The sequence below is a fragment of the Pseudomonas sp. 2835 genome (assembly GCF_050435905.1).
GTDB lineage: Bacteria > Pseudomonadota > Gammaproteobacteria > Pseudomonadales > Pseudomonadaceae > Aquipseudomonas.
Map to the genome: position 1 here is coordinate 1 of NZ_JBNDLE010000008.1, position 56,414 is coordinate 56,414.

Below are 56,414 nucleotides of genomic sequence, written 5' to 3' on the forward strand. Positions count from 1 at the left end.
GCGCCCGAAGCGCGCGGCAACACGCGGACCAACTTCGCGGCCCATGCGGGTGCTGCCGGTGGCGCTGACCAGCGGCACGCGCGGGTCGTCGACCAAGGCTTCACCGGCCTCGCGATCACCGATGATCAACTGGCTCAGGCCTTCTGGGGCTTCACCAAAGGCATTCAAGGCTTTTTCGAACAGCGCCTGGCAGGCCAGCGCGGTCAGCGGGGTTTTCTCCGACGGCTTCCACACCACGGCGTTACCGCAGACCAGCGCCAGGGTGGTGTTCCAGGCCCAGACCGCCACCGGGAAGTTGAAGGCGCTGATGACACCGACCACGCCCAGCGGGTGCCAGGTTTCACGCATGTGGTGGCCCGGGCGCTCGGAGGCGATGGTCAGGCCGTACAACTGACGCGACAGGCCGACGGCGAAATCGCAGATGTCGATCATTTCCTGCACTTCGCCCAGGCCTTCCTGGGTGATCTTGCCGGCTTCGATCGACACCAGCTCGCCGAGCTCGGCCTTGTATTTACGCAGCACTTCGCCGAACAGGCGGATCAACTCACCGCGGCGCGGGGCCGGGACGTTACGCCAGGCCTGGAAGGCTTTTTCGGCCTGATCGATCTTGGCGGTCACCTGGGCTTTGCTTTCCAGGTGCACCGCGGCAATCGCGCTGCCATCGATAGGGGTGTGAACGGGATGGTTGCCGTGGGTGTAGGCAGTGGCCGGGACACCAAGGCGGTCAAGCAGTCCATCAACCATTTTCTTCTCCTGCATGCGATGAGTGGTTGAAATAGTGATAGGGATCAGTATTAATCCGATCACTCTGGCGCAACAAACGACCTTTATTCTGCATATCATTCCGCCAGGTAATGATCTACTGGCTTAGAGACCGCTATGTCCAAACGTCTGGTGCCATCGATGGCCGCCCTGCAGTGTTTCGAAGCTGCCGCCCGGCACTTGAGCTTCACCCGCGCCGCCGAGGAGCTGCACCTGACCCAGAGCGCCGTCAGCAAGCAGGTGGCCCAGCTTGAAGAGATGCTCCGCCATCACTTGTTCCTGCGCATCCGTCGGCGCCTGCAGCTGACACCAGCAGGCGCGCTGTACCTGGCTGAGGTCAACAAGATTCTCACTCAGGTCGATATGTCCAGCCGTTACATCATGTCCTACGGCGAACAGACCGAAGTCCTGAAGGTAGCCACTCAACCGAGCTTTGGCGTGCGCTGGCTGATTCCGCACCTCAAGGGCTTCGGCAAGCAGCACCCGAACATCCACCTCGACATCCGCAACGAAATGGAGCCCTTCGCCCTGTTACAGGCGACCGCCGACGTGGTGTTCTTCTTTGGCCAGGGCACCTGGCCAGGTGCAACCTGCATCGAGCTGTTCGGTGAGGAAGTGCTGCCGGTGTGCGCGCCAGAGCTGTTGCAAGGGCGTACCCTCAAGGACGCCAGCGAACTGGCCGAATTGGTGCTGCTGCAAAGTACCTCGCGTCCGGAGGCCTGGCACGAGTGGTTCCTGGAGCAAGGCCTGCATTCGGCCCACAGCTATCACGGGCCGCGCTTCGACACCTTCTATATGAGCCTGAGCGCTGCACAGTCGGGCTGCGGCGTGGCCCTGGTGCCGCGTTACCTGGTGGCTCAGGAGTTGGCCGAAGGCAAACTGGTTGTGCCCTGGCAGCACAGCATGCGCAGTAACGGCGCGCATTTCCTGGCGTTTTCCGAGCATGCTGCGGAAGTGCCGAAGGTGCGCGCTCTGGTCGACTGGATTCGCGCCGAGCTGGCTGGGCAAGATTGATAATTTTTGGAATGACGCATCGACTTTTTTTCGCTTGTGCAGGCACTGCATTCCTCGCTTTCATGTAAGGGTGCCCACTTACCAGGAAGCTTTCGATGCCCGCTCAAGATTTCGTCAGCCCGGACAGCATTCGCGCGCAGTTCTCGGCCGCCATGTCGCTCATGTACAAACAAGAGGTGCCGCTTTACGGCACGCTGCTGTCGCTGGTGAGCGAAATCAATCAGCAGGTAATGGCTGAGCAACCTGAGGTTGCCCAGGCCTTGCGCTGGACCGGCGAAATCGAGCGCCTCGACCAGGAGCGCCACGGCGCCATTCGTGTCGGCACTGCCGAAGAGCTGGCAACCATCGGCCGCCTGTTCGCGGTGATGGGCATGCAGCCGGTGGGTTATTACGACTTGAGCTCAGCCGGCGTGCCAGTGCATTCCACCGCTTTTCGCGCCGTGCACGAGCAATCGCTGCACATCAGCCCGTTCCGGGTCTTCACTTCACTGCTGCGCCTGGAACTGATCGACAACCCGGCGCTGCGTGAACTGTCGCGCGAAATTCTTGCCCGGCGGCAGATCTTCACTCCGCGCGCGCTGCAACTGATCGAACAGTTCGAGCGTGATGGCGGCCTGAATATCGACGATGCTCAAGCCTTTGTCGATGAAGCCCTGCATACCTTCCGCTGGCACCGGGCCGCTACGGTGACCGCCGAACAGTACCAGCAACTGCACGACCAGCACCGCCTGATTGCCGATGTGGTGGCCTTCAAGGGCCCGCACATCAACCACCTGACCCCACGCACCCTGGACATCGATGCCATTCAGCTGGGGATGCCGGCCAAGGGCATTCCGCCCAAAGCCGTGATCGAAGGGCCGCCACCGCGTCGCCATCCGATACTGCTGCGTCAGACCAGTTTCAAGGCACTGCAGGAAAAGGTCGCGTTCACCGATCAACACGGTGAACGCAGTGGCAGCCATACCGCACGCTTTGGCGAGATCGAGCAACGGGGTGCGGCGCTGACGCCGAAGGGGCGCCAGCTGTATGACCAACTGCTCGATAGCGCCCGCGCAGCCTTGGGTGGGGTGCCGGCCGAGGCCAATGCCGAGCGCTACATGAGTCTGCTCAGCGACAGCTTCAAGGCCTTCCCGGATGACCTGGCGCAGATGCGGGAGCAGGCGCTGGCGTACTTCCGTTACTTCGCCACCGAGCGTGGCATGGCGGCGCGCGGCGATGCTCAGCGGCCGACTTCATTGCAGGGGTTGATCGACGCCGGGCATATCCACTTTGAGGCCCTGGTGTACGAGGACTTCCTGCCGGTCAGTGCGGCGGGGATTTTCCAGTCGAACCTGGGCGATGATGCGCAGAACGAGTACGGCAGCAATGCCAACCGCGATGCCTTCGAACAGGCGCTGGGCACACCGGTGCTGGATGAGCTGGCGTTGTATGCCGAGAGTGAGCGGCGGTCGTTGATGGCCTGTGCGCAGGCGCTGGGCCTGTCGCAGCTGTAGGAACCCGGGGCTGCTGCGCAGCCCATCGCTGGCAAGGCCAGCTCCCACCATTCAGTGTTTACAGCACCATTGTGGGAGCCGGCCTTGCCGGCGATGCGCCGCAAAGCGCCCCCGATTCAGAACCTAACGCCCAACCCTAAACCTACCCACTTCCTGCCGCAGCTGCCCCGCCAACCCCTCAAGCTCACGCGCGGTAGCCGCCAGGTTAGTCGCCACCTCACGCTGCTCGCTGTTGGCCAGGGCAATGCTCTGCAGGTTGCGGCTGAGCACGTTCGCCGTGCTGCTCTGTTCCTGGGTGGCGGTGGTAATGGCGGCAAATTGCTCCCCCGCCGAGCGGCTGCGCTCATCGATCTGCGCCAGCGCCGCAGCAACCTTGGCATTGCGCTCCAGACCTTCCTGCATCAGGCGGTTGCCCTGCTCCATGGTGCTGATGGCGTTGCCGGTTTCCTGCTGGATGCTGCCGATCATCGCCGAGATTTCATCGGTAGCCTGGCGGGTACGCGAGGCCAGGTTGCGCACCTCGTCGGCAACCACGGCAAAGCCCCGGCCCTGCTCACCGGCCCGCGCCGCTTCGATGGCAGCGTTCAGGGCCAGCAGGTTGGTCTGCTCGGCAATCGAAGTGATCACGCCGACGATGCCGCCAATTTCCTCGGAGCGCAGGCCCAGGGTGTCGATCACGGTGGCAGTGCCGGCCAGGGCGCTGGCGATCTGCTCCAGAGACGCCGACGCCTGGTCCATCGAAGCGCGGCCAATGCGGGTTTGCTGGACGTTGTCCTGAGCCATGCGTTCGGTGCTGCCCATGTTCTTGGCGATGTTCATCGAGGTGGCGCTGAACTGCTCGACGGCACCGGCCATGCTGGTGATTTCGCCGGACTGTTGTTCCATGCCCTCACAGGCCCCGGAGGACATCGCCGACAACGCCTGGGCACGACTGCTGACTTGCTCCGCTGCTGCACGAATGTGCTCAACCATGCTCGCCAGCGCTTCGCCCATCTGGTTGAAGCTGTGTGCCAGCTGGCCGATTTCGTCATCGCGCGATACCCGCAAGCGCGCCTGCAGGTCACCGGCGCCAAGAGCCTGCGCTTGCTGCAAGAGGTCACCCAAGGGGCGCAAACGGCGGCGCAGTAGCCACAGGGTGGCGGCGACCGCCAGCAACATCGCCAGCAAACTGCCGATGGCCAGGCGGGTACCGACGCTCCAGGTCACCGCGCGGATTTCCGCCTTCGGCATGCTGGCCACCACCGTCCACGGCCCGCCGGCAAACGGCACGGTCACGCTGAACAGTTCTTCAACGCCGTCATGCCAGAAACGCCCCTCGCCCGCGGTAAACCCGGCAAGCGCCTGTGCCGCCTGACTGTCCGCACGCACACCTGCTGGCGGCACCAACCAGTGCTGCTTGTCGTCGAGCAAGGCCAGTGAACCGGTCTGGCCGATACGAAAACGTCCGAGGTTGGCGAACTGGGCCTTCTGCGCGTCGGTGTAGTCGAAGCCGACAAACAGCACCGCGATCACCCGCCCACTGCCGTCACGCACCGGGGTGTACTGGGTCATGTAGTCGCGTTCGAACAGGTTGGCCCGGCCAACATAGGCTTGACCGGCGAGCAAGCGCGCGTAAGCCGGGTGCTGGCGGTCGAGCAGCGTGCCAATGGCGCGGCTGCCGTCCTGCTTGGTCAGCGAGGTGCTGATACGAATGAAATCGTCGCCGCTGCGCACGAACAAGGTGGCAACGCCTGCGGTCATCTGGCGGAAATCATCCACCTGGCGAAAGTCGTTGTTGAGCAATTGCTCACCCAGGTACAGCGCGGGCGTGGCAACCCCGGCGACCGTCACCGACTCCCCGGGATGCAGCTGCAAACCGGCGGCAAAGCGCTTCTCGAACAGCCCGCTGAGGCGCTGGGTGCTTTCGCGCAGGGTGCTGTGAAAAGTGTCGAGCTGATCGGCGAGCAAGCGCGCTTCACTGGCCAGGTGTTCCTGGCGGGTGATCAGGTTGGCGTTGTCCAGCGAACGCAGGGCAAACAGGGTGCTACCGGTAATCACCACAGCCAGCACGATGGCAAGGGCGATACCGAGTTGCGAGGCAATCCGGGCACGGGGTTGAGACATGAAAGCTCCTGGCAAGAGGGGCCGGGATCGTCCTGATCACGCTGACCGTCCGCATCAATACGGGAATCGAACCATCTAGGCGTGGTTCTGATGCCTCTGCTTCGGCGGCGCGGAGCAATACTTGAGCATGCAACAGGGTTATCCTGCGCAAACGTTCAACCGGCTCCGATAGGCGCTGATAACCCCAGTATTTCTACCTTGGGCAGGTCCATGGAATCCGCTTCGCCTTGCAGAAAATCGCTCAGGCGCCGCAAGCGCTCACCACCGGGGCGGGTCCTGGGCCAGACCAGGTAGTAGTCCAGCCCACTGGCCACTGCCGTCGGCCACGGCAGGCTCAGGCGGCCCTGGGCGACGTCCTCGGCAACCATCAGCAAGTCGCCCATGGATACGCCATAACCGCGGGCCGCGGCGATCATGCCCAGCTCCAGGGTGTCGAACACCTGGCCGCCCTTGAGCGACACCTTGTCAGTGAGGTCCATGCGCGCCAGCCAACTGCGCCAGTCGCGCTTGTCGGGGGTCGGATGCAGCAGCTCGACAGCAGCCAGGCGCCGCTCGTCCCAGGATCCTTCCTTGAGCAGTTCCGGCGCGCCGACCGGGATCAACAGCTCGGAGAACAGCCGCTTGACCTCCCAATCCGGCGGAAAGTGACCATCGCTGAGCAACACCGCGCAGTCGAAAGGTTCATGGTTGAAATCGACATGATCGACATCCATCCAGGCGCTGGTCAGTTGCACCTCGTTGCCCGGCTGCAGGTGGCGAAAGCGACTGAGGCGCGCCAGCAGCCAGCGCATGGTCAGGGTCGAAGGGGCTTTCATGCGCAGGATGTCGTCTTCGCTGCGCAGGGTGTTGCAAGCCCGTTCCAGCGCGGCGAAGCCTTCGCGCACACCCGGCAAGAGCAAACGCGCCGCTTCGCTGAGTTGCAGGCTGCGGCCATTGCGCACGAACAAACGGCAGGCGAAGTGATCTTCAAGGGTGCGGATGTGCCGGCTGACCGCACTTTGGGTTATCGATAACTCATCTGCGGCGCGGGTGAACGAACTGTGTCGGGCAGCCGCTTCGAAGGCCCGCAGTGCGTACAGAGGCGGTAAACGGCGAGACATGGCGGCGGGCTCCGAGTTATCCACAAGCGATCGCCAGGATCATACTCCCATGAGTTTTAATCATGCCAACCATCGCTATTATCCTTTTGTGGATAACCGCACGAAGCCTCAGACTTTCACGCTTTGAATCTATCGCGTAAGAAAAGGACGACTCCATGCAGGCTGCGCCTACCCAAGAACTCAAGGCTTTGCTGCGCCTGGCCGGGCCGCTGATTGCCTCGCAGTTGGCGCACATGCTGATGGTGCTCACCGACACCCTGATGATGGCCCGCATCAGCCCGCAGGCCTTGGCCGGTGGCGGCCTGGGCGCGGCGAGTTATTCGTTCGTGTCGATTTTCTGCCTGGGCGTGATCGCTGCTGTCGGCACCCTGGTGGCAATTCGCAAGGGTGCTGGCGACATCGCCGGCGCCACCCGCCTGACCCAGGCCGGGTTGTGGCTGGCCTGGGTCATGGCTCTGGTGGCGGCTTTGGCGCTGTGGAACCTGGAGCCGGTACTGCTATTGCTCGGCCAGAGCCCGAACAACGTCGAGGCCGCCACACAGTTCCTGCTGTTGCTGCCCTTCGCCCTGCCCGGCTACCTGAGCTTCATGGCCCTGCGCGGCTTTACCAGCGCCATTGGCCGCTCGACGCCGGTGATGGTCATCAGCCTGATCGGTACGGTAGCCAATTTCCTGCTCAACTATGCGCTGATCGAAGGCATGTTCGGCCTGCCGAAGTTGGGCCTGGTGGGCATCGGCCTGGTGACCGCAATCGTTGCCAACTGCATGGCCGTGGCCATGGCGCTGTATATCCGCTGGCACCCGGCGTATGCGCCCTACCCGATTCGCCAGGGCCTGAGCCGCCCGTCGTGGCCGGCCCTGCGTGAGTTGTGGCGCCTGGGCCTGCCGATTGGCGGCACCTACACCGTGGAAGTCGGCCTGTTCGCCTTCGCCGCGCTGTGCATGGGCGTGCTCGGCAGCACCGAGCTTGCCGCGCACCAGATTGCCCTGCAGATCGTCTCTACCGCATTCATGATTCCGGCTGGCCTGTCGTACGCCGTGACCATGCGTGTCGGGCTCTATTACGGTGCCGACAACCTGTTGGGGGCCCGCCATGCCGGCCGCGTAGGTATCGGCTTCGGCGCGGCGATGATGCTGATGTTCGCCATGCTCTTCTGGCTGCTGCCAGACCCGCTGGTGGGGCTGTTCCTCGACCACGGGGACCCGGCCTTTGCCGACATCATCCAGCTGGCGGTAAGCCTGTTGATGGTCGCCGCCTGGTTCGAGCTGTTCGACGGCGTGCAAACCATCGCCATGGGCTCGATCCGAGGCCTCAAGGATGCCAAGACCACCTTCCTGGTCGGGCTGTTCTGTTACTGGGTTATCGGTGCGCCGGCGGCCTGGCTGCTGGCCTTCAACCTCGGCCTGGGCGCGGTAGGCGTGTGGTGGGGGCTGGCGCTGGGCCTGGCGTGTGCGGCGGTGAGCCTGACCCTGGCATTCGAATGGCGGATGAAGCGCTTGCTGGGCAGTGCCGCTGGGGTGAACAAGGTGACTGCTTCGGTGGTTTGAAGGGCCCTGTGGGAGCTGGACTTGCCAGCGATGGGCTGCAAAGCAGCCCCGGAATCTACAACGCCACCGCCTGCTGCGCCGGCCCGCGGAGCAAATACTCCATCAACTCATCAATCGGCAACGGCCGGCTGATCAGAAACCCCTGCACCTGATCGCAATCGAAACTGCGCAGCAGGTCCATTTGCTCCGGGGTTTCCACGCCCTCGGCCACCACCTCGAGGTTGAGGTTGTGCGCCAGGTTGATCATCGCGTGCACCAGCTTGCGGTTTTCTTCACGCTGCTCCATGCCGCCGACAAAGCTGCGATCGACCTTGAGCAAGGTGATCGGCAGGCTGTTGAGGTGCACGAACGACGAAAAGCCGGTGCCGAAATCGTCCAGCGAGAAGCGCACGCCCAGGCGCCCAAGGGCGTCCATGGTCTGTTTGACCAGGTCGTTGCGGCGCATCACGGCGGTTTCGGTCAGCTCGAATTCCAGCCAGCGGGCATCGACCCCGTGCTCGATGATCAGCCGGCTCAGGGTTGCCAACAACTGGCTATCCTGAAACTGGCGAAACGACAGGTTCACCGCCATGTGCAGCGGCGCCAGGCCCTGTTCGCGCAGCGCCTGCATGTCGCGCAGGGCCCGGGAGATGACCCAGTAGCCCAAAGGCACGATCAGCCCGCTCTGCTCGGCCAGCGGTACGAACTCGCTGGGCGGCAGCAGCCCGCGCTCGGCATGGCGCCAGCGCACCAGGGCTTCGAGGCCGACGATGCGCCCGTCGGCCAGGTTCAGTCGCGGCTGGTAGTGCAGTTCCAGCTCGTCACGACGCAGCGCCCGGCGCAGTTCGCTTTCCAGGTCGGCAAGGCTGCGGGCGTTGCGGTTGATGCGTTCGTTGAAGACGTGAAAGGTACAACCCTGAGTGCTCTTGGCCTGCTGCATGGCGATGTGCGCATGCCACATCAGCGGGTCCGCGCCCCCCTGGGCGCGAGCGTGGGCAACCCCCAGGCTGCAACCGAGCAACAGGCTTTCGCCGTCGATCCAGTAGGGTTCGGCCAGGGCTTCAGTGATGCGTTCGGCCATCCATTCGGCGCGTTGCGGCTCGCGACGGGTATCGATCAGCAGGGCAAACTCGTCGCTGCCCAGGCGCGCAACCTGGTCGCCGGCTTCAAGCTGGCTTTTCAGCCGCCCCACCACTTGCAGGATCAGCCGGTCGCCGGCCTGGTGGCCGAGGGCGTCGTTGGCATGGCGAAAGTTGTCGAGGTCCAGGTGCCCGAGGGCGACACCGCGCCCTTCGTTGTCGGCCAGGCGCGCGGCCAGCAGGGTCTGAAAGCCCTGGCGGTTGGCGATACCGGTCAGCGGGTCCTGTTCGGCCAGACGTTGCAGGGTCGCTTCGAGGACGCCACGCTCGCGGACATGGCGCAGGCTGCGGCGCAGGATATTGCTGGTCAGCTGGTCGCGGATCAACCAGTCGCTGACACCCGGTGGCGGCACCTGCGGTTCGTGCTCGAGCAGCAGCACCATCGGCAGTACGCATCGCCCGGGCGCCGGCTGCAGTGGCGGGGTCGCCAGCACCAGCGCATTGCGGTCATTGGCAAACAGGGTATCGACTGCCTCCCAGTTCGGAGCGGTCAGCAATACCGCCTGGCCCGCCATCGGCAGCAGACACTCGCGCAACACAGTGGCCCATTCCGGCTCATCGGCCAGCAGGAGCAAACGCAAGGGTTCGACGGGCGTAGACAAGCTGGCTCCTTAGGACGTAGGCGCAGTCAAATGACGATGGGCAGCGAGATTGCGTATCCTAAACCATTAATGAAAATGATTTTCACTTAAAGTCATGCCATTCCATTGCCGACATCCCGCAGGTTTCGCCACGCATCCTGCGGGAAAGTATCAAATGCGGCAAATTTAGATCGCGCGGTACGTCACACTGTCAGACGGTCGCGGCAGAAACTTTCTACCCCTGCTAAAATGCCCGGCTATTTTTCTAGCGTCCCCGGTTTTCGTCATGTCCCGACTCAACCCCCGGCAACAAGAAGCCGTGAATTACGTCGGCGGCCCTCTTTTGGTGCTCGCCGGTGCAGGCTCCGGCAAAACCAGCGTGATCACCCGCAAGATCGCGCACCTGATCCAGAACTGCGGCATACGTGCCCAGTACATCGTGGCCATGACCTTTACCAACAAGGCCGCGCGGGAGATGAAAGAGCGGGTCGGCACCCTGCTGCGCAAGGGCGAAGGCCGCGGCCTGACCGTGTCGACCTTCCACAACCTGGGCCTGAACATCATCCGCAAGGAGCATGAACGGCTAGGCTTCAAACCGGGCTTCTCGATTTTCGACGAGACCGACGTCAAAGCCCTGATGACCGACATCATGCAGAAGGAATATTCGGGCGACGACGGCGTCGACGAGATCAAGAACATGATCGGTGCCTGGAAGAACGACCTGATCCTGCCGCCCGAAGCCCTGGAAAACGCCCGCAACCCCAAGGAACAGACCGCCGCGGTGGTCTATGCGCACTACCAGCGCACCTTGCGGGCGTTCAACGCGGTGGACTTCGACGACCTGATCCTGCTGCCGGTCAAGCTGTTCCAGGACAACCCCGATGTCCTCGAGAAGTGGCAGAACAAGGTCCGTTACCTGCTGGTCGACGAATACCAGGACACCAACGCCAGCCAGTACCTGCTGGTGAAGATGCTGATCGGCACGCGCAACCAGTTCACCGTGGTTGGCGACGACGACCAGTCGATCTACGCCTGGCGCGGTGCGCGGCCCGAGAACCTGATGCTGCTCAAGGACGACTACCCGTCGCTGAAAGTGGTGATGCTCGAGCAGAACTACCGCTCCACCAGCCGCATTTTGCGCTGCGCCAACGTCCTCATCTCGAACAACCCGCATGCCTTCGAAAAGCAGCTGTGGAGCGAGATGGGCCATGGCGACGAGATCCGCGTGATCCGCTGCAAGAACGAGGAAGCCGAGGCTGAACGGGTGGCCATGGAAATTCTCAGCCTGCACCTGCGCACCGACCGGCCCTACAGCGACTTCGCCATTCTTTACCGGGGCAACTACCAGGCCAAGCTGATCGAGCTGAAGCTGCAACACCACCAGGTGCCGTATCGCCTGTCGGGCGGCAACAGCTTTTTCGGACGCCAGGAAGTCAAGGACCTGATGGCCTACTTCCGCCTGCTGGTAAACCCGGACGACGACAACGCCTACCTGCGGGTGATCAACGTACCGCGCCGGGAAATTGGCTCGACCACCCTGGAAAAGCTCGGCAACTACGCCACCGAGCGCAAGATTTCGATGTATGCCGCCAGCGAGGAGCTGGGCCTTGGCGAGCACCTGGACAGTCGCTACACCGATCGCCTGCAGCGCTTCAAGCGCTGGATGGACAAGGTCCGCGAGCAGGTCGCCCTGGAAGATCCGATCGCTGCCCTGCGCAGCATGATCATGGACATCGACTACGAAAACTGGATTCGCACCAACAGCTCCAGCGACAAGGCCGCGGATTTTCGCATGAGCAACGTCTGGTTCCTGATCGAGGCGTTGAAAAACACCCTCGAGAAAGACGAAGACGGCGGCATGACCATCGAAGAAGCCATCGGCAAGCTGGTGCTGCGCGACATGCTCGAGCGCCAGCAGGAAGAGGAAGACGGCGCCGAAGGCGTGCAGATGATGACCCTGCACGCCTCCAAGGGTCTGGAATTCCCCTACGTCTTCATCATGGGCATGGAAGAGGAAATCCTCCCGCACCGCTCCAGCATCGAAGCCGACACCATCGAGGAAGAACGGCGCCTGGCCTACGTAGGGATTACCCGCGCACGTCAGACCCTGGCCTTCACCTTTGCCGCCAAGCGCAAGCAGTACGGCGAGATCATCGATTGTTCGCCGAGCCGCTTCCTGGACGAGCTGCCCGACGACGACCTGGCCTGGGAGGGCCTTGACGACGCGCCGACCGAAGTGAAGGCCGCCCGTGGCAACAATGCACTGGCCGATATCCGTGCCATGCTCAAACGTTAGATAATCAACCTTTGCTGCGGCGTATTGCCGTGGCCACTCTTGCTACATCGAGGAAATACCACAGTGGAAGCACTGCACCAGAAGATTCGCGAAGAAGGCATCGTGCTTTCCGATCAGGTTCTCAAAGTCGATGCGTTTCTCAACCATCAGATCGACCCTGCGCTGATGCAACTGATTGGCGACGAGTTCGCCCGTCTGTTCGCCGATTCGGGCATCACCAAGATCGTCACCATTGAAGCCTCGGGCATTGCCCCGGCGGTGATGACCGGCCTGAAACTGGGCGTTCCGGTGATTTTCGCACGCAAGCACCAGTCGCTGACCCTGACCGAAAACCTGCTGGTGGCTTCGGTGTATTCCTTCACCAAGCAGACCGAAAATACCGTGGCGATCTCCCCGCGCCACCTCAACAGCAGCGACCGCGTGCTGGTGATCGACGATTTCCTGGCCAACGGCAAAGCCTCCCAGGCGCTGATTTCGATCATCAAGCAAGCCGGCGCCACTGTTGCCGGCCTGGGTATCGTCATCGAGAAATCGTTCCAGGGCGGCCGTGCCGAGCTGGACAGCCAGGGTTACCGCGTTGAATCGCTGGCCCGGGTGAAGTCGCTGAAAGATGGCGTGGTTACTTTCATCGAGTAACTCGCCTTGATCCTATCGCCGGCAAGGCCGGCTCCCACAGGGCACCAGGTTGACCCTGCCCCTTGTGGGAGCCGGCCTTGCCGGCGATAGGCCCTCAAGCGTCCGCTGTCGCCTGCAACCCCGCCAGCAACAGCCGCTGATACAGCTCCTCCTTCAGCCCCTGCGGCTGCGCCAGGTTCATCCGCGCCAACTGCGCCGGATACGCCTCAGGTGCCGGTGCATCCAGCGCCGCCTTGCCCAGCTCCAGCACCTCGCTCAACTTGAACTTGCTCTTGAGCCAGTTCAGCGCCCGCAACAAATCGCGCTCCTCAGCCGTGAAATCACTGCCCAGCGGATACTCGGGGAACAACCGTGCGTGCCGGTCGCGCAGCGCCTGCATACGCTGCGGGGTGTTGTCGGTGAAGCGTGAGGCCAGGCGGAAGTCCCTCGGTAGCTTGCCGGCCTTCTGCGCCCGCTCGATCAGTTCGGCCTGAAAGCGCGAGTCACTGATAGCCAGCAAGCGAGCAATCACCTCGGCATCGGTCTGCCCACGCAGGTCGGCAATACCGTATTCGGTGACGACGATATCGCGCAGGTGGCGGGGAATGGTGCAGTGGCCATATTCCCAGACCAGGTTGGAACTGACCTCGCCGCCCGCCTCGCGCCAGCTGCGCAGCAGCAGGATCGAACGCGCGCCTTCCAGGGCATGGCCCTGGGCAACGAAGTTGTACTGCCCGCCGACCCCGCTGAGCACCCGGCCGTCTTCCAGCTGGTCGGCGACCCCGGCGCCCATCAAGGTCATGGTGAACACCGTATTGATAAAGCGCGCATCCCGGCGCTGCAGGCGCTTGAGCGACTCCTGGCCATACAGCTCGTTGATGTAGCTGATGGCGCTCATGGCGAAGCGTTTACGCTGGCTTAGAGGCATTTCCCGCAGGCGCTGGTAAAACGCCTGAGGGCCAAGAAAGAAGCCGCCATGCACCAGCACACCCTGGTCATCCAGCTCGCCATTGTTGGCCGCCTGCTGACGCGCCTCGTCCGGGTACACCGGGCGGCGGATGATCCCGGCTTCGACCAGCGCCAGCAGGCCGTTGACGAACATTTCGCTGCAGCCATACAGGCCGTGGGCAAAGGGCTGAGTGCCGCCTTCGCGTTCGATCAGGGTCTGCCAGGGCGTCAGGTCGAGATCTGCCAGCAAAGCCTGGTACGCCTCGCTGTCAGCCTGTCGTGCCAGCAACCCGGCGGTCAACGCATCGCCCATGGCGCCAATGCCGATCTGCAGGGTGCCGCCATCGCGCACCAGGGTACTGGCATGCAGGCCGATAAAATGGTCCTGGGTGGTGACCGGCATGTTCGGCGTTGAGAACAGCCGGGTGCTTTCCGGGCGGTCGATCAGCAGGTCGAAGTCATCCCGGGGCAGCTCGGACGCGCCCGGCATGTACGGCAGTTCGGCATGCACCTGGCCGAGCATGAGGATGGTTTCACCGGCTGCCCGGCGGCGGGCAATCATCGGCAGCAGGTCGAGGGTGATGTCCGGGTTGCAGCTCAGGCTCAACTGGCCGGGATGTGCAGGATCTTCGGCTACCAACTGCGCCACCAGGTTCAAGCCCTTGGCGTTGATATCGCGGGCGGCGTGGCTGTAGTTACTGCTGACGTAGTCCTGCTGGGCCATGGCACTGTGCAGCAAGCTACCGGGCTGCATGAAGAATTGCTCGACACGGATGTTGGCCGGCAACTGATCGCGGCGCAGGTCGTGCAGGTAGTCCAGCTCAAGGTAGTCGGCGAACACCCGCTCAATGAAAGGCTCGAGAAAGCGCCGTTGCAAGCCATCGCCCAGGTCCGGGCGGCCCAGGCTCAAGGCGGTGTAAATCGTCAGCTGGCGCTCGGGCAACTGGCGAATCCGCGCGTACAGGGCGTTGACGAAGCGGTTGGGCTTGCCCAGCCCCAGCGGCAGGCCCATGTGGATATGCGCGGGCAGGCGCGCCAGCACCTGGTCTACGGCATCGTCGATCGAACAGCTGTACGCCATCTCGGCCTCCTGTGGCATTCCTTGAACAGGTTGGACCGAGCATGCCGCCAGATTGCTGCGCTGGCCAGCGCTAAAAAGCACAAAGCCCGCACGTGGCGGGCTTTGTTGGGCAAGCGCTGGGCTTACAGGCCGGACATCTTCTTGATGGCGCCCATCAGGTCGTCATCCGAGCAGTCGGCGCAGGTGCCTTTGGGCGGCATGGCGTTGATACCGGTAATGGCCTTGGCCAAGATGCCGTCCAGGCCACCCTGGTGGTCGGAGCGCTCTTTCCAGGCGGCGGTATCGCCGATTTTCGGCGCGCCGAGCAGGCCGCTGCCATGGCAAGCATTGCAGTGCTTGGCGATGATTTCATCCGGGGTCTTGGCACCGCCGCCAGCAGCAGAGGCTGCGACTTCCATTCCCTTGCATTCCTGCCCCTGTACACACACCTGGCCAACCGGATCCAGTCGCTTGGCGATGTCGTCGTTGGTCGCAGCTTGAGCGCTGACTGCCCAAAGGGCCAATACGGCAGCTGGTACGGCCAGCATTTTCTTGATTAGATTCACGCGTACACCCTCATGGTGGCTAGTCACGCCCGCGGCCACGGTTTCGCAGGCGGCGCAAGTATAACGGGAACCCTGGCTCACCGAAACAACCCTAGTGTCCAAAGGGTCTTAGCCGCGACAATCCGCCGCGCAATGCCTGCTAGAAGTTGGCCGGAGTCGCCGCGCTGATCAGCCGGGCCGGCTCATCGTAAGGATTGCGGAAACGGTGCGGCTTGGTACTTTCAAAATAGTAGCTGTCGCCCGCTTCGAGGATAAAAGTTTCCAGCCCCACCACCAGTTCAAGGCGGCCTTCAAGGAGGATGCCGGTTTCTTCGCCATCATGGGTGAGCATCTCTTCGCCAGTATCGGCACCCGGCGGGTAGACCTCGTTGAGGAAGGCAATGGCCCGGCTCGGGTGCGCCTTGCCGACCAGTTTCATGGTCACCGCGCCGTCCGAAATGTCGATCAGTTCGTGGGCCTTGTAAACGATCTGGGTGGGGTTTTCCGGTTGCAGCTCTTCGGAAAAGAACTCGACCATGGACATCGGGATACCGCTCAGCACCTTGCGCAGCGAGCTGATGGAAGGGCTGACGCTGTTCTTCTCGATCATCGAGATGGTGCTGTTGGTGACGCCCGCACGTTTGGCGAGTTCACGCTGTGACAGGCCCTTGAGCTTGCGTATGGCTTGCAGTCGTTCACCGACGTCCAAAGCTGGAGCCCTCCTAAACGAACGAGTGGGGTCGAAATTGAACGTTATCATCGCAACAGCGTTCAGTATTTACAACACTTCGACCCGCAGCCTGTCCGCTTTGGCGCCTTAATCGCCGCTGTAGTCCAGCGGTACGCGCTTGAGGTTGCAGAAAATCTGGTAAGGGATGTTGCCAGCATGCATGGCCACTTCGCTGGCCAGCACGTTTTTACCCCACAGTTCCACCGGGCTGCCGAGGCCCGCTTCCGGCACGTCAGTAAGGTCAATACAGAGCATGTCCATTGACACCCGGCCGATCAGCTGTGTGCGCTTGCCCGCTACCAATACCGGCGTGCCGTTGGGTGCCTGGCGTGGGTAGCCATCGGCGTAACCCATGGCCACCACACCAACCCGGGTCGGCCGCGGGCTGAGGAACTTGGCGCCATAACCGACTGGTTCGCCAGCCGGCAGCTCACGGACGCTGATCACCCGTGATTGCACGGTCATGACCGGCTGCAGCCGAGCAGCTTCGGCCTGCGGCACTTCGAACGGCGTGGCGCCGTACAGCATCAGGCCCGGGCGCACCCAGTCACTGGGCATGTTCGGCCAACCGAGCACGGCTGGCGAGTTGCGCAGGCTGACCTCGGCGCTCAGGCCCTGGCGCGCGACCTGGAATACCGCCAGTTGCTCGTTGCTGGCCTCGCTGTCGAGTTCGTCGGCACGGGCGAAGTGGCTCATCAGCACGATGCGCGCCACTTTGCCGCTGGCCAGCAGGCGCTGGTAGGCGGCCTGGTAGTCCTTGGCGTGCAGGCCGACCCGGTGCATGCCCGAGTCAAGCTTGAGCCAGACGGTGATCGGCTTGCTCAGGTGCGCTTGTTCGATCGCCTCCAGCTGCCACAGCGAATGCACCACGCACCACAGGTCATGCTGGGCGATCAGTTGCAGCTCGCTGGCTTCGAAAAAGCCTTCGAGCAACAGCACCGGCGGTTTGATCCCGGCCGCGCGCAGCTCCAGCGCCTCTTCGATGCAGGCCACGGCAAAACCATCGGCGTGCTGCTCCAGGGCCAGGGCGCAACGCACGGCACCGTGACCATAGGCATCGGCCTTGATCACGGCCAGGGCTTTGGCTCCGGTCAGTTCGCGGGCAAGTTGATAGTTGTGACGCAGGGCTTGAAGATCGATCAGGGCACGGGCAGGACGCATGACGGCAGCCTTCTGGGCAGTCTGGTTAGAAGTAAAAAGCCCGGTGCTCGCAGACTGCTGGTCGGCCGCCGGCGGCACCGGGTGAGGGATCGGGATTACGGCAGTGCGGCGACCACCGACAGCTCGACGAGGATCTCCGGTTCGCACAACTTGGCTTCAACGGTGGCACGGGCCGGGGCGACGCCTTTTGGCAGCCACTTGTCCCACACCGCGTTCATGCCCTGAAAGTGCGCGTCGATGTCCTTGAGGTAAATGGTCACCGAGAGCAGGCGGCTCTTGTCGGTGCCGGCCAGGTCCAGCAGGCGCTCAATGTTGGCCAGGGTCTCGCGGGTTTGCTGCTCGATCCCGGCGTTCATGTCGTCACCCACCTGGCCCGCGAGGTACACGGTGCCGTTGTGGGTAACGATCTGGCTCATGCGCTCATTGGTGAGCTGGTGCTGGACTGACATGCTTGGCAGGCTCCTGGTGTTTTCCGTAGCGAGAGATATCGAGGCCTTCGGCGCTGATTTGCGGCTTCTTGCGCGCAATCAGGTCGGCCAGCAGGCGACCGGAGCCGCAGGCCATGGTCCAGCCCAGAGTACCGTGACCGGTGTTGAGGAACAGGTTACGGAACGGGGTAGCACCAACGATCGGCGTACCGTCCGGGGTGGTCGGGCGCAGGCCGGTCCAGAAACTGGCCTGGCTCAGGTCGCCGCCACGAGGATAAAGGTCGTTGACGATCATCTCCAGGGTTTCGCGCCGGCGCGGATTCAGCGACAGGTCAAAACCGGCGATTTCAGCCATGCCGCCAACGCGGATACGGTTGTCGAAACGGGTGATCGCAACCTTGTAGGTTTCGTCGAGAATGGTCGAGGTCGGGGCCATGGCCGGGTCGGTGATCGGCACGGTCAGCGAGTAGCCTTTGAGCGGATAGACCGGAGCCTTGATGCCCAACGGCTTGAGCAGCTGCGGCGAGTAACTGCCCAGGGCCAGCACGTAACGGTCGGCGGTTTCCAGCTTGCCGTCGATCCATACGCCGTTGATGCGGTCACCGGCGTAGTCCAGGCGCTGAATGTCCTGGCCAAAGCGGAACTCGACACCGAGCTTGATCGCCATTTCCGCCAGGCGGGTGGTGAAAAGCTGGCAGTCGCCGGTCTGGTCGTTGGGCAGGCGCAGGGCACCGGCAAGGATATCGGTGACGTTGGCCAGGGCCGGCTCGACGCGGGCAATGCCTTCGCGGTCGAGAACTTCGTAAGGCACGCCGGACTGCTCGAGGACGGCGATGTCCTTGGCGGCGTTATCCAGTTGCGCCTGGGTGCGGAACAGCTGGGTAGTACCCAGGGTGCGGCCTTCGTAGGCAATGCCGGTTTCAGCGCGCAGTTCGTCGAGGCAGTCACGGCTGTATTCGGACAGGCGCACCATGCGCTCTTTGTTCACCGCGTAACGGTTGGCGGTGCAGTTGCGCAGCATTTGCGCCATCCACAGGTACTGGTCAATGTCGGCGGTGGCCTTGATGGCCAGGGGCGCGTGGCGCTCCAGCAGCCACTTGATGGCCTTGAGCGGCACACCCGGGGCAGCCCAGGGCGAGGCGTAACCAGGCGAGACCTGGCCGGCGTTGGCAAAGCTGGTTTCCATGGCGACTGCCGGTTGGCGGTCGACCACGACGACTTCGAACCCTTGCCGTGCCAGATAGTAGGCACTGGCGGTTCCGATCACACCGCTACCAAGTACCAGAACTCGCATGTTTATTACCCTCGACGCAGCGTACCGCTGACATTTGTTGTTAATGGCGTAGATGCGCGCAGTATAGGAAGGTATGACCAGTGCTTTTCACTATATAAAAGCCTATATTTGGCGAGAATTCTCGGCAAGGTTGGCTTTTACGGAGGGGCATCCACTATGAGAACCCAGCACCAAAGCAAACGTGAACTGGACAAGATCGACCGCAATATCCTGCGCATCCTGCAGGCAGATGGACGCATTTCGTTTACTGAACTGGGCGAAAAGGTCGGCCTGTCGACCACCCCCTGCACCGAGCGGGTTCGGCGCCTGGAGCGCGAAGGGATCATCATGGGCTACAACGCCCGGCTCAACCCGCAGCATTTGAAGGGCAGCCTGCTGGTCTTCGTTGAGATCAGCCTTGACTACAAGTCGGGCGACACTTTCGAAGAGTTCCGACGTGCCGTACTGAAGTTGCCGCACGTGCTCGAGTGCCACCTGGTCTCGGGCGATTTCGATTACCTGGTCAAGGCACGGATTTCCGAGATGGCCTCATACCGCAAGCTGCTTGGCGACATCCTGCTCAAGCTGCCGCATGTGCGCGAGTCGAAGAGCTACATCGTCATGGAAGAGGTGAAGGAAAGCCTCAACCTGCCGATTCCGGACTGAGGCTCAAACCAGCACTTGGCGGGTGCTGGCGATGTACTGGTGGACCAGCTTCTCGGCCTGCGGATCGATCATCTCGGCCGGGGCGCGGCCATTGGGGCATGGCAGCTTCGGCGTGGTGCCGAACAAGCGGCAGATCAGCGGCCGCTCTTCGTATACGGTGCAGCCGTTGGGGCCCAGGTGCACGCAGTTGAGTTCTGCCAGCGCGGCTTCCTGCTCGGCGGCACTCTTGCGCGGCAGGCGGGCCATTTCTTCTGAGGACGTGGTTACCGGCCCGCAGCAGTCGTGACAGCCCGGCACGCATTCAAACGACGGGATCTGCTCGCGCAGGAAGCGGATCTTGTGGCTGTTACAACTCATGGCGGCCTGCGGCAAAGAAGTCTGGTGCTCTATTTTGCCCTACGGTTGCCCACCCCTGAAAGCGCAGCTTATCCTGCGTAAAATTTTCCAAACACTCAAAACCAGGACATCGCCATGAACGCCGGCGTTCAGCAGCCCGCCTCGCACACCGCTTCTTACTATGCTGCCAGCAGCGCCCCAAAAGCGGATTACCCACAGCTGCAGGGCGAACTGAGTTGCGACGTCTGCGTCGTGGGCGGTGGTTTTTCCGGGTTGAACACGGCGATCGAACTGGCCGAACGTGGCCTTAATGTGATCCTGCTCGAAGCCCGCAAGATCGGCTGGGGCGCCAGCGGGCGTAATGGCGGGCAGTTGATTCGCGGCGTCGGTCACGGCCTTGAGCAGTTCACCTCGATCCTCGGCTGTGACGGCGTGCGCGAGCTCAAGCTGATGGGCCTCGAAGCGGTGGACATCGTCCGTGAACGTATCGAACGGCACAGCATCGACTGCGACCTGACCTGGGGTTACTGCGACCTGGCCAACAAACCGCGTGACCTGCAAGGTTTCGCCGAAGATGCCGAAGAACTGCGCACCCTCGGCTATCGCCACGAGCTGCGCCTGGTGCCGCCGGAGCAGATGCACAGCGTGGTGGGCTCGGATCGCTACGTCGGCGGTTTGATCGACATGGGCTCCGGGCATTTGCACCCGCTAAACCTGGCCCTGGGCGAGGCGGTCGTTGCCAGCAAGCTGGGCGTGCGCCTGTTCGAGCAGTCTGCGGTGACGCGCATCGACTACGGTTCACAGGTTCGCGTGCATACCGCGCAAGGCTCGGTATTGGCCAGCACCCTGGTGCTCGGTTGCAACGCCTACTTGAACGACCTGAACCCCGAACTCGGTGGCAAGGTGCTGCCCGCCGGCAGCTACATCATTGCCACCGAGCCTCTGAGCGAAGCCCAGGCCAGCCAGTTGCTGCCGCAAAACATGGCCGTCTGCGACCAGCGCGTGGCGCTGGATTACTACCGCCTGTCAGCTGATCGCCGCTTGCTGTTCGGCGGTGCCTGCCATTACTCCGGGCGAGATCCGCAGGACATCGCCGTCTACATGCGGCCGAAAATGCTCAAGGTCTTCCCGCAGCTTTGCGAAGTGCGGATCGACTATCAATGGGGCGGGATGATCGGCATCGGTGCCAATCGTCTGCCACAGATCGGTCGCCTGCCCGACCAGCCCAATGTGTACTTCGCCCAGGCGTACTCCGGCCATGGCCTGAATGCCACGCACCTGGCCGGCAGGCTGCTCGGTGAAGCCATCAGCGGCCAGCACAGCGGGCGCTTCGACCTGTTCGCCCGAGTACCGCACATCACCTTCCCGGGCGGCAAGCACCTGCGCTCGCCGCTGCTGGCCCTGGGCATGCTCTGGCACAGGATGAAAGAGCTGGTCTAAGAGCGCCAAAACGGCTTAAGGCCTTCCTCGCGGGCCTGTGCAGGGGTCAGGCCGACGTCGCGCAGTTGCGCGGCATCCAGCGCCAGCAACGCCCTGCGGGTATTCCAGCGATGAACCATCAGGCCCCAGCGACTGAGACCGGTGGGCGCGCTGAACAGTTGGATACGCTGCTCGCGGCTCAGTTCTTCGGCATACAGTTTCAGGCGCACATCGCTCATACCGCTCATTGCTTGTTACCTCCAGGGTGTGTGAACCGTGGAGAAAGCATGCGCGCCTGGGCAAAACCATTACAGATCCAAAAAGCGGTTATTATTTCCATACAGAATTGGCAGATTTCCTACTGAATGCTGTATTTTTTCTTCATCTGTATTGGTCAGTTGCTGTAGCCGTTTTCCGGAGTATGCCATGACGCTGTACATCAACCTCGCCGAGCTGCTCGGCGCCCGCATCGAACAAGGTTTGTACCGCCCCGGCGATCGCTTGCCTTCGGTGCGCGCCCTGAGCATCGAGCATGGTGTCAGCCTTAGCACCGTGCAGCAGGCTTACCGCCTGCTGGAAGACAATGGCCTGGCCGCGCCCCGGCCCAAGTCCGGATACTTCGTGCCCAACAGTCGCAGCCTGCCTGCCCTTCCCGATGTCAGCCGCCCGGCCCAACGCCCGGTGGATATTTCCCAGTGGGAGCAGGTCATCGAGCTGATCCGCAGCGTACCGAGCAAGGATGTCGTACAGTTGGGCCGTGGCATGCCCGATATCGACAGCCCGACTCTCAAGCCGCTGTTGCGTAGCCTTGCCCAGCTTAGCCGGCGCCAGGACATGCCCGGCCTGTATTACGACACCATCTCCGGCACCCAGGCCCTGCGCGAGCAGATCGCCCGGCTGATGCTCGACTCCGGCTGTACCGTGAGCCCGGCGGACCTGGTGGTTACTACCGGTTGCCACGAAGCGCTGTCGAGCAGCATCCGTGCGGTGTGCCAGCCCGGCGATATCGTCGCAGTAGATTCTCCCAGCTTTCATGGCGCCATGCAGACCCTCAAGGGCCTGGGCATGAAAGCCCTGGAAATCCCTACCGACCCACTCACAGGGATCAGCCTCGAAGCCCTGGAACTGGCCCTGGAGCAGTGGCCGATCAAGCTCATCCAGATCACCCCGAATTGCAACAACCCCCTCGGCTACATCATGCCCGAGGCGCGCAAGAAGGCTTTGCTGACCCTCGCGCAACGCTTTGACGTGGCGATCCTCGAAGATGATGTGTACGGCGACCTTGCCTACACCTACCCCAGGCCGCGGACCATCAAGTCGTTCGACGAAGACGGCCGGGTGCTGTTGTGTAGTTCGTTCTCCAAGACCCTGGCGCCCGGCCTGCGCATTGGCTGGGTAGCCCCCGGCCGCTATCTGGAACGGGTGCTGCACATGAAGTACATCAGCACCGGTTGCACCGCCACCCAGCCGCAACTGGCCATCGCCGACTTCATCGAAGGCGGTCACTACCAACCGCACCTGCGGCGCATGCGCAGCCAGTACCAGCGCGGGCGCGACCAGATGAGCGATTGGGTCACCCGCTACTTTCCACCGGGCACCCGTGCCAGCCGGCCACAAGGCGGCTTCATGCTCTGGGTGGAGTTACCGGAAAGTTTCGACACACTGCGCCTGAACCGCGCTTTACTTAAGCAAGGGGTGCAAATCGCCGTCGGCAGCATTTTCTCGGCCTCAGGCAAATACCGTAACTGCCTGCGAATGAACTTTGCAGCACGCCCCAGCGCCGAAATCGAAGCGGCGGTGCGCAAGGTTGGCGAGACCGCCATTCGTCTACTGGCCCAGGAGCACATCGACGGGTAACTTTGCGCCGCCGCTTGCGGTCCATATTCATACGCCTCAGTTGTACAGGACGAATTTTGTTGAAAAGCCAGCGGGTGCTGCCACTACTGCTGTCGCTGTTGCTCGGCCTCGGTGGCTGTGCCAGCGTCAGCCAGCCACGGGAGGTCAGCCAGGCCCTGCCAGCCAGCGACTCGGCTTTCGGCCGTTCAGTGCAGCGCCAGGCCTCGGCCTACGACGGGCGCTCAGGGTTTCGCCTGTTGCCCAACAGCAATGAAGCCTTCCGTGCCCGCGCCGAGCTGATTCGCAACGCCCAGACGAGTATCGACCTGCAGTACTACATCGTCCACGATGGCCTCAGCACCCGTGCGCTGGTGCACGAACTGCTCCAGGCTGCCGACCGTGGCGTGCGCGTTCGCATCCTGCTCGACGACACCACCAGCGATGGCCTCGACGAACTGATCGGCACCCTGGCGGCGCACCCGAACATCCACATTCGCGTGTTCAACCCATTGCACCTCGGTCGCAGCACTGGCGTGACCCGGGCCATGGGCCGTCTGTTCAACTTGTCGTTGCAGCACCGGCGCATGCACAACAAGCTGTGGCTGGTGGACAACAGCATGGCCATCGTCGGTGGGCGCAACCTGGGCGATGAGTACTTTGATGCCGAACCCAACCTGAATTTCACTGACATCGACCTGCTCGGCGTCGGCCCGGTGGCCGAACAGTTGGGGCACAGTTTCGACCAGTACTGGAATAGCGCACTGAGCAAGCCGATTGGCGATTTTCTGTTCACCCAGCCCGATGCCAGCGACCTGCGCGATAGCCGCCAGCGCCTGGAGGCATCACTGGCCGAGGCGCGGATCAAGCGCAAGGCCCTGTATGACCGGCTGATGGCCTATCAGACCCGGCCACGCCTGGATGTCTGGCGCAACGAGCTGATCTGGGCCCATAACCAGGCGCTTTGGGACGCACCGAGCAAGGTCCTGGCCCGTGATGAACCTGACCCGCGGCTACTGATGACCCAACAGTTGGCGCCAGACCTGAACAACGTCCAGCACGAGCTGATCCTGATCTCGGCCTATTTCGTACCTCGCGAGTCCGGCCTGCTCTACCTGACCAGCCATGCCGACAAAGGCGTTTCGGTAAAGTTGCTGACCAACTCCCTGGAAGCCACCGATGTGCCCGCGGTGCATGGCGGTTACGCGCCCTATCGCAAGGCGCTGCTCGAGCATGGCGTGCATCTGTATGAACTGCGCCGTCAACCAGGCGACCCGAGTTCGAGCCGCAGCATCAATTTTCGCGGCAGCTCCGACTCCAGCCTGCACAGCAAGGCGATCGTCTTCGATCGCAAGAAGACCTTCATTGGCTCATTCAACTTCGACCCGCGCTCGGTGCTGTGGAACACCGAGGTCGGTGTGCTGGTCGACAGCCCGGAACTGGCCGAATACACCCGCGAGCTAGCCGCCCAGGGTATGGCCCCGGCGCTCAGCTACCAGCCGCAGCTGGTCGATGGCCAACTGGTCTGGGTGACCGAGGACAACCACCGCCTGCACACCCTGACCACCGAGCCCGGCGGTCTGTGGCGGCGCTTCAACGCCTGGATCAGCAAGGCTGTGGGCCTGGAGAAGATGCTCTAGACTGGCGCCGGCTCAAAGGCATTGGGCCGCCGCGCGAGCAGCACCAGGCCGAATGCCCCCACAGCCATGAACAGCGGCAGCGCATGCCCGCTGACCCATTGACTGCCCGCCCCTGCCGCCAGTGGCCCGATCAGGCAACCGATGCCCCATAGCTGCGCAACGTGAGCATTGGCGCGCACCAGTGCGTCGTCGCGGTAGCGCTCGCCAATCAGCACCAGCGACAAGGTGAACAGGCCGCCGGCACTGGCGCCAAACAACACCCACAACGGCCAGATCAGCGGCGTCTGCAGCAGCAGCGGGATTGCCAGGCTGGAAGCCAGCAGGGTCAAGGCACAACCACTGAACAACGTGCGCCGCGACATGCGGTCGGCCAGCGCGCCGATTGGCAACTGCAACAGCGCATCGCCCACCACTACGGTACTGACCATGAACAGGGCTATTTCAGTGGTGAAGCCCTGCTGCAAGCAGTAGACCGGCAACAAGGTCAGGATCATCGCCTCGAAGGCAGCGAACAGGGCAATGGCCCAGGCGATCACCGGCAAGCGCCGGCAGAAGCCGAACAGGTCGGCAAAGGTAACGCTGCAGGCTTCGGCACTCGGTGCACCGTCGCGACCAAGCAGCACCAGCGGCGCGGCAATCAGCAACCCGGCACCGATCCAGAAACCCAGGTCATCTTCCGAGCCCACCACGCCAAGCAACAGCGGCCCGGCCAACTGGCTCAGGGCATAACTGCTGCCATACAGTGCCACCAGACGGCCGCGCCACTGCTCGACCACCAGTTGGTTGATCCAGCTTTCGCCGAGGATGAAGACGATGGTCAGGATGATCCCGATCAGCAGGCGCAAGGCCAGCCACAACGGATAGCTGGGCAGCAGCGCCAGCAAGCCGATGGACAACGCCCCGGCCCACAGGCACAGGCGCATCAGCCCGGGTGTGCCGAAACGTGCCGCCAGACGGCTGGAAAGGCTGGCACCAACCAGCACGCCGATGGCCGGCATCGCCGCCATCACGCCAATAGCAAAGCTGCCGTAACCCCAGCTTTCCAGCCGCAGTGACACCAGCGGCATGCTGACGCCCAGAGCCAGACCGACGCTGAGCACGGCTGCCAGCACGGCAAAGTAGGTTCCCCAACGCATCGGCGTCTTTCTCCCGAAAAAAATCGCGGGGCAAGCCCGCTCCCACACTGTGGAAGATGGCTTGCCCCGCGACGGTCCGCCTGGATTTACAGCTTGATCCAGGTCGCCTTCAGCTCGGTGTACTTGTCCAGCGCGTGCAGCGACTTGTCACGGCCGTTACCCGACTGTTTGAAGCCACCGAACGGTGCGGTCATGTCGCCGCCATCGTATTGGTTGACCCACACGCTACCGGCACGCAGGGCCTTGGCGGTCAGGTGCGCCTTGGAGATGTCGGCGGTCCAGACACCGGCGGCCAGGCCGTACGGGGTGTCGTTGGCGATGTTGATCGCGTCGATGGTGGAGTCGAAGGTGATGACCGACAACACCGGGCCGAAGATCTCTTCCTGGGCGATCTTCATGGCGTTGGTCACGCCGTCGAAGATGGTCGGTTCGACGTAGGTGCCGCCGGTTTCTTCAAGAATGCGCTTACCACCTACCAGCAGCTTGGCGCCATCGCTGTGACCGGCGTCGATGTAGGACAGCACGGTGTTCATCTGCTGGGTATCGACCAGGGCACCGACGGTGGTGGCTGGGTCCAGCGGGTTGCCCGGCTTCCAGGCCTTGAGTGCTTCGAGCACCAGCGGCAGGAATTTGTCCTTGATCGAGCGTTCGACCAGCAGGCGCGAACCTGCGGTGCAGACTTCGCCCTGGTTGAAGGCGATGGCACTGGCGGCGGCTTCGGCGGCGGCATTGAGGTCCGGAGCGTCAGCGAAGACGATGTTCGGGCTCTTGCCGCCGGCTTCCAGCCAAACGCGCTTCATGTTCGACTCGCCTGCATAGATCATCAGTTGCTTGGCGATTTTGGTCGAGCCAGTGAACACCAGGGTATCGACGTCCATGTGCAGGGCCAGGGCCTTGCCGACAGTGTGGCCATAGCCTGGCAGCACGTTGAGCACACCCGCCGGGATACCTGCCTCGATCGCCAGTTGGGCGATACGGATGGCGGTCAGCGGCGATTTTTCCGAAGGCTTGAGCACCACCGAGTTACCAGTGGCCAGGGCCGGGCCGAGTTTCCAGCTAGCCATCAGCAGCGGGAAGTTCCACGGCACGATGGCGGCAACCACGCCTACTGGCTCGCGGGTCACCAGACCCAGCTGATCATGCGGGGTGGCGGCGACTTCGTCGTAGATCTTGTCAATCGCTTCACCATTCCAGCTCAGGGCCTGGGCGGCACCGGGCACGTCAATGTTCAGCGAGTCGCTGATCGGCTTGCCCATGTCCAGGGTTTCCAACAGGGCCAGCTCTTCGGCGTTCTGCTTGAGCAGGGCGGCGAAACGAATCATGGTGGCCTTGCGCTTGGCCGGGGCCAGGCGCGACCAGACGCCGGAGGCGAAGGTGGCGCGGGCGTTTTCCACGGCGCGGTTGGCATCAGCCTCGTCGCAGCTGGCGATCTGCGCCAGGAGGCGTCCGTCGACCGGGCTGAGGCACTCGAACGTGGCGCCGGAAACGGCAGCGGTGTATTCACCATTGATGAAAGCACGGCCTTCGATCTTCAGTTGCTGGGCACGCTGTTCCCAGTCCGCACGAGTCAGGGTGGTCATACGAAACTCCTCCTCTTGTTAAGGTGCAGTGCCGCGCGAGGGCTTGGGGGCACTGTCGAAAATTCTGGCTGGGCGACACAGGCGCACAGGCACCTGCCACCCTAAACCACCGGCACCCTAATTTTCAATATATTTGACATAATCACACCAAACACCTACTGATGTTCATTTTATTAAACAACAAAAAGGGGACCCGACCATGCGTATTGACCAGATCATCGACTTTGCCCAAGTACTGACCGAAGCTGAACGCTATCGTCCGGCCGCGGAAAAGATACTCAAGGGTGAACCTGATCAGGCCGTCTACAACCACTATGCCAGCCCTTGCGGACAATTCGCCGCCGGCGTCTGGGAAGGCGAAGTCGGTCAATGGACCGTCAATTACACCGAACACGAGTATTGCGAGATCGTTCAAGGCGTCTCGGTGCTTCGCGACGGGGACGGCGGGGCAAAAACCCTCCGCGCGGGCGACCGCTTCGTGATCCCGGCGGGCTTCAAGGGCACCTGGGAAGTGCTGGAGCCGTGCCGCAAGATCTATGTGATGTTCGAGCAGAAGTAAATAACTACCACTCGGGCCGGACCTGACCGACGGAGCATGGCGCTGCCCAACCGGGTATTTACTCAATGAAAGGAAGCAACGCCATGACCAACGAAGAAGTCCTGCACCACATCAATCACCTTGTCGGCACCCGCTATGTACCCAGTGCCAAGGCCTACATCAGCGAAATGACCGGCCGCGCTCGCGTGGTCGGTGCGGGTGAGTTCTCCACCCGTGAGTACGACCCGAGCCGTATCCAGGTGATTGCTAACGACGAAGGCATCATCCAGTCGTTTCATTTCAGCTAATTCCAAAGCGGCATAAAAAAAGGGCCCGTATCCTGAGATACGGGCCCTTTTTTCGTCAGCCGGATCAATTACTTGATCTTGGCTTCCTTGTAGATCACGTGCTTGCGAACAACCGGATCGAATTTTTTGATTTCGATTTTGTCCGGAGTGGTGCGCTTGTTCTTGTCGGTGGTGTAGAAGTGGCCGGTATTAGCGGTCGACACCAGACGGATCAATTCACGCATGATTCTCTCCCTTAGACCTTAGCGCCGTTACGGCGAATGTCGACCAGAACGGCATCAATGCCGCGCTTGTCGATGATGCGCATGCCTTTGGCAGATACGCGCAGACGCACGAAACGCTTCTCGGACTCGACCCAGAAGCGATGATGCTGCAGGTTCGGCAGGAAACGACGACGGGTTTTGTTGTTTGCGTGGGAAATGTTATTCCCGGTTACCGGACCCTTACCGGTAACTTGACAGACTCTCGACATGCCTCAGCCCTCTAAAACCACATGCCCAACCCGGCATGGGTTGGCCGCTTAATCTCTCAGTCTTTGGCGCCAGGCGCCGTGTTTCTTCAGGGTCTTATCGACTCGGTCAGCAGATGCGACAAGCCGAGCCCCTAGAAAAGAGCGCTGCTTTATACCAGAAAGACCAGAGCACAACAACAGAAGATGTGCTTTGACTTGCTGTTCGACACGCCGGAGCAGCATAACCACTGGCCCGGCCGGCTGTCGACCGCCCGTCGCCCAATCGGCAAAAAAGGATATGGTCATTTGTCTCACAGCACACTAGGGTAGGACTTTTCCAGACTGCACTGGCAGATGGGCCATCGATCAGCCAAGGAATCCCCATGCGCGCTGCCGTTCTACCCCTGTTTTTCGCCGCCTTGCTCGGCCCGGTTTTCGCCCAGGCGGCTGCGCTGAGCGTGTGTACCGAAGCCAGCCCCGAAGGCTTCGACGTGGTCCAGTACAACTCGCTGACCACCACCAATGCCTCGGCTGATGTGCTGATGAACCGCCTGGTCGAGTTCGACGCACGCCAGGGCCAGGTCGTGCCAAGCCTGGCCGAAAGCTGGACGGTATCGCCGGACGGCCTGATCTACGAGTTCAAGCTGCGCCCGGGGGTGAAATTCCATAGTACCGGCTACTTCAAGCCCGGCCGTACCCTGGACGCCGACGACGTACTGTTCAGCTTCCAGCGCATGCTCTACCCAGCCCACTCCTGGCACAAGATCGCCCAGAGCGGCTACCCGCACGCACAGTCGCTGCAGTTGCCAAGCCTGATCAAGCAGATCGAGGCGATAGACCCGCTGACCGTGCGCTTTACCCTTGACCACCCCGACGCCACCTTCCTGGCCACCCTGAGCATGGGCTTTGCCTCGATCTACTCCGCCGAATACGCCGACCAGCTGCTCAAGGCCGGCACCCCGGAGAAGCTCAACAGCCAGCCAATCGGCACCGGTCCGTTTGTGTTCAATCGTTTCCAGAAAGACGCGGTGATTCGCTACCGGGCCAACCCGGACTACTTTGCCGGCAAGCCGGGTGTCGACGCGCTGATCTTCGCCATCACCCCCGATGCCAACGTGCGCCTGCAAAAGCTCAAGCGCAACGAGTGCCAGATAGCCCTGTCGCCGAAACCGCTGGATATCGCCGCGGCTAGCGAGGACCCGACCCTCAAGGTGGAAAAGACCGAAGCCTTCATGACCGCTTTCGTCGCCATCAACAGCCAGCACGCACCGCTGGACAAGCCAGAAGTGCGCCAGGCCATCAACCTCGCCTTCGACAAGGTCAGCTACCTCAAGGCCGTATTCGAAGGCACTGCTGTCGCCGCCAATGGCCCGTTCCCGCCCAACACCTGGAGCTACGCCAAGGACCTGCCGGGCTATCCGGCCAACCTCGACAAGGCCCGGGCCCTGCTGGCCAAGGCCGGCCTCAAGGATGGCTTCAGCACCACCATCTGGACCCGCCCGCAAGGCAGCCTGCTCAACCCCAACCCCAGCCTTGGCGCGCAGTTGCTGCAGGCTGACCTGGGCAAGATCGGCATCAAGGCTGAAATCCGCGTGATCGAGTGGGGCGAGTTGATCCGCCGGGCCAAGGCCGGCGAGCACGACCTGCTGTTCATGGGATGGGCCGGTGATAACGGCGACCCCGACAACTTCCTCAGCCCGCAGTTTTCCTGCGCCGCGGTCAAGTCCGGAACAAACTTCGCCCGTTACTGCGATCAGCGCCTCGACCAGTTGATCAGCGCCGGCAAGACCACCAACGACCAGAGCGTGCGCAGCCGTCTGTACCAGCAGGCACAGACGCTGATCCAGCAGCAGGCCTTGTGGCTGCCTCTGGCCCACCCGACGGCCGCCGTGCTGGCGCGCAAGGATGTACAGGGTTATCAGGTCAGCCCGTTCGGCCGCCAGGACTTTGCCGGGGTCAGCACCTCGCGCTAAAGCCAGCCATGCTCGGCCATCGACAGCGGCTCACCGTCGCCGATGACAAAGTGGTCGAGCACGCGCACTTCGATCATGTCCAGCGCCTTGGTCAGGCGCCGGGTCAGCACCAGGTCGGCATCGCTGGGCTCGCTGACCCCTGAAGGGTGGTTATGGCAGAGGATCAACGCCGCGGCGTTATGGGCCAGGGCGCGCTTGATCACCTGCCGGGGATAGACGCTGGCGCTGTTGATCGAGCCCTGGAACAGCGCCTCGAAGGCCAGCACGCGGTGCTTGCTGTCGAGAAACAGGCAACCGAATACCTCATGAGGCTCGTGGCGTAGGCGCGCCTTGAGGTAGTCCTTGACCGCCTGCGGGCTCTGCAAGGCTGAATCACGCCGCAGTCGCTCAGCCAGGTGGCGCCGTGACATTTCCAGTACGGCCTGCAACTGAGCGAACTTTGCCGGCCCAAGCCCGAGTTCACCATTGAAGCTGCGGCTATCGGCCTCCAGCAGTCCGCGCAGGCTGCCGAAGCGCCCGAGCAAGTGTCTGGCCAGGTCAACCGCGCTACGCCCGCGTACGCCGGTGCGCAAAAAGATCGCCAGCAGCTCGGCATCCGACAGGCTGCCCGCCCCTGACTCCAGCAGTTTTTCCCGCGGCCGTTCCGCTGCGGGCCAATCCCTGATACTCATGACAATTCCCTCTGTCTTTCGGTTACTGCTCCCGGTTTCAGCCCTGTGCTACATTAGCCGCTCATTTTTACGCGACGAACCGGCCTGGGGAGGCGTCGTCGCCGCGTGTAATCACTGAGCAAAAGGCAAGCCTATGCAGCGGCTGTATCGGAAGCGCATCGTTCTCGGCGTCGGCGGCGGCATTGCCGCCTACAAGAGTGCCGAGCTGGTTCGCCGACTCCTGGAACACGGCGCCCAAGTGCGCGTCGTCATGACCCGTGGCGGGGCCGAATTCATCACCCCGCTAACCATGCAGGCCCTGTCCGGCCACCCGGTGCACATGGACCTATTGGACCCTGCTGCCGAAGCGGCGATGGGCCATATCGAACTGGCCAAGTGGGCCGACCTGGTGCTGATTGCCCCAGCCACCGCTGACCTGCTCGCACGCCTCGCCCAAGGTGTCGCCGACGATCTGCTGACCACCCTGGTGCTGGCCACCGACGCCACCGTGGCCGTGGCCCCGGCGATGAACCAGGCGATGTGGCGCGACCCGGCCACCCAGGCCAACCTGGAGCTGCTGCAAAGCCGTGATATCCAGGTGTTCGGCCCGGCCTCCGGCAGCCAGGCCTGTGGCGACGTGGGCCTTGGCCGCATGCTCGAAGCCACTGACCTTGCCTGGTGCGCCGCCGAGACTTTCAAGCGCGAGTCGCTGACCGGCAAACACGTGCTGATAACTGCCGGCCCGACCCAGGAAAACATCGACCCGGTGCGCTACATCACCAACCACAGCTCGGGGAAAATGGGCTTTGCCCTGGCTGAAGCGGCTGTGGAAGCTGGTGCCAAGGTGACCCTGGTCACCGGCCCGGTGAACCTGCCAACACCCGATCGCGTCACCCGCATCGACGTGGTCAGCGCCCGCGACATGCTCGCCGCCTGTGAAGCGGCCATACCCTGCGATGTATTCATCGCCTCGGCAGCAGTCGCAGACTACCGCCCAGAGGTGGTGGCCCCGCAAAAACTCAAGAAAGACCCTACGACAGGTGACGGCCTGCTGCTGCAGATGGTCCGCAACCCGGACATTCTCGCCAGCATTTCCACCCGTCCTGACCGCCCGTTCAGCGTCGGCTTTGCCGCCGAGACCGAACACTTGCTCGATTACGCCGCGCGCAAGCTCAAGGACAAGAACCTCGACCTGATTGTCGCCAACGATGTGGCCAACCCCAGCATCGGCTTCAACAGCGAGGAGAACGCCTGCAGCGTCATCGACCGTCAACTTCACGCAACAGTTTTCGCGCAGACCAGCAAGGGTAAGATCGCCCGCCAGCTGGTAGCCTTCATTGCCGAACGTCTTAACCAGGTTTAACTTCGCATGCACGCTCTACAAGCCAAGATTCTCGATCCACGCATCGGTAGCGAGTTCCCACTGCCGCAGTACGCCACCCTCGGTTCGGCCGGTCTCGACCTGCGCGCCATGCTCAAGCAAGACACCGTCCTCGAACCCGGCCAGACACTGCTGATTCCGACCGGCCTATCGGTGTACATCGGCGATCCAGGCCTGGCAGCACTGATCCTGCCGCGCTCAGGCCTTGGCCATAAACACGGCATCGTCCTCGGCAACCTGGTCGGCCTGATCGACTCCGACTACCAGGGCGAGCTGATGGTCTCCTGCTGGAACCGCGGCCAGACGCCATTCACCATCGCCATCGGCGAGCGCATCGCGCAGCTGGTGCTGGTACCCGTGGTACAGGCGCACTTCGATATCGTCGAAACCTTCGACGAAAGCCAGCGTGGCGCTGGCGGTTTCGGTCATTCCGGTAGCCATTGAGGCGATTCCAGCAGGTGCTGCCGGGGCTATTGATAGCCCTGGCTGGCCTGCTTGCGGGCGTACTACTGACTTGGTTTACCGCAGTGCTGCCTGGCCAGCGTGACCACCGTAACAACCTGGCTTACGCCCAGGCCGGTGCGTTCGTATCGCACCTGGACGCCTCGATCATTGGCGTCACCCGCGAGGTGGACGCCCTGATCAGAAGCCCGGTGGTACTGGCATTGGTACAGTCACCTGACCCACAAAAGCTGCTCAGCGCATTCGCCCACCTCGACGGCCTGGTGGCGGCACAGTTGCTCAAACCTGGACAGGCCGCCTCGAGCCCTCCCGTGAGCGAGCCCGTGCTCGACATGGTCAGGCGCGCCGAGCGCGGCGTTCCGCCTGCCCTTGAAGCCTATCCTGAAGCTGGACAGCAACGGGTTTACAGCGTCACCGCACTGCGTGAGTCCGCTGACGCCCCCGTACAAGCCATTCTGGTGCTCACATTCGCGCTCTCACGCTTCACTGACCCACTGCAGCGCGATACGGGTACGCTTGGTCAGATACGACTGACACAATTGGTTTTCAACGACCCACCCGTCGAACTTTTCAGCCACGGCCACAGCCAGGCGCCGGCATTGCACCAGCTGGGTACTGCCAACGCCACCTGGACCTTGGGGATTCAGCCCGGCCCCTTGACCGAGAACGCCTCGACATTCAGGCTCAACCCCTGGTTGCTGCTCGCCGCCTTTCTGGCGTTGACCGGCCTGGTCAGCGGCTTATGGTTAACCGCCAGACGGTCCAGGAATGGAGCGGCAAACAACAGCTGAATGCAGACAGAACAGACTGTATCCGCGAACTCTGTCGCGAAAATGCCGTCAAAGGCGGACATATTGACTCGCGCAGTGGCTGCCGCTGACGCTCTCAGCAACCCTTTCAGATTGGAGTTTCACAGGTGACCAGCATGGAACGAGTGACCCCGAACCTTCCCGCCAGCATCTTCCGCGCTTATGACATCCGCGGCGTGGTCGGTGACACCCTGACCGCCGAGACCGCCTATTGGATTGGTCGCGCCATCGGCGCTCAAACCCTGGCCCAGGGTGAACCGAACATCTCGGTGGGCCGTGACGGCCGCCTGTCCGGGCCGATGCTGGTCGAACAACTGATCAAGGGCCTGGTCGAAGCCGGCTGCAAGGTCAGTGATGTCGGCCTGGTACCAACCCCCGCCCTGTACTACGCCGCCAACGTGCTGGCCGGCAAGTCCGGGGTAATGCTCACTGGCAGCCACAACCCGCCGAACTACAACGGTTTCAAGATCGTCATCGCCGGCGACACCCTGGCCAACGAGCAGATCCAGGCACTGTTGATCCGCCTGCAGACCAACGACCTGAGCCGCGGCGAAGGCAGCGTCGAGAAAGTCGAAATCCTCGAGCGCTATTTCAAGCAGATCACCGGCGATATCAAGCTGGCGAAGAAGCTCAAGGTGGTGGTCGACTGCGGTAACGGCGCGGCGGGTGTCATTGCCCCGCAACTGATCGAGGCCCTGGGCTGCGAGATGATCCCGCTGTTCTGCGAGGTCGATGGCAACTTCCCCAACCACCACCCGGACCCGGGCAAGCCTGAGAACCTGGTCGACTTGATCGCCAAGGTCCAGGAAACCGGCGCCGACCTGGGCCTGGCCTTCGACGGCGATGGCGACCGCGTCGGCGTGGTCACCAACACCGGCAACATTGTTTACCCCGACCGCCTGCTGATGCTGTTCGCCCAGGACGTACTGGAGCGCAATCCGGGCGCCGAGATCATCTTCGACGTCAAATGCACCCGCCGCCTGACCCCGCTGATCGAGCAATACGGCGGCCGCGCGCTAATGTGGAAGACCGGTCACTCGTTGATCAAGAAGAAGATGAAGCAGACCGGCGCCCTGCTCGCCGGTGAAATGAGCGGCCATATTTTCATCAAGGAACGCTGGTATGGTTTTGACGACGGCATTTACAGTGCCGCACGCCTGCTGGAAATCCTCAGCAAGGCCAAAACCGATGCCGAACAGCTGTTCGCGGCGTTCCCGAACGATATTTCCACGCCGGAAATCAATATTGATGTGACCGACGAGGGTAAATTCAGCATCATTGATGCACTGCAACGCGACGCCGACTGGGGCAACGACGCCAGCCTGACCACCATCGATGGTGTGCGGGTGGACTACCCCCACGGCTGGGGCCTGGTTCGCGCCTCCAACACCACGCCGGTGCTGGTATTGCGCTTCGAGGCCGACAATGATGCCGAACTGCAGCGTATCAAAGAGGTATTCCGCGCCCAGTTGAAGCGCGCTGCCCCTGACCTGCAACCCGAGTTCTGACCGACTATCTGTTCCAATTGGAGCCCTGCATGACCCTCGATCGCGATGCCGCCACCCATGTCGCCCAGGTTTTGTCCGAAGCGCTGCCTTACATTCGCCGCTTTGTCGGCAAGACCCTGGTGATTAAATACGGCGGCAACGCGATGGAGAGCGAAGAGCTCAAAACCGGTTTTGCCCGCGACGTGGTGCTGATGAAAGCAGTCGGCATCAACCCGGTGGTGGTACACGGTGGTGGCCCGCAGATCGGTGACTTGCTCAAGCGCCTGTCGATCGAAAGCCACTTCATCGATGGCATGCGCGTTACCGACGCGCAAACCATGGACGTGGTGGAGATGGTCCTCGGCGGCCAGGTCAACAAGGACATCGTCAACCTGATCAACCGTCATGGCGGCAGCGCCATCGGCCTGACCGGCAAGGATGCCGAGCTGATTCGCGCGAAAAAGCTCACCGTCAGCCGCCAGACCCCAGAGATGACAACCCCGGAAATCATCGACATCGGTCACGTGGGCGAGGTGGTCGGGGTTAACACCGATCTGCTCAACATGCTGGTCAAAGGTGACTTCATCCCGGTGATTGCACCAATCGGCGTGGGCGCCAATGGCGAGTCGTACAACATCAACGCCGACCTGGTGGCAGGCAAGGTTGCCGAAGCGCTGAAGGCTGAAAAGCTGATGCTGCTGACCAACATCGCCGGCCTGATGGACAAGCAGGGCACCGTGCTCACCGGCCTGACCACCGAGCAGGTCAATGAGCTGATCGCCGACGGCACCATCTACGGCGGCATGCTGCCGAAGATCCGTTGCGCCCTGGAAGCAGTGCAAGGCGGGGTCAACAGCTCGCACATCATCGATGGCCGGGTACCGAACGCGGTGCTGCTGGAGATCTTCACCGACAGCGGCGTAGGCACCCTGATCACCAACCACAAGCCGCGCTAAGGCACAAAAAAGGCGACCCTCGGGTCGCCTTTTTATTTGCCTCAGATACCGTACTGGGCCCGGTAGGCCTCGACGGCCGGCAAGTGCTGCTTGAGCGCAGGATCGTCGGCGAGGAACTCCAGCACCTGGGTCAGCGAGACAATGCTCACCACCGGAATGCCGAAGTCGCGCTCCACTTCCTGGATCGCCGACAGCTCACCGTTGCCGCGTTCCTGGCGGTTCAGCGCGATCAGTACGCCAGCAGCCTTGGCTTGCTGGCCCTGGATGATCTGCATGACTTCGCGGATGGCGGTGCCGGCAGTGATCACGTCGTCGATGATCAGTACGTCGCCGGTCAGCGGTGCGCCGACCAGGCTGCCGCCTTCACCGTGAGCCTTGGCCTCTTTGCGATTGAAGCACCATGGCAGGTCCAGGTCATGGTGCTCGGCCAGGGCCACGGCAGTGGCTGCCGCCAAGGGGATACCCTTGTAGGCCGGGCCGAACAGCACGTCGAACGGGATCTTGCTGTCGACGATCGCCGCAGCATAGAAACGCCCGAGCTGAGCCAGGGCCGAACCGCTGTTGAACAGGCCGGCATTGAAGAAGTACGGGCTGGTGCGCCCGGACTTGAGGGTGAATTCACCGAAGCGCAGAACCCCGCGGTCGATGGCAAAACGAATGAAGTCGCGCTGATACGGCTGCATGAAGAGTCCCGGATACCACGGATTTAGCTAATTGAGTACAGCTCGGGTATCATACACGCACGAGATTTTTGGGGCCATTTATGCGGATCATCAGTGTGAACGTTAATGGCATTCAGGCTGCCGTTGAGCGTGGTTTGCTCAGCTGGCTACAAGCCCAGAATGCTGACGTCATCTGCCTTCAGGATACCCGCGCCTCGGCCTTTGAACTCGACGACCCAGCTTTCCAGCTCGATGGCTACTTCCTTTATGCCTGCGACGCAGAAGTTCCCGCCCAAGGCGGCGTGGCACTTTATTCGCGGTTGCAGCCCAAGGCAGTCATCAGCGGCCTGGGCTTCGAGACAGCCGACCGCTACGGACGTTACCTGCAGGCCGATTTCGACAAGGTAAGTATTGCAACCCTGTTGCTACCTTCGGGAATGAACGGCGATGAAGACTTGAACCAGAAGTTCAAGTTGATGGACGACTTCGCCAAGTACCTGGACAAGCAACGGCGCAAGCGTCGTGAGTACATCTATTGCGGCTCGTTGTACGTGGCGCAGCAGAAGCTCGACGTCAAGAACTGGCGCGATGGCCAGCAGTCTCCGGGCTTCCTGGCGCCAGAGCGGGCCTGGATGGACGAGATTGTCGGCAATATGGGTTATGTCGATGCCCTGCGCGAAGTCAGCCGTGAAGGCGACCAGTACAGCTGGTGGCCAGACAACGAGCAGGCCGAGATGCTCAACCTGGGCTGGCGCTTCGACTACCAGCTGCTGACCCCGGGCCTGCGCCGCTTCGTGCGCAGCGCACGCCTGCCACGCCAGCCGCGCTTCTCCCAGCACGCGCCGCTGATCGTGGATTACGACTGGACGCTGACCATCTAAGTCGTGCAGCCACAAAAAAACCGACATCACGTCGGTTTTTTTGTGGCTGCAGCTTTTAGCTGATCACTATTTGATCGGTCGCCAGGTCAGCGGGTAGCGATAAGGCTTACCTTCGTTGGCCTTGACCCCGGCAATGATGGTCAGGATCAGCACGGCGATCATCAGCATGCCAAACAGCACAATGCCAATCAGGATGAACATCAGCAGCCCGCAGATGACCCCGGCGATGAACACGGTGATCTGGAAGTTCAGCGCCTCCTTGCCCTGGGCATCGACGAACGGGTCGACGTCCTTCTTCCAGATCCACATCACCAGCGGCCCCAACAGGCTGCCGAAGGGGAAGACCAGGCCGAGCAAGGCAGCCAGGTGACAGAACATCGCCCATTGCCGGACGTCGGCGCTGGGGGTGGGCAACTGCAAGGGTTGCTCGCTCATGTTCTGCTCCTGGGCGTGGGGTTATCAGTCAGCCAGCGAGGCCTGCTGCAATTCGAACAGGTCAACCATGCCTTTTTGCGCCAGTGCCAGCATGGCATTGAGCTCTTCAGGCTGGAATGGCGCGCCTTCGGCAGTGCCCTGCACTTCGATGAAGCCGCCTGCGCTGGTCATCACCACGTTCAGGTCGGTCTCGGCGGCCGAGTCTTCAAGGTAGTCCAGGTCGAGCACCGGCTCACCCTGGTACATGCCTACCGAAACGGCAGCGATCATGTGCTTGAGCGGGTCACCGCCCTTCAGGCCGCCACGCTTCTTGACCACGCGCAGGGCGTCGACCAGGGCAACCATGGCACCGGTGATCGAAGCGGTACGGGTGCCGCCATCAGCCTGGATCACGTCACAATCGACGTACAGGGTGATGTCGCCCAGCTTGCTCATGTCCAGCGCAGCGCGCAGGGAGCGGCCGATCAGGCGCTGGATTTCAAGAGTGCGGCCGCCTTGCTTGCCGCGGCTGGCTTCGCGCTGGTTACGCTCGCCGGTGGAACGCGGCAGCATGCCGTATTCGGCTGTCAGCCAGCCCTGGCCCTGGCCTTTGAGGAAGCGCGGGACACCGTTCTCGACACTGACGGTACAGATGACTTTGGTGTCACCGAACTCGACCAGTACTGACCCCTCGGCGTGTTTGGTGTAGTTGCGGGTGATGCGGATCGAGCGGAGCTGATCGGCAGCGCGACCACTTGGACGTTTCATTTGGGATACCTGTACTGGACTTGAATCTGCCCAGCATTATAGAGCGCGCCGGGCAATGAGGACACGCCTATTGTCGCAGGGCCCGAAACAGACGGCCCAGGGCCGCAGGTCGGGTTTTTGCGGGAACCGCGTGAGGGTTTGTAACATCAGTGGATTGGGAGCCAGCGCCGCACTGCGCTACAATCCTGCGCCTTCAGCCGCTTGGCTTTTCTTCATCTTTTGCGCGAGGTACTTCCCATGGTGCACAGCATGACCGCTTTTGCTCGTGTCGAGCGCGCCGGTAGCCAGGGCACCCTGATCTGGGAACTGCGCTCGGTCAATCATCGCTACCTGGAGCCGCACCTGCGCCTGCCAGAGGCCTTCCGCGACCTCGAAGGTGCCGTGCGCGAAAGCCTGCGCCAAGGGCTGTCGCGCGGCAAGGTCGAATGCACCCTGCGCTTCAACGAAGAGAACAGCGGCAAGGCCCTGCAGGTCGACCGTGAGCGCGCCGCGCAACTGGTTGCCGCCGCCGAGACGGTGGCCAGCCTGATAAAGCAGCCGGCGCCGCTCAACCCGCTCGAAGTACTGGCCTGGCCCGGGGTACTGGTGGCCGATGCCGCCGACCCGCAGGCGCTCAACAGCGAGGCCATGGCCTTGTTCGAAGAGGCCCTGAACGAGCTGAAGAACGGCCGCAACCGTGAAGGCGCTGAGCTCGCCCGGTTGATCAACGAGCGCCTGGACAACATGGCCAGCGAGGTCACCACCTTACGCGCCCTGGTGCCGCAGATGCTCGCCGCGCAACGGCAGAAGGTCCTCGATCGTTTCAACGACATGCAGGCCGAGCTCGACCCACAGCGCCTGGAGCAAGAGATGGTCATGCTCGCGCAAAAGAGCGACGTTGCCGAAGAGCTCGACCGCCTGAGTACCCACGTCACCGAAGTGCGCCGGGTGCTCAAGTCCGGCGGCGCCGCCGGCCGGCGCCTGGACTTCCTGATGCAGGAGCTCAACCGCGAAGCCAACACCCTGGGCTCCAAAGCCTTCGACCCACGCAGCACCCAGTCCGCGGTTAACCTCAAGGTACTGATCGAGCAGATGCGTGAACAAGTACAGAACATTGAGTAAGGCCACCCCGACCATGAATCACAGCAGCGGTACCCTCTATATCGTTTCGGCCCCTTCCGGCGCCGGCAAGACCAGCCTGGTCAAAGCCCTGATCGATGCTGACAACAGCATCCAGGTGTCGGTCTCGCACACCACCCGGGCCATGCGCCCGGGCGAAGTGCACGGCGTGAACTACCACTTCGTCGAGCACACCGAGTTCAAGCTGATGATCGAGCAAGGTGACTTCCTCGAGCAGGCCGAGGTTTTTGGTAACTTCTACGGGACTTCGCGCAGCGCGCTGCAACAGGCGCTCGACCAAGGCCACGACCTGATCCTCGAGATCGACTGGCAAGGCGCCCAGCAGGTGCGCAAGCTGATGCCCGAGGCTCGTTCGATCTTCATCCTGCCGCCGACCCAGGAAGCTTTGCGCCAGCGCCTGACCAATCGGGGCCAGGATAGCGACGAGATCATCGAAGGACGGATGCGTGAAGCAGTGAGCGAGATGAGTCACTACGACGAGTATGACTTTGTCATCATCAACGATGACTTCGCCACGGCCCTGGAAGACCTCAAAGCGGTGTTCCGCGCCAATCGCCTGCTGCAGGCCAACCAGCAGCAGCGTCATGGCCAGCTGCTCAAGCAATTGCTTGCCTGAGCAACCGACCACTCCAGCCGCTTAGCGGCGGCTGGAGACCGTGGCGTGACGGTGCAGGGTCATGCCCAGAAAGAACGCCGGCGCACGCAGGCGCGACAGCATCATCAGCACCAGGCCGAGTACGGTGATGATCATTGCGATCACGAACACCAGGCCCAACCCCCCCACATGCGAACCGCTGCCGAACGACGGCGAAGCGCTGTCGATGGCCGTCTGCAGGAAGATCACCGAAAGAATGCCGCCGCCGAGCAGCGGGCACAGGCCGCGCAACAGGAAGTGACGCAGGCTGTCGAACAGGCTGTGGCGGAAGTACCAGACACAGGCGTAGGCGGTCAGCGAATAGTAGAAGCAGATCATCATGCCCAGGGCGGTGATGGTGTCAGCCAGGACGTTCTCGCTGAGGGTGCGCATGGTCACGTAGAACACGCCTGCTGCGACGCCAGCGCAGATGGTGGCATAACGCGGGGTTTTCGAACGCGGGCAGACACTGGCGAAACGCTCAGGCACGGCCCCGTAGTAACCCATGGCCAGCAGCGTACGTGCTGGCGACACGAAGGTGGACTGCAGCGAGGCAGCAGTGCTGGCCAACACAGCGATCGACATGAGGATTGCCAGCGGGCCCATCACGGGACCGGCCAGGTGAGCGAAGACGTTTTCCTGGATGCGCGGATTGTTCAGGCCCAGGCCGATGTCACCGATCCCGGCAAACTGCAGGGTGGCGATTGCCGTGACCAGGTACAGGCCGAGAATCAGCAGCACCGTCAGGGTTGCCGCACGGCCAGGGGTATCACCGCTGCCGACCGATTCTTCACTGATGCTCAGGCACACGTCCCAGCCCCAGAAAATGAAAATCGACAGCGACAGGCCGGCGGTAAAAGCCGAGAACGACTCAACGCCGAAGGGGTTGAACCAGTCCAGGTCGAACGCCAGCGGTGGCGTCGCCGACGACTCGCCAAACGCAGCCATGGCAAAGCCCACCAGCACCACCAGCTGCAAGGCCACCAGGCCGTACTGCACAGTCATGGTCGTGGCGATGCCGCGACAGCAGATCCACACCGCCATGGCGATGAACACGCAACAGGTGACGACATTGATCAACAGGTTGTCGCTCAGCGCAGCCACCTCGTGGCTGCCGGTGATCTGCCCAAGGAATAGATAGAAGAAGTCGACGGCCACCCCGGCCAGGTTGGACAGCACGATGGTGGTTGCGGTAACCAGCCCCCAGCCGCCGATCCAGCCGATCATCGGGCCGAACGCCCGTGCCGACCAGGTAAAGGACGTACCACTGTCCGGCTCGGCCGCATTCAATTCGCGGTAACCCAGGGCCACCAGCAGCATCGGCAGGAAGCCGACGATAAATACCGCCGGCAGATGAGCCCCGACTTCACGCACGGTCGGGCCCAGCGCGCCGGTCAGGGTATAGACCGGAGCGATGGTGGAAATGCCCAGCACAATGCTGGCCAGCAGTCCGAGCCGGCCCTTGGCCAGCCCTTTGGATCGCCCACCCTCACCTGGGGACAGGCCTGCTTTATGTTCACTCATGAGTAGTTGCCGCCAATATTGGTATTGTTTTTCAGGACGCCCCGCGGGGTGTCCGCTTTCACTCATTGAAACCTGTTGCGTGGTACTTCAAACCGGATCAACCGGCTGACCTCATAGGGCCTTCTCCCGGATCTGCGAGCCCGTGGCACGGGCCAGGCATGCCTCACGGAACGCCTGGAACAGGCGCAGCGAGACCGGGTTGTCGGCAAAGCGGTACTCGGGGTGCCACTGCACACCGACCACAAAGCCTGGGGCGTCTTCCATCGACACCGCTTCGATCAGTCCATCAGGGGCCAATGCCTCGGCACGCAAGCCGTCAGCCAGGCGATCGATACCCTGGCTGTGCAGCGAATTGACCATGAAGCTGTGCTCCATCCCCAGGCGCTCGAACAGCCCACCGGGCTGGACAGTGACCAGGTGACGGGGGCTGTACTGTTCTTCCAGCGGGGCATCCTGCGGCTCGCGGTGATCCAGGTAGCCAGGCAGTTCCTGCACCCGCTGGTGCAGGGTGCCACCGAGGGCCACATTGAGTTCCTGGAAGCCACGGCAGATGCAGAACACTGGTACGCCGTCGGCAATCGCCGCCTGCAGCAGGGGCAGGGTCAGCCGATCGCGATATACGTCGTGCTTGGTCCCTTCCACGCTGGGGGCGCCATTGTAATGATGCGGCTCGACATTTGAAGGCGAACCGGTAAAAAGAATGCCATCGAGCCGCTCCAGTACGCGGCGCGGGTCGCTGGGCTCGGCCCTGGCCGGGAGGATCAGGGGGATCCCGGCAAAGCCTGCGGCCTCGACATATTTGTCGCCAACGGTGTGCGACGAGTTCTTGCCCAGTTGCTGGCGGCAAGCGGAAACGCCGATCAAAGGCGGCAATGCGGCGGTAGTTTGCATGGGTTCACCCTCCCTTACAGCTTGATCCAGGTCGCCTTGAGTTCGGTGTATTTGTCAAAAGCGTGCAGCGATTTGTCCCGGCCATTGCCCGACTGCTTGAAGCCGCCGAACGGGGCGGTCATGTCACCGCCATCGTACTGGTTGACCCAGACACTGCCGGCACGCAGGGCGCGGGCGGTGTTGTGGGCACGGGAAATGTTGCTGGTCCACACTGCCGCGGCCAGGCCGAAGGGCGAGTCGTTGGCAATGGCGATGGCTTCCTCGGCGCTGTCGAAGGTGATCACCGACAGCACCGGGCCGAAGATTTCTTCGCGGGCGATGCGCATGGCATTGGTAACGCCATCGAAGATCGCCGGCTGCACATAAACACCGCAAGTGTCTTCCAGTACCCGCTCGCCGCCGGTCACCAGGGTGGCACCGTCAGCCTTGCCGGCCTCGATATAACCGAGCACGGTCTCCAGCTGGGTGGTGTCGACCAAGGCGCCGACGCGGGTGTCCGGATCCAGCGCATGGCCGGGCTTCCAGGCCTTGAGGGCCTCGACCACCATCGGCAGGAAGCGCTCCTTGATGCTGCGCTCGACCAGCAGGCGCGAACCGGCAATGCACACTTCGCCCTGGTTGAAGGCGATGGCGCCGGCCGCGGCTTCGGCGGCGGCGTGAAGGTCCGGGGCGTCGGCAAAGACGATGTTCGGGCTCTTGCCACCGGCTTCGAGCCAGACGCGCTTCATGTTCGACTCACCGGCGTACACCATCAACTGCTTGGCGATACGGGTGGAACCAGTGAACACCAGGGTATCGACGTCCATGTGCAGTGCCAGGGCCTTGCCTACGGTGTGGCCGTAGCCTGGCAACACGTTGAGGACACCCGCCGGCAAACCGGCTTCGATCGCCAGTTGGGCGATACGAATGGCAGTCAGCGGCGATTTTTCGGACGGTTTGAGGATCACCGAGTTACCGGTGGCCAGGGCCGGGCCGAGTTTCCAGCAGGCCATCATCAGTGGAAAGTTCCACGGAACAATGGCCGCGACCACGCCGACCGGCGAGCGGGTGACCAAACCCAGCTGGTCGGACGGGGTCGCAGCAACTTCGTCGTAAATCTTGTCGATGGCTTCGGCGTTCCAGCGAATGGCGTTGGCCGCCGCCGGAATGTCGATGCTCAGGGAATCGGCAATTGGCTTGCCCATGTCCAGGGTCTCGAGCAATGCCAGTTCTTCGACATTGGCCAGCAGCAAATCTGCAAAGGCAATCAGCACCCGCTTGCGCTGGGCCGGGGCCTGATTGGCCCAGACACCACTGTCGAAACTGCGCCGGGCCACAGCTACCGCGCGCTCGGCGTCGGCGCTGTCACAGCTGGCGATATGTGCCAGCTGGCGGCCGTCGACCGGGCTTGCGCACTCGAAGGTCTCGCCGGACACACTGGTGCAGTACTGGCCGTCGATAAAGGCGCGGCCTTCGATGTTCAGGCCCTGGAAAAGCTGTTCCCAGTGCTGGCGTGGTGCTGTTGTCATTGTTGTTCTCTCCGGCGTCACACCGTGTGCAGGTACCAGTTGTATTCGAGGTCGGAAATCGACACCTCGAACTCGGCCATCTCGCTTTCCTTGCAGGCGACAAAAATATCGATGTAGTCCGGGCTGATGTATTTGTTCAGCACTTCACTGTCATCGAGTTCACGCAGCGCATCGCGCAGGTTGTTCGGCAGGCTCTGCTCCAGCTGCTCGTAGGAGTTGCCTTCGATTGGCGCTCCCGGCTCGATCTGGTTGGTCAGGCCATGGTGGATACCGGCGAGAATCGCCGCCATCATCAAGTACGGGTTGGCGTCAGCGCCGGCGACCCGGTGCTCGATGCGCACGGCATCGCTGCTGCCGGTCGGTACGCGTACCGCTACGGTGCGGTTGTCCAGGCCCCAGCTCGGTGCGTTGGGCACATAGAACTGGGCGCCGAAACGCCGATAGGAGTTGATGTTCGGGCACAGGAAGGCCATCGACGCCGGCATGGTCTCGAGCACGCCACCGATGGCGTGGCGCAGGGTTTCGCTTTGCTCAGGGTCTTCGCTGGTAAAGATGTTCTTGCCGGTTTTCTTGTCCAGCAACGAGATATGTACGTGCAGCCCGTTGCCAGCCTGGCCCGGATAGGGCTTGGCCATGAAGGTGGAGTCCATTTCATGGTCGTAGGCGATGTTCTTGATCAGGCGCTTGAGCAACACCGCGTAGTCGCAGGCCTTCATCGGATCGGCGACGTGGTGCAGGTTGACCTCGAACTGCGCCGGGGCGCTTTCCTTGACGATCGCATCCGCCGGGATGCCCTGCTCCTTGGCAGCTTCGAGCATGTCCTGCAGGCAATCGACGTATTCGTCGAGGTCGTCGATCAGGTACACCTGGGTCGACTGCGGGCGCTTGCCGGAGATCGGCGAGCGCGGCGGTTGCGGGCGGCCGTTGAGGTTGTCCTGGTCGATCAGGTAGAACTCAAGCTCAAACGCCGCGCAGATATCCAGGCCCAGCGCATCGAACTTCTCGACCACACTGCGCAGCACTTCCCGCGGGTCGGCGAAGAACGGCGTGCCGTCCAGCTCGTGCATGGTCATCAGCAGTTGCGCGGTCGGGCGCTTTTGCCAGGGCTCGTAGGCCAGGGTGCCGGGGATCGGGAAACAGATGCGGTCGGCATCGCCGATGTCCAGGCCAAGGCCGGTGCTTTCGACGGTCGAGCCGTTGATGTCCAGGGCAAACAGCGAAGCCGGCAGGTTGATGCCTTTTTCGTAGACTTTAACCAGGCTTGCACGCTCGATGCGCTTGCCACGCACCACGCCGTTCATGTCTGCAATCAGCAGATCGACAAATTGCACCTCAGGGTGGGCCTGGAGAAATTCGCCCATCTCATCGAGAGGGATGGCGCACGGGGAGACCGACGTCATGGCTAGGCATCCTTTGATTTTTTATCGAACGACATGGAGGAGGTACTACTGCGCTATCGGGAGCGGCGATGGTTTCATTTGTTCTTTTAAGTGGTCCCATCGTGGGGAACAGCTGAAGGTCGTGGCTTCGCACGGACGTCCCAGATTTTTCTGACAACGTCGCGACTTGATTCACGACTGCCGCCTCACTATAGAATGGCCCCTACGCAACAGACATTGGCATTTAGGCAAGTAAAGAGTGCATCCATGCAATATCAGATCAGCCACGCCGACCTTTCTCTGGTGCTCGCACTGGTCCGCGGCCGCTCTTTGGCCAAGGCCGCCGAGCTGCTGAAGGTCGATGTATCGACTGTTTTTCGTTCGATCCGGCGCATGGAAGCCGCCCTTGGTACCGCGTTATTCGTCAAAAGCCGCAAGGGCTACATCCCCACCGGCACCGCCCAGGCCCTGGCCGAGCAGGCCGAGCGCGCCGAGCAGGCACTGGATGCCGCGCGGGTGGCCCTGGAACTCGGCGAGCAGGTGGTCAGCGGCACGGTGCGCCTGACTTGCACCGACGCCGTACTGCACAGCCTGCTGTTACCGGCGCTGGCCGAGTTCATGCCGGCGTATCCGGCGCTGTCGCTGGAGCTTGCGACCTCCAACACCTTTGCCAACCTCAGCCGGCGCGATGCCGACCTGGCCTTGCGCCTGACCAACACCCCGCCGGAGCACCTGGTCGGACGCTGCCTGGGTTCGGCGTCCTATGTGGTATGCGGCCGCGAGGAGTTTCGCGACAAGCTCAAGGACGCACCGGCGACACTGCCCTGGATCGCCCCGGACGACACCATGCAGGATCACCCCACCGTGGTCTGGCGCAGTGAGCACCTGCCCGGAGTCATGCCGCGCTACCGTTGCAGCAGCATCTCGGCGATTGCCCAACTGGTAACCGCCGGCCTGGGCGTGGCGGCCCTGCCCGACTATATGGCCCATACCCTGCCCGGCGTCGAATCGTTGAGCGATGCCCTGCCCGGCTGCGACACCGAAGTCTGGCTGTTGACCCGCCCCGATTGCCGGGCTTTGCGTTCGGTGCAGACGCTGTTCGACGAATTGACCCCGCGCCTGCGTGATGCGCTCGGTCGGCAGTAAAAGACAAGACAGTTGTGCTAGAGCCCTTGAAATGGTTATCGTCGAGGTATCAAGGGCTCGAAATGAAATCAGCGCTTCCCTAAAGGCTGGTGATTTTTTAAACTATCGAGTCCGCTCGCCCATTCGGGCTGAACACCGCATTTGCTACTTGAGGAAGACCATGGCCCGCGTAACCGTTGAAGACTGCCTAGAACACGTGGATAACCGTTTTGAGCTGGTCATGCTCTCCACCAAACGTGCCCGTCAACTGGCCACCGGCGGCAAAGAGCCGAAAGTGGCGTGGGAAAACGACAAGCCTACCGTTGTTGCCCTGCGCGAAATCGCCGAAGGCATCTGCACCCCTGAGTTCATGGCCGAACAGGATATCCGCACGCAAGAAGATCCAATCTTCGCGTTCGGCGAGGGTGACGAGGCCAACGAGGCGGTCTAAGCCCATGCCTGGTCGACGTAGTACGGCGCCGGTCCCCGTCCCTTGGCAAGAGGTAATCCCATGCCGAGCATAGACGCCCTCGCCGATCGCTTGTCGACCTACCTCGGCGCCGACCAGGTCAACCTGGTGCGCCGGGCGTATTTCTACGCCGAACAAGCCCACGACGGCCAGCGCCGTCGCAGCGGCGAAGCCTACGTCACGCATCCGCTGGCGGTGGCAAGCATCCTTGCCGACATGCACATGGACCATCAGAGCCTGATGGCAGCCATGCTCCATGACGTGATCGAAGACACCGGCATCGCCAAGGAAGCGCTCAGCTCGCAATTTGGCGAAACCGTGGCCGAACTGGTCGACGGCGTCAGCAAGCTGACCCAGATGAACTTCGAGACCAAGGCCGAAGCCCAGGCGGAAAACTTCCAGAAAATGGCCATGGCCATGGCCCGGGACATCCGCGTGATCCTGGTCAAGCTGGCCGACCGCCTGCACAACATGCGCACCCTCGAAGTGCTGTCCGGCGAAAAACGCCGGCGCATCGCCAAAGAGACCCTGGAAATCTACGCACCCATCGCCAACCGCCTGGGCATGCACAGCGTGCGCGTAGAGTTCGAAGACCTCGGCTTCAAGGCCATGCACCCGATGCGCTCGGCGCGCATCTACCAGGCGGTCAAGCGCGCCCGCGGCAACCGCAAGGAAATCGTCAACAAGATCGAAGAATCGCTGGCCCACTGCCTGGCGGTCGACGGCATCGAAGGCGAAGTCAGCGGCCGGCAGAAGCACCTCTATGGTATCTACAAGAAGATGCGCGGCAAACGCCGGGCCTTCAACGAGATCATGGACGTCTACGCGTTCCGCATCATCGTCGACAAGGTCGATACCTGCTATCGCGTGCTGGGCGCCGTGCACAACCTGTACAAACCGCTGCCGGGGCGCTTCAAGGATTACATCGCGATCCCCAAGGCCAACGGCTACCAGTCGCTGCACACCACGCTGTTCGGCATGCACGGGGTACCCATCGAGATCCAGATCCGCACCCGCGAAATGGAAGAGATGGCCAACAACGGCATCGCCGCCCACTGGCTATACAAGTCCAGTGACGACGAACAGCCCAAGGGCACTCATGCGCGGGCGCGCCAGTGGGTCAAAGGCGTGCTGGAAATGCAGCAACGCGCGGGCAACTCCCTCGAATTCATCGAGAGCGTGAAGATCGACCTGTTCCCGGACGAGGTCTACGTGTTCACGCCCAAGGGCCGGATCATGGAGCTGCCCAAAGGCTCCACGGCGGTCGACTTCGCCTACGCGGTGCACACCGACGTCGGCAACAGCTGCATTGCCTGCCGTATCAACCGCCGCCTGGCGCCGCTGTCCGAACCGCTGCAAAGCGGCTCGACGGTCGAGATCGTCAGCGCCCCGGGCGCACGACCGAACCCGGCCTGGCTCAACTTCGTGGTGACCGGCAAGGCCCGCACGCACATCCGCCATGCACTCAAGCTGCAGCGCCGCTCGGAGTCCATCAGCCTCGGCGAACGCCTGCTGAACAAGGTGCTCAACGGCTTCGACAGCGCCCTGGACAAGATCCCCCAGGAGCGCATCCAGGCCATGCTCGGCGAATACCGCCTGGAGCTGATCGAGGACCTGCTCGAAGATATTGGCCTGGGCAACCGCATGGCCTATGTAGTGGCCCGACGCCTGCTGTCCACCGAAGGCGAACAACTGCCAAGCCCGGAAGGCCCACTGGCGATTCGCGGCACCGAAGGCCTGGTATTGAGCTACGCCAAATGCTGCACGCCAATCCCGGGCGACCCGATTGTCGGTCACCTGTCGGCGGGCAAAGGCATGGTGGTGCACCTGGAAAACTGCCGCAACATCAGCGAAATCCGCCACAACCCGGAAAAGTGCATCCAGCTGTCCTGGGCCAAGGATGTCACCGGCGAATTCAACGTCGAGCTGCGCGTCGAGCTGGAACACCAGCGTGGCCTGATTGCCCTGCTGGCCAGCAGCGTCAACGCCGCCGACGGCAATATCGAGAAAATCAGCATGGATGAACGCGATGGTCGCATCAGCGTGGTCCAACTGGTGGTCAGCGTGCACGACCGTGTGCACCTGGCACGCGTGATCAAGAAACTGCGCGCCCTGACCGGAGTGATCCGAATCACCCGCATGCGTGCGTAACCCAATAACAGCAAGGAGTCATCATGACCAAGACCGTCATCACCAGTGACAAGGCCCCAGCCGCCATCGGCACCTACTCCCAGGCGATCAAGGCCGGCAACACGGTGTACATGTCCGGGCAGATCCCGCTGGACCCGAAAACCATGGAACTGGTCGAAGGCTTCGAAGCCCAGACCGTCCAGGTCTTCGAAAACCTCAAGGCCGTTGCTGAAGCCGCTGGCGGTTCGTTCAAGGACATCGTCAAGCTGAACATCTTCCTCACCGACCTCAGCCACTTCGCCAAGGTCAACGAGATCATGGGCAAGTACTTCGACCAGCCGTACCCGGCGCGTGCCGCCATCGGCGTTGCTGCCCTGCCTAAGGGTTCGCAGGTTGAAATGGATGCCATCCTGGTCATCGAGTAACACCCCCGAGGGCGCGCCGCCCGGTGCGCCCTCATCCCCCGCCCCTGCAAGGACCCCCGCCATGCGCTACGCGCTCGCCCTGTCGCTGCTCGCCACCCTGTTGAGCGGCTGCGCCAGTCACAGCCCGGAAGACCTCAACGGTACCTGGATCAATCAGAACGCCATCGACGCTGCCGCCAAAGGCTCCAACCTGCGCCAGGCACTTCTCGCCAACGGCCCGAACCTTGAGTGGAAGGTCAACGTTGCCGCCAGCCAGGCCACCTTCAGCAATGGTTTTGAAGCGGGCGACGGCAAGCTCAAGGCGCTCAAAGATGACCAGTGGGAAGTCGATTTCTACGGCAACTATGCAGAGACGCTGAGCCTGGACGGCGACGAACTGGTTCAAGCGGCCAGTGACGCCAACCCGCAGCAGAGCTTCCAGCGCGCCGAAACCCCAGCCCCCATTGATGCGCCAGCTGGCACCACCTTTGAAACCGAGCTGTACAAGGCTTACATGGGTGGCGACTGGAAGATTGTCGAAGGGCCGGGCCAAGGGGGCATTGCGCATTTTCGCGCCAACGGCAGCCTCGACGGCCTGCCCGGCCTGGATCGCTACGCCCTGTGCCTGGCTGGCGATTGCGCCGCCATGAGCGGCGAGTTCGACAGCCTGTGGCTGGAACGCAACCAGCAGGGCAACCCGTGGATGTTCAAGCGTGACGGCAAGCAGCTGGAAATCTTCCAGGCCGTCAATAAGGCCCAGGCCGACGAGATGCCAGATCTGCAACCTGGCCCTCGTCGTTGGCTGCTTGAGCGTCAGTAGAGATTAATTGCTACCGGCAAGGATGGCCGCATAGCCTTCCTTGTAGCTCGGGTACTGTGGCGCCCAGCCCAGTGCCCGGGCCCGGGCATTGCTGCAACGCTTGCTGCCGGTACGGCGCACCCGCTCCTGCTCCGACCACTGGGTAACGCCCATGTACTCGCGCAGCCAGGCAACCACGTCAAACAGTGGCGCTGGCGCGTCATCGACACCTATGTAGCAATCTTCTACTGCCTTGCCCTGCTGGTCGGCCTTGAGCAAAAAGGCCAGCAGCCCGGCTGCGTCTTCGGCGTGAATGCGGTTGCCGTACAGCGGTGGCTCTTCAGTCACCCGATAGCCCTGGCGGACTTGGCTGAGCAGCCATTCGCGCCCCGGGCCGTAGATGCCCGTAAGGCGCACGATGGTCGTGGCAATGCCGCTGGCCAGGGCCAGTCGCTCGGCTTCGAGCATGACCCTGCCCGAATAGCCTTCAGGCTCCACAGCAGCAGTTTCGTCAATCCACTCCCCGTCTTTCTGCGCATACACGCTGCTGCTCGAAACGAACAACAGGCGACGCGGCTTCTGGTTGCGCTCGGCCAGCCAGCTCAGCACATTGCGCAGGCCTTCGACATACGCAGCCTGATAACCGGCTTCGTCATGCTGGCTCGCGGCAACGCTGTAAACCAGGTAATCCGGAGCGTCAACCGGCCAGTCTGCCGGGCAGCGCGGATCATTCAAGTCGGCAGCGATAGCCTTCACCCCTTCTGGCAACTGGCCAACACTGCGGCGCAGGCCGCTCACCGGCCAACCCGAGGCCAGCAATTGCTTGGCCAGACGGCCACCGACATCGCCACAACCGACGATCAGAACTGAGCGCGCAGACATCCTGAAACTCCGCAAATCAAAGGCCCAGCCTATCCAAATAAATCGATAGGCGGCTAGCTATAGTGGAAAAAAAGTAACTTTATTACTTCTGCTAACAAGAATTACTTGCAATAATGGCCACCCAATTTTGTTCTCGGCCTGTCTCGAGGCCTGGAAGGACAACCACCTCTTTCTTCTTCATCAGGTCAGGCCAGCATGACACGTATTCAACCTTCCGCTTCGCCAACCACGTCGCGCGCATGGCGCGCCATCGCCGCGCTGATGTTCAGCCTGGTGATGGCACCCGCCGCCCTGGCCGATGAGCCGACCACTGCTCCCACCACTCCAGCCGCCGTGGCCCCGGCCGCGCCAGGTGCCGAACAATCTGCCGCGCCGACCGATCCAGCCGCCGCGCCCGCTGTTGCGCCGACTGATGGCCAGGCAGCCAACCCGGCTGACGAAAGCGTTGAAGCACTGGTCGAAGATACCAGCCTGGGCATGGCCCACGACCTGTCGCCATGGGGCATGTACAAGAACGCCGACATCGTGGTGAAGATCGTCATGATCGGCCTGGCTATCGCCTCGATCATCACCTGGACCATCTGGATCGCCAAAGGCTTCGAGCTGATGGGCGCCAAGCGTCGCCTGCGTGGCGAAATCGCCGCCCTCAAGCGTGCCACCACTCTCAAGGAAGCCAGCGACAGCGCAAATAAAGAAGGCACCCTGGCCCACATCCTGGTCCACGATGCCCTGGATGAAATGCGCCTGTCGGCCAATACCCGCGAGAAAGAAGGCATCAAGGAGCGCGTGAGCTTCCGCCTTGAGCGCCTGGTAGCTGCCAGCGGCCGCAACATGAGCAGCGGCACCGGCGTGCTCGCCACCATCGGCTCCACCGCGCCGTTCGTCGGTCTGTTCGGTACTGTGTGGGGCATCATGAACAGCTTCATCGGCATCGCCAAAACCCAGACCACCAACCTCGCCGTGGTTGCCCCGGGTATCGCCGAAGCCCTGCTGGCCACCGCCCTGGGCCTGGTTGCAGCAATCCCGGCAGTGGTCATCTACAACGTCTTTGCCCGCTCCATTGCCGGCTACAAGGCGCAGGTATCCGATGCCTCGGCCGAAGTACTGCTGCTGGTCAGCCGCGACCTGGACCACCAGCCAGGCGATCGCGCCGCTGCACCTCACATGGTTAAAGTGGGCTAAGCCATGGGCCTGCATCTTAACGAAGGTGGCGACGACCTCGCCGAAAACCACGAAATCAACGTCACGCCGTTCATCGACGTCATGTTGGTCCTGCTGATCATCTTCATGGTGGCAGCGCCGCTGGCAACCGTCGACATCAAGGTCGACCTGCCAGCCTCGACCGCAAAACCTGCGCCGCGGCCCGAGAAGCCGGTGTTCCTCAGCGTCAAGGCTGACCAGAACCTGTACGTCGGCGACGAGCAGGTCCAACGTGACCAGCTCGGGGCAATTCTCGACGCCAAGACCAAGGGCGACAAGGACACCACGATCTTCTTCCAGGCCGATAAAGGCGTGGATTACGGCGATCTGATGGAAGTCATGAACACGCTGCGCGCGGCCGGTTACCTGAAAGTCGGTCTGGTCGGCCTTGAGACGGCAGCCAAGAAATGATCAAGACGCGGCATAAGCTGGCGCGTTACAGCAGTAGTCTGGCAATTGTGCTGGGTATCCATGCCGTTGCCGTGCTGCTGACGCTCAATTGGTCGGTGCCCCAAGCGATCGAATTGCCGCCTGCGGCGATGATGATCGAAATGGCACCGATGCCCGAACCGGCACCGCCACCTCCACCCAAGGTGGTTACCCCGCCACAGCCGCCAGCGCCGGTCGAAGAACCGCCGCTGCCGAAACTGGCCGAGGCGCCGAAACCGAAAATCGCCATTGCCAAGCCGGTCAAGCCAAAGGCCAAACCGCAGCCGCCCAAGCCCGAGAAAAAGCCTGAGCCGCCGCAGGAGAAACCGGCCGACGAGGAAGTTGTCGATACGCCGCCTACTACCGCACCTGCGCAAAAATCGGCTGCCCCGGCGCCGAGCATCGCCACCAACAGCAATGCCCTGCCTACCTGGCAGAGCGACCTGCTGCGTCACCTGGCGAAGTACAAGCGCTATCCGGAAAACGCCCGGCGCATGCGCATGGAAGGCATCAACCGCCTGCGCTTCGTGGTCGATGGCGAGGGCAAGATCCTCTCCTACGCCCTGGCTGGCGGATCGGGCAGTGCGGCACTGGATCGAGCGACCCTGGAGATGATCCGTCGCGCGCAACCGGTGCCACCACCGCCCAAGGAATTGCTCAACAACGGCAGCATTGAAGTGATCGCGCCTTTCGTCTACTCGCTGGACAAACGCTAACGCTTTGTTTCTGTCACAAACGAGCAAGTCTGATAACGTGCGTCTATCGATTGCAGCCGCTATGCTGGGGCCGCAACTTCATGGACGCACGTTATGACCCTCACAGAATTGCGCTACATCGTCACCCTCGCCCAGGAGCAGCACTTCGGCCATGCCGCCGAGCGCTGCCACGTCAGCCAGCCGACCCTGTCGGTCGGCGTCAAGAAGCTTGAGGACGAGCTGGGTGTACTGATCTTCGAGCGCAGCAAAAGCGCAGTGCGCCTGACCCCGGTCGGCGAAGGCATCGTTGCCCAGGCGCAAAAGGTGCTTGAGCAGGCCCAGGGCATCCGCGAACTGGCCCAGGCCGGCAAGAACCAGCTGACCGCCCCGCTGAAAGTCGGCGCGATCTACACCGTCGGCCCCTACCTGTTCCCGCACTTGATCCCGCAACTGCACCGGGTCGCCCCGCAGATGCCGTTGTACATCGAAGAGAACTTCACCCATATCCTGCGCGACAAGCTGCGCAATGGTGAACTGGACGCGGTGATCATTGCCCTGCCGTTCAATGAAGCCGACGTGCTGACCCTGCCGCTGTACGACGAACCGTTCTACGTTTTGATGCCCAGCGAGCATCCATGGACCCGAAAGGAAACCATCGACGCCAGCCTGCTCAACGACAAGAGCCTGTTACTGCTCGGCGAAGGCCACTGCTTCCGTGACCAGGTGCTCGAGGCGTGCCCGACCCTGGCCAAAGGCAGCGACGGCGCCAAGCACACCACGGTCGAGTCCAGCTCGCTGGAAACCATTCGCCACATGGTCGCTTCGGGCCTGGGCGTGTCTATTCTGCCGCTGTCCGCAGTGCACAGCCATCACTACGCCCCGGGCGTGATCGAAGTGCGCCCACTGAGCCCACCGGCGCCGTTTCGCACCGTGGCCATTGCCTGGCGCGCCAGCTTCCCGCGGCCCAAGGCGATCGAGATCCTCGCTGACTCGATCCGCCTGTGCTCGGTCGCCAAACCCGCCGCGAGCCAGTAGGAAAGCACCATGCCGGAGTTGTCCCAGGTCTCGGTGACCGCGCTCAAGGGGGTCGGCGAGGCCATGGCCGAGAAGCTCGCCAAGGTCGGCCTGGAGAACCTCCAGGACGTGCTGTTCCACTTGCCGCTGCGCTATCAGGACCGCACCCGCGTAGTGCCCATCGGCGCCCTGCGCCCGGGCCAGGATGCGGTAATCGAAGGCGTGGTCAGTGGCACCGACGTGGTCATGGGCAAGCGCCGCAGCCTGCTGGTGCGCCTTGGCGACGGCAGCGGCGTGCTGAGCCTGCGCTTCTACCACTTCAGCAACGCGCAGAAGGAAGGCCTCAAGCGTGGCACCCACCTGCGCTGCTACGGTGAAGCCCGCCCCGGCGCTTCGGGCCTGGAGATCTATCACCCCGAATACCGCGCGCTGACCGGCGATGAGCCAGCGCCGGTGGAACAGACCCTGACCCCGATCTACCCGACCACCGAGGGCCTGACCCAACAACGCCTGCGTCAGCTGTGCCAGCAGAGCCTGGCACTGCTCGGCCCGCGCAGCCTGCCAGACTGGCTGCCGGAAGAACTGGCCCGGGATTACCAATTGGCGCCGCTGGACGATGCGATCCGCTACCTGCACCACCCGCCGGCCGATGCCGACGTCGATGAGTTAGCAGAAGGGCACCATTGGGCCCAACACCGCCTGGCATTCGAAGAACTGCTGACCCACCAGCTGTCACAGCAGCGCCTGCGCGAAAGCCTGCGCGCCCAGCGTGCGCCGGTGTTGCCCAAGGCCAGCCGGTTGCCCCAACAGTACCTGGCCAACCTCGGCTTTGCGCCGACCGGCGCGCAGCAGCGCGTGGGCAACGAGATCGCCTATGACCTCAGCCAGCCGGAGCCGATGCTGCGCCTGGTCCAGGGCGATGTTGGCGCAGGCAAGACCGTGGTCGCCGCCCTCGCCGCCCTGCAGGCGCTGGAAGCCGGTTACCAGGTAGCGCTGATGGCACCCACCGAGATCCTCGCCGAGCAGCACTTCATTACCTTCAAGCGCTGGCTGGAGCCACTGGGCATCGAAGTCGCCTGGCTGGCCGG

Annotated in this window: 55 protein-coding genes (1 of these 55 running past the window's edge); 30 read left to right on the top strand and 25 right to left on the bottom strand. The window is 62.5% G+C overall.

What is annotated here, in order from left to right:
- Positions 1-744 (bottom strand): aldehyde dehydrogenase family protein (locus tag ABIE20_RS13365; RefSeq protein WP_429505495.1); only part of this gene is annotated, 744 nt, incomplete at its 3' end.
- Between the two features lie 135 nt (positions 745-879).
- Between ABIE20_RS13365 and ABIE20_RS13370 the strand changes: the two genes are divergently transcribed.
- On the top strand, positions 880-1,776 hold the full coding sequence (locus ABIE20_RS13370; RefSeq protein ID WP_038998061.1) for a LysR family transcriptional regulator: 897 nt from the start codon (positions 880-882) through the stop codon (positions 1,774-1,776).
- A 95-nt stretch (positions 1,777-1,871) separates the two neighbouring features.
- Positions 1,872-3,269 (top strand): 2-oxoadipate dioxygenase/decarboxylase HglS, encoded by a 1,398-nt coding sequence (hglS, locus tag ABIE20_RS13375; protein ID WP_429505496.1) that lies wholly within the window; start codon positions 1,872-1,874, stop codon positions 3,267-3,269.
- Positions 3,270-3,392: 123 nt separating this feature from the next.
- Here hglS and ABIE20_RS13380 read toward each other — a convergent pair whose 3' ends face one another.
- Both ABIE20_RS13380 and ABIE20_RS13385 read right to left on the bottom strand, forming a co-directional pair.
- Positions 3,393-5,372, bottom strand: a complete 1,980-nt coding sequence (locus ABIE20_RS13380; protein WP_429505497.1) for a methyl-accepting chemotaxis protein — start codon at positions 5,370-5,372, stop codon at positions 3,393-3,395.
- Positions 5,373-5,527: 155 nt separating this feature from the next.
- Complete coding sequence (locus ABIE20_RS13385; protein WP_429505498.1) at positions 5,528-6,472, bottom strand: LysR substrate-binding domain-containing protein; 945 nt, start codon at positions 6,470-6,472, stop codon at positions 5,528-5,530.
- A gap of 155 nt (positions 6,473-6,627) precedes the next feature.
- Here ABIE20_RS13385 and ABIE20_RS13390 point away from each other — a divergent pair, with 155 nt between their 5' ends.
- Complete coding sequence (locus ABIE20_RS13390) at positions 6,628-8,019, top strand: NorM family multidrug efflux MATE transporter (RefSeq protein ID WP_429505499.1); 1,392 nt, start codon at positions 6,628-6,630, stop codon at positions 8,017-8,019.
- Between the two features lie 55 nt (positions 8,020-8,074).
- On the opposite strand, the gene ABIE20_RS13395 is transcribed toward ABIE20_RS13390, so the two are convergent.
- Complete coding sequence (locus ABIE20_RS13395) at positions 8,075-9,739, bottom strand: putative bifunctional diguanylate cyclase/phosphodiesterase (protein ID WP_429505500.1); 1,665 nt, start codon at positions 9,737-9,739, stop codon at positions 8,075-8,077.
- A 265-nt stretch (positions 9,740-10,004) separates the two neighbouring features.
- On the opposite strand from ABIE20_RS13395, the gene rep reads away from it, so the two are divergent.
- Together rep and ABIE20_RS13405 are read left to right on the top strand one after the other, a co-directional pair.
- Entirely contained in the window at positions 10,005-12,014 is a 2,010-nt protein-coding gene (gene rep, locus ABIE20_RS13400) for a DNA helicase Rep (RefSeq protein ID WP_429505501.1), read from the top strand.
- Positions 12,015-12,077: 63 nt separating this feature from the next.
- Complete coding sequence (locus tag ABIE20_RS13405) at positions 12,078-12,650, top strand: xanthine phosphoribosyltransferase (RefSeq protein WP_429505502.1); 573 nt, start codon at positions 12,078-12,080, stop codon at positions 12,648-12,650.
- Between the two features lie 94 nt (positions 12,651-12,744).
- Here ABIE20_RS13405 and ABIE20_RS13410 read toward each other — a convergent pair whose 3' ends face one another.
- The 6 genes from ABIE20_RS13410 to dadA form a co-directional block, all read right to left on the bottom strand.
- Positions 12,745-14,658, bottom strand: coding sequence for an acetyl-CoA hydrolase/transferase C-terminal domain-containing protein (locus ABIE20_RS13410; protein WP_429505503.1), 1,914 nt, complete (start codon positions 14,656-14,658; stop codon positions 12,745-12,747).
- Between the two features lie 122 nt (positions 14,659-14,780).
- On the bottom strand, positions 14,781-15,203 hold the full coding sequence (locus tag ABIE20_RS13415) for a c-type cytochrome (protein WP_429505504.1): 423 nt from the start codon (positions 15,201-15,203) through the stop codon (positions 14,781-14,783).
- 139 nt (positions 15,204-15,342) lie between these two features.
- Positions 15,343-15,891, bottom strand: a complete 549-nt coding sequence (locus ABIE20_RS13420) for a cupin domain-containing protein (protein ID WP_010225839.1) — start codon at positions 15,889-15,891, stop codon at positions 15,343-15,345.
- Positions 15,892-15,999: 108 nt separating this feature from the next.
- Positions 16,000-17,073, bottom strand: coding sequence for an alanine racemase (gene alr, locus ABIE20_RS13425; RefSeq protein ID WP_429505505.1), 1,074 nt, complete (start codon positions 17,071-17,073; stop codon positions 16,000-16,002).
- Positions 17,074-17,168: 95 nt separating this feature from the next.
- Entirely contained in the window at positions 17,169-17,522 is a 354-nt protein-coding gene (locus tag ABIE20_RS13430; RefSeq protein ID WP_429505506.1) for a RidA family protein, read from the bottom strand.
- Positions 17,494-18,795, bottom strand: a complete 1,302-nt coding sequence (dadA, locus tag ABIE20_RS13435) for a D-amino acid dehydrogenase (protein ID WP_045199621.1) — start codon at positions 18,793-18,795, stop codon at positions 17,494-17,496. The genes ABIE20_RS13430 and dadA overlap by 29 nt, the downstream gene beginning before the upstream one ends.
- Before the next feature lie 156 nt (positions 18,796-18,951).
- On the opposite strand from dadA, the gene dadR reads away from it, so the two are divergent.
- The gene (dadR, locus tag ABIE20_RS13440; protein ID WP_008366790.1) at positions 18,952-19,440 is read left to right on the top strand and encodes a transcriptional regulator DadR; all 489 of its coding nucleotides are present in this window, start codon (positions 18,952-18,954) and stop codon (positions 19,438-19,440) included.
- 3 nt (positions 19,441-19,443) lie between these two features.
- On the opposite strand, the gene ABIE20_RS13445 is transcribed toward dadR, so the two are convergent.
- Positions 19,444-19,797, bottom strand: coding sequence for a YkgJ family cysteine cluster protein (locus tag ABIE20_RS13445; protein ID WP_429505507.1), 354 nt, complete (start codon positions 19,795-19,797; stop codon positions 19,444-19,446).
- A gap of 114 nt (positions 19,798-19,911) precedes the next feature.
- Between ABIE20_RS13445 and ABIE20_RS13450 the strand changes: the two genes are divergently transcribed.
- Positions 19,912-21,216, top strand: coding sequence for an NAD(P)/FAD-dependent oxidoreductase (locus ABIE20_RS13450; protein ID WP_429505508.1), 1,305 nt, complete (start codon positions 19,912-19,914; stop codon positions 21,214-21,216).
- Here ABIE20_RS13450 and ABIE20_RS13455 read toward each other — a convergent pair.
- Complete coding sequence (locus ABIE20_RS13455; RefSeq protein ID WP_429505509.1) at positions 21,213-21,443, bottom strand: DUF1127 domain-containing protein; 231 nt, start codon at positions 21,441-21,443, stop codon at positions 21,213-21,215. The genes ABIE20_RS13450 and ABIE20_RS13455 overlap by 4 nt on opposite strands.
- Before the next feature lie 178 nt (positions 21,444-21,621).
- Between ABIE20_RS13455 and ABIE20_RS13460 the strand changes: the two genes are divergently transcribed.
- Both ABIE20_RS13460 and ABIE20_RS13465 read left to right on the top strand, forming a co-directional pair.
- The gene (locus ABIE20_RS13460; RefSeq protein ID WP_429505510.1) at positions 21,622-23,052 is read left to right on the top strand and encodes a PLP-dependent aminotransferase family protein; all 1,431 of its coding nucleotides are present in this window, start codon (positions 21,622-21,624) and stop codon (positions 23,050-23,052) included.
- Between the two features lie 59 nt (positions 23,053-23,111).
- Positions 23,112-24,668 carry a phospholipase D family protein gene (locus ABIE20_RS13465; protein WP_429505511.1) on the top strand — a complete coding sequence of 519 codons (1,557 nt, stop codon included), beginning with the start codon at positions 23,112-23,114 and terminating at the stop codon, positions 24,666-24,668.
- Here the strand turns inward: ABIE20_RS13465 and ABIE20_RS13470 are convergent.
- Together ABIE20_RS13470 and ABIE20_RS13475 are read right to left on the bottom strand one after the other, a co-directional pair.
- Entirely contained in the window at positions 24,665-25,804 is a 1,140-nt protein-coding gene (locus ABIE20_RS13470) for an MFS transporter (protein WP_429505512.1), read from the bottom strand. The two genes, ABIE20_RS13465 and ABIE20_RS13470, sit on opposite strands and share 4 nt — an antisense overlap.
- 86 nt (positions 25,805-25,890) lie before the next feature.
- A complete protein-coding gene (locus ABIE20_RS13475; protein ID WP_429505513.1) occupies positions 25,891-27,384 on the bottom strand; it encodes an aldehyde dehydrogenase in 1,494 nt (497 codons plus the stop codon).
- A 199-nt stretch (positions 27,385-27,583) separates the two neighbouring features.
- Between ABIE20_RS13475 and ABIE20_RS13480 the strand changes: the two genes are divergently transcribed.
- Both ABIE20_RS13480 and ABIE20_RS13485 read left to right on the top strand, forming a co-directional pair.
- On the top strand, positions 27,584-27,943 hold the full coding sequence (locus tag ABIE20_RS13480; RefSeq protein WP_429505514.1) for a cupin domain-containing protein: 360 nt from the start codon (positions 27,584-27,586) through the stop codon (positions 27,941-27,943).
- A gap of 83 nt (positions 27,944-28,026) precedes the next feature.
- Positions 28,027-28,230, top strand: coding sequence for an I78 family peptidase inhibitor (locus tag ABIE20_RS13485; protein WP_429505515.1), 204 nt, complete (start codon positions 28,027-28,029; stop codon positions 28,228-28,230).
- Between the two features lie 68 nt (positions 28,231-28,298).
- Here the strand turns inward: ABIE20_RS13485 and rpmG are convergent, their stop codons facing one another.
- Positions 28,299-28,454: a 50S ribosomal protein L33 gene (gene rpmG / locus ABIE20_RS13490; RefSeq protein ID WP_010225867.1), complete on the bottom strand. Its 156-nt coding sequence runs from the start codon at positions 28,452-28,454 to the stop codon at positions 28,299-28,301.
- 11 nt (positions 28,455-28,465) lie between these two features.
- Complete coding sequence (rpmB, locus tag ABIE20_RS13495; RefSeq protein WP_010225868.1) at positions 28,466-28,702, bottom strand: 50S ribosomal protein L28; 237 nt, start codon at positions 28,700-28,702, stop codon at positions 28,466-28,468.
- A gap of 362 nt (positions 28,703-29,064) precedes the next feature.
- On the opposite strand from rpmB, the gene ABIE20_RS13500 reads away from it, so the two are divergent.
- Complete coding sequence (locus tag ABIE20_RS13500; RefSeq protein ID WP_429505516.1) at positions 29,065-30,654, top strand: ABC transporter substrate-binding protein; 1,590 nt, start codon at positions 29,065-29,067, stop codon at positions 30,652-30,654.
- On the opposite strand, the gene radC is transcribed toward ABIE20_RS13500, so the two are convergent.
- Positions 30,651-31,325 (bottom strand): RadC family protein, encoded by a 675-nt coding sequence (radC, locus tag ABIE20_RS13505; RefSeq protein ID WP_429505517.1) that lies wholly within the window; start codon positions 31,323-31,325, stop codon positions 30,651-30,653. The genes ABIE20_RS13500 and radC overlap by 4 nt on opposite strands.
- A 133-nt stretch (positions 31,326-31,458) precedes the next feature.
- Here radC and coaBC point away from each other — a divergent pair, with 133 nt between their 5' ends.
- From coaBC to argB, 5 genes are all read left to right on the top strand, one after another.
- On the top strand, positions 31,459-32,667 hold the full coding sequence (gene coaBC, locus ABIE20_RS13510) for a bifunctional phosphopantothenoylcysteine decarboxylase/phosphopantothenate--cysteine ligase CoaBC (protein WP_010225871.1): 1,209 nt from the start codon (positions 31,459-31,461) through the stop codon (positions 32,665-32,667).
- A gap of 6 nt (positions 32,668-32,673) precedes the next feature.
- Positions 32,674-33,129, top strand: coding sequence for a dUTP diphosphatase (gene dut, locus ABIE20_RS13515; RefSeq protein WP_429505518.1), 456 nt, complete (start codon positions 32,674-32,676; stop codon positions 33,127-33,129).
- A gap of 14 nt (positions 33,130-33,143) precedes the next feature.
- Positions 33,144-33,938, top strand: coding sequence for a hypothetical protein (locus ABIE20_RS13520; RefSeq protein ID WP_429505519.1), 795 nt, complete (start codon positions 33,144-33,146; stop codon positions 33,936-33,938).
- A 134-nt stretch (positions 33,939-34,072) separates the two neighbouring features.
- A complete protein-coding gene (locus tag ABIE20_RS13525) occupies positions 34,073-35,464 on the top strand; it encodes a phosphomannomutase/phosphoglucomutase (protein ID WP_429505520.1) in 1,392 nt (463 codons plus the stop codon).
- A 29-nt stretch (positions 35,465-35,493) separates the two neighbouring features.
- The gene (argB, locus tag ABIE20_RS13530; protein ID WP_045199591.1) at positions 35,494-36,399 is read left to right on the top strand and encodes an acetylglutamate kinase; all 906 of its coding nucleotides are present in this window, start codon (positions 35,494-35,496) and stop codon (positions 36,397-36,399) included.
- Between the two features lie 41 nt (positions 36,400-36,440).
- Here the strand turns inward: argB and pyrE are convergent, their stop codons facing one another.
- Positions 36,441-37,082, bottom strand: coding sequence for an orotate phosphoribosyltransferase (pyrE, locus tag ABIE20_RS13535; protein WP_010225878.1), 642 nt, complete (start codon positions 37,080-37,082; stop codon positions 36,441-36,443).
- Positions 37,083-37,162: 80 nt separating this feature from the next.
- On the opposite strand from pyrE, the gene ABIE20_RS13540 reads away from it, so the two are divergent.
- The gene (locus ABIE20_RS13540) at positions 37,163-37,942 is read left to right on the top strand and encodes an exodeoxyribonuclease III (protein WP_010225880.1); all 780 of its coding nucleotides are present in this window, start codon (positions 37,163-37,165) and stop codon (positions 37,940-37,942) included.
- Positions 37,943-38,008: 66 nt separating this feature from the next.
- Here the strand turns inward: ABIE20_RS13540 and ABIE20_RS13545 are convergent, their stop codons facing one another.
- Both ABIE20_RS13545 and rph read right to left on the bottom strand, forming a co-directional pair.
- Positions 38,009-38,377 (bottom strand): DUF4870 domain-containing protein, encoded by a 369-nt coding sequence (locus ABIE20_RS13545; protein ID WP_429505521.1) that lies wholly within the window; start codon positions 38,375-38,377, stop codon positions 38,009-38,011.
- 24 nt (positions 38,378-38,401) lie between these two features.
- Positions 38,402-39,124 (bottom strand): ribonuclease PH, encoded by a 723-nt coding sequence (gene rph / locus ABIE20_RS13550; protein ID WP_429505522.1) that lies wholly within the window; start codon positions 39,122-39,124, stop codon positions 38,402-38,404.
- Between the two features lie 237 nt (positions 39,125-39,361).
- Between rph and ABIE20_RS13555 the strand changes: the two genes are divergently transcribed.
- Together ABIE20_RS13555 and gmk are read left to right on the top strand one after the other, a co-directional pair.
- A complete protein-coding gene (locus tag ABIE20_RS13555) occupies positions 39,362-40,225 on the top strand; it encodes a YicC/YloC family endoribonuclease (protein WP_429505523.1) in 864 nt (287 codons plus the stop codon).
- Positions 40,226-40,238: 13 nt separating this feature from the next.
- Positions 40,239-40,859: a guanylate kinase gene (gmk, locus tag ABIE20_RS13560; protein WP_429505524.1), complete on the top strand. Its 621-nt coding sequence runs from the start codon at positions 40,239-40,241 to the stop codon at positions 40,857-40,859.
- A gap of 21 nt (positions 40,860-40,880) precedes the next feature.
- Here the strand turns inward: gmk and ABIE20_RS13565 are convergent, their stop codons facing one another.
- The 4 genes from ABIE20_RS13565 to ABIE20_RS13580 form a co-directional block, all read right to left on the bottom strand.
- Positions 40,881-42,401 carry an APC family permease gene (locus ABIE20_RS13565; protein ID WP_429505525.1) on the bottom strand — a complete coding sequence of 507 codons (1,521 nt, stop codon included), beginning with the start codon at positions 42,399-42,401 and terminating at the stop codon, positions 40,881-40,883.
- Positions 42,402-42,512: 111 nt separating this feature from the next.
- Positions 42,513-43,292, bottom strand: a complete 780-nt coding sequence (locus ABIE20_RS13570) for a gamma-glutamyl-gamma-aminobutyrate hydrolase family protein (RefSeq protein ID WP_429505526.1) — start codon at positions 43,290-43,292, stop codon at positions 42,513-42,515.
- 14 nt (positions 43,293-43,306) lie between these two features.
- Positions 43,307-44,800 carry an aldehyde dehydrogenase gene (locus tag ABIE20_RS13575; RefSeq protein WP_429505527.1) on the bottom strand — a complete coding sequence of 498 codons (1,494 nt, stop codon included), beginning with the start codon at positions 44,798-44,800 and terminating at the stop codon, positions 43,307-43,309.
- A gap of 17 nt (positions 44,801-44,817) precedes the next feature.
- Positions 44,818-46,200, bottom strand: coding sequence for a glutamine synthetase family protein (locus ABIE20_RS13580; RefSeq protein ID WP_045199574.1), 1,383 nt, complete (start codon positions 46,198-46,200; stop codon positions 44,818-44,820).
- Between the two features lie 246 nt (positions 46,201-46,446).
- Between ABIE20_RS13580 and ABIE20_RS13585 the strand changes: the two genes are divergently transcribed.
- The 5 genes from ABIE20_RS13585 to ABIE20_RS13605 all read left to right on the top strand — a co-directional run bounded on the left by ABIE20_RS13585 (position 46,447) and on the right by ABIE20_RS13605 (position 51,127).
- Positions 46,447-47,325, top strand: a complete 879-nt coding sequence (locus ABIE20_RS13585) for a LysR family transcriptional regulator (RefSeq protein WP_429505528.1) — start codon at positions 46,447-46,449, stop codon at positions 47,323-47,325.
- A 160-nt stretch (positions 47,326-47,485) separates the two neighbouring features.
- Positions 47,486-47,755, top strand: a complete 270-nt coding sequence (gene rpoZ / locus ABIE20_RS13590) for a DNA-directed RNA polymerase subunit omega (RefSeq protein ID WP_115084664.1) — start codon at positions 47,486-47,488, stop codon at positions 47,753-47,755.
- A 60-nt stretch (positions 47,756-47,815) separates the two neighbouring features.
- The gene (gene spoT, locus ABIE20_RS13595; protein WP_045199568.1) at positions 47,816-49,924 is read left to right on the top strand and encodes a bifunctional GTP diphosphokinase/guanosine-3',5'-bis pyrophosphate 3'-pyrophosphohydrolase; all 2,109 of its coding nucleotides are present in this window, start codon (positions 47,816-47,818) and stop codon (positions 49,922-49,924) included.
- A gap of 23 nt (positions 49,925-49,947) precedes the next feature.
- On the top strand, positions 49,948-50,328 hold the full coding sequence (locus ABIE20_RS13600) for a RidA family protein (RefSeq protein ID WP_003229509.1): 381 nt from the start codon (positions 49,948-49,950) through the stop codon (positions 50,326-50,328).
- Between the two features lie 61 nt (positions 50,329-50,389).
- On the top strand, positions 50,390-51,127 hold the full coding sequence (locus ABIE20_RS13605) for a hypothetical protein (RefSeq protein ID WP_429505529.1): 738 nt from the start codon (positions 50,390-50,392) through the stop codon (positions 51,125-51,127).
- 3 nt (positions 51,128-51,130) lie between these two features.
- Here the strand turns inward: ABIE20_RS13605 and ABIE20_RS13610 are convergent, their stop codons facing one another.
- Positions 51,131-51,988, bottom strand: a complete 858-nt coding sequence (locus ABIE20_RS13610; protein ID WP_429505530.1) for an SDR family oxidoreductase — start codon at positions 51,986-51,988, stop codon at positions 51,131-51,133.
- 195 nt (positions 51,989-52,183) lie between these two features.
- On the opposite strand from ABIE20_RS13610, the gene exbB reads away from it, so the two are divergent.
- From exbB to recG, 5 genes are all read left to right on the top strand, one after another.
- On the top strand, positions 52,184-53,170 hold the full coding sequence (gene exbB, locus ABIE20_RS13615) for a tonB-system energizer ExbB (protein ID WP_429505531.1): 987 nt from the start codon (positions 52,184-52,186) through the stop codon (positions 53,168-53,170).
- A 3-nt stretch (positions 53,171-53,173) separates the two neighbouring features.
- Complete coding sequence (gene exbD, locus ABIE20_RS13620; protein ID WP_045199557.1) at positions 53,174-53,599, top strand: TonB system transport protein ExbD; 426 nt, start codon at positions 53,174-53,176, stop codon at positions 53,597-53,599.
- Positions 53,596-54,333, top strand: coding sequence for an energy transducer TonB (locus tag ABIE20_RS13625; RefSeq protein WP_429505532.1), 738 nt, complete (start codon positions 53,596-53,598; stop codon positions 54,331-54,333). Before exbD ends, ABIE20_RS13625 begins: the two co-directional genes overlap by 4 nt.
- 93 nt (positions 54,334-54,426) lie before the next feature.
- A complete protein-coding gene (locus tag ABIE20_RS13630) occupies positions 54,427-55,347 on the top strand; it encodes a LysR substrate-binding domain-containing protein (RefSeq protein WP_429505533.1) in 921 nt (306 codons plus the stop codon).
- 9 nt (positions 55,348-55,356) lie between these two features.
- Positions 55,357-56,414: the 5' portion of an ATP-dependent DNA helicase RecG gene (recG, locus tag ABIE20_RS13635; protein WP_429505534.1), read on the top strand. It continues 1,018 nt past the right edge of the window; 1,058 of the gene's 2,076 nt are visible here — the first part of the coding sequence; the start codon lies at positions 55,357-55,359; its stop codon lies off the right edge, out of view.

Bases quoted from the DNA above. Each gene is read 5' to 3' on its own strand.
- ABIE20_RS13370 (WP_038998061.1), top strand. From the start codon at position 880: ATGTCCAAACGTCTGGTGCCATCGATGGCCGCCCTGCAGTGTTTCGAA.
- hglS (WP_429505496.1), top strand. From the start codon at position 1,872: ATGCCCGCTCAAGATTTCGTCAGCCCGGACAGCATTCGCGCGCAGTTC.
- ABIE20_RS13380 (WP_429505497.1), bottom strand. From the start codon at position 5,372: ATGTCTCAACCCCGTGCCCGGATTGCCTCGCAACTCGGTATCGCCCTT.
- ABIE20_RS13385 (WP_429505498.1), bottom strand. From the start codon at position 6,472: ATGTCTCGCCGTTTACCGCCTCTGTACGCACTGCGGGCCTTCGAAGCG.
- ABIE20_RS13390 (WP_429505499.1), top strand. From the start codon at position 6,628: ATGCAGGCTGCGCCTACCCAAGAACTCAAGGCTTTGCTGCGCCTGGCC.
- rep (WP_429505501.1), top strand. From the start codon at position 10,005: ATGTCCCGACTCAACCCCCGGCAACAAGAAGCCGTGAATTACGTCGGC.
- ABIE20_RS13410 (WP_429505503.1), bottom strand. From the start codon at position 14,658: ATGGCGTACAGCTGTTCGATCGACGATGCCGTAGACCAGGTGCTGGCG.
- alr (WP_429505505.1), bottom strand. From the start codon at position 17,073: ATGCGTCCTGCCCGTGCCCTGATCGATCTTCAAGCCCTGCGTCACAAC.
- ABIE20_RS13430 (WP_429505506.1), bottom strand. From the start codon at position 17,522: ATGTCAGTCCAGCACCAGCTCACCAATGAGCGCATGAGCCAGATCGTT.
- dadA (WP_045199621.1), bottom strand. From the start codon at position 18,795: ATGCGAGTTCTGGTACTTGGTAGCGGTGTGATCGGAACCGCCAGTGCC.
- dadR (WP_008366790.1), top strand. From the start codon at position 18,952: ATGAGAACCCAGCACCAAAGCAAACGTGAACTGGACAAGATCGACCGC.
- ABIE20_RS13445 (WP_429505507.1), bottom strand. From the start codon at position 19,797: ATGAGTTGTAACAGCCACAAGATCCGCTTCCTGCGCGAGCAGATCCCG.
- ABIE20_RS13450 (WP_429505508.1), top strand. From the start codon at position 19,912: ATGAACGCCGGCGTTCAGCAGCCCGCCTCGCACACCGCTTCTTACTAT.
- ABIE20_RS13455 (WP_429505509.1), bottom strand. From the start codon at position 21,443: ATGAGCGGTATGAGCGATGTGCGCCTGAAACTGTATGCCGAAGAACTG.
- ABIE20_RS13460 (WP_429505510.1), top strand. From the start codon at position 21,622: ATGACGCTGTACATCAACCTCGCCGAGCTGCTCGGCGCCCGCATCGAA.
- ABIE20_RS13470 (WP_429505512.1), bottom strand. From the start codon at position 25,804: ATGCGTTGGGGAACCTACTTTGCCGTGCTGGCAGCCGTGCTCAGCGTC.
- ABIE20_RS13475 (WP_429505513.1), bottom strand. From the start codon at position 27,384: ATGACCACCCTGACTCGTGCGGACTGGGAACAGCGTGCCCAGCAACTG.
- ABIE20_RS13480 (WP_429505514.1), top strand. From the start codon at position 27,584: ATGCGTATTGACCAGATCATCGACTTTGCCCAAGTACTGACCGAAGCT.
- ABIE20_RS13485 (WP_429505515.1), top strand. From the start codon at position 28,027: ATGACCAACGAAGAAGTCCTGCACCACATCAATCACCTTGTCGGCACC.
- rpmG (WP_010225867.1), bottom strand. From the start codon at position 28,454: ATGCGTGAATTGATCCGTCTGGTGTCGACCGCTAATACCGGCCACTTC.
- rpmB (WP_010225868.1), bottom strand. From the start codon at position 28,702: ATGTCGAGAGTCTGTCAAGTTACCGGTAAGGGTCCGGTAACCGGGAAT.
- ABIE20_RS13500 (WP_429505516.1), top strand. From the start codon at position 29,065: ATGCGCGCTGCCGTTCTACCCCTGTTTTTCGCCGCCTTGCTCGGCCCG.
- radC (WP_429505517.1), bottom strand. From the start codon at position 31,325: ATGAGTATCAGGGATTGGCCCGCAGCGGAACGGCCGCGGGAAAAACTG.
- coaBC (WP_010225871.1), top strand. From the start codon at position 31,459: ATGCAGCGGCTGTATCGGAAGCGCATCGTTCTCGGCGTCGGCGGCGGC.
- dut (WP_429505518.1), top strand. From the start codon at position 32,674: ATGCACGCTCTACAAGCCAAGATTCTCGATCCACGCATCGGTAGCGAG.
- ABIE20_RS13525 (WP_429505520.1), top strand. From the start codon at position 34,073: ATGGAACGAGTGACCCCGAACCTTCCCGCCAGCATCTTCCGCGCTTAT.
- argB (WP_045199591.1), top strand. From the start codon at position 35,494: ATGACCCTCGATCGCGATGCCGCCACCCATGTCGCCCAGGTTTTGTCC.
- pyrE (WP_010225878.1), bottom strand. From the start codon at position 37,082: ATGCAGCCGTATCAGCGCGACTTCATTCGTTTTGCCATCGACCGCGGG.
- ABIE20_RS13540 (WP_010225880.1), top strand. From the start codon at position 37,163: ATGCGGATCATCAGTGTGAACGTTAATGGCATTCAGGCTGCCGTTGAG.
- ABIE20_RS13545 (WP_429505521.1), bottom strand. From the start codon at position 38,377: ATGAGCGAGCAACCCTTGCAGTTGCCCACCCCCAGCGCCGACGTCCGG.
- rph (WP_429505522.1), bottom strand. From the start codon at position 39,124: ATGAAACGTCCAAGTGGTCGCGCTGCCGATCAGCTCCGCTCGATCCGC.
- ABIE20_RS13555 (WP_429505523.1), top strand. From the start codon at position 39,362: ATGGTGCACAGCATGACCGCTTTTGCTCGTGTCGAGCGCGCCGGTAGC.
- gmk (WP_429505524.1), top strand. From the start codon at position 40,239: ATGAATCACAGCAGCGGTACCCTCTATATCGTTTCGGCCCCTTCCGGC.
- ABIE20_RS13565 (WP_429505525.1), bottom strand. From the start codon at position 42,401: ATGAGTGAACATAAAGCAGGCCTGTCCCCAGGTGAGGGTGGGCGATCC.
- ABIE20_RS13570 (WP_429505526.1), bottom strand. From the start codon at position 43,292: ATGCAAACTACCGCCGCATTGCCGCCTTTGATCGGCGTTTCCGCTTGC.
- ABIE20_RS13575 (WP_429505527.1), bottom strand. From the start codon at position 44,800: ATGACAACAGCACCACGCCAGCACTGGGAACAGCTTTTCCAGGGCCTG.
- ABIE20_RS13580 (WP_045199574.1), bottom strand. From the start codon at position 46,200: ATGACGTCGGTCTCCCCGTGCGCCATCCCTCTCGATGAGATGGGCGAA.
- ABIE20_RS13585 (WP_429505528.1), top strand. From the start codon at position 46,447: ATGCAATATCAGATCAGCCACGCCGACCTTTCTCTGGTGCTCGCACTG.
- rpoZ (WP_115084664.1), top strand. From the start codon at position 47,486: ATGGCCCGCGTAACCGTTGAAGACTGCCTAGAACACGTGGATAACCGT.
- spoT (WP_045199568.1), top strand. From the start codon at position 47,816: ATGCCGAGCATAGACGCCCTCGCCGATCGCTTGTCGACCTACCTCGGC.
- ABIE20_RS13600 (WP_003229509.1), top strand. From the start codon at position 49,948: ATGACCAAGACCGTCATCACCAGTGACAAGGCCCCAGCCGCCATCGGC.
- ABIE20_RS13605 (WP_429505529.1), top strand. From the start codon at position 50,390: ATGCGCTACGCGCTCGCCCTGTCGCTGCTCGCCACCCTGTTGAGCGGC.
- ABIE20_RS13610 (WP_429505530.1), bottom strand. From the start codon at position 51,988: ATGTCTGCGCGCTCAGTTCTGATCGTCGGTTGTGGCGATGTCGGTGGC.
- exbB (WP_429505531.1), top strand. From the start codon at position 52,184: ATGACACGTATTCAACCTTCCGCTTCGCCAACCACGTCGCGCGCATGG.
- exbD (WP_045199557.1), top strand. From the start codon at position 53,174: ATGGGCCTGCATCTTAACGAAGGTGGCGACGACCTCGCCGAAAACCAC.
- ABIE20_RS13625 (WP_429505532.1), top strand. From the start codon at position 53,596: ATGATCAAGACGCGGCATAAGCTGGCGCGTTACAGCAGTAGTCTGGCA.
- ABIE20_RS13630 (WP_429505533.1), top strand. From the start codon at position 54,427: ATGACCCTCACAGAATTGCGCTACATCGTCACCCTCGCCCAGGAGCAG.